This window comes from Pseudomonas palmensis (assembly GCF_017848315.1).
Lineage (GTDB): Bacteria > Pseudomonadota > Gammaproteobacteria > Pseudomonadales > Pseudomonadaceae > Aquipseudomonas > Aquipseudomonas palmensis.
On record NZ_JAFKEC010000049.1, the window covers coordinates 1 to 42,960 of the forward strand.

The 42,960-nt window shown below is 62.7% G+C and carries 50 protein-coding genes, 1 tRNA gene and 2 pseudogenes; 28 read left to right on the forward strand and 25 right to left on the reverse strand.

What is annotated here, in order from left to right; all coding sequences use genetic code 11:
• The 6 genes and pseudogenes from JZZ72_RS21170 to gloB all read right to left on the reverse strand — a co-directional run.
• Window positions 1-325: pseudogene (locus JZZ72_RS21170) on the reverse strand (ABC transporter permease); the annotation flags it as partial.
• 1 nt (window position 326) lies between these two features.
• Window positions 327-1,400, reverse strand: coding sequence for a microcin C ABC transporter permease YejB (locus JZZ72_RS21175; RefSeq protein WP_043864486.1), 1,074 nt, complete (start codon window positions 1,398-1,400; stop codon window positions 327-329).
• Window position 1,401: 1 nt separating this feature from the next.
• Entirely contained in the window at window positions 1,402-3,264 is a 1,863-nt protein-coding gene (locus JZZ72_RS21180) for an extracellular solute-binding protein (RefSeq protein WP_210015098.1), read from the reverse strand.
• The gene (locus tag JZZ72_RS21185; RefSeq protein WP_210015099.1) at window positions 3,261-5,093 is read right to left on the reverse strand and encodes an extracellular solute-binding protein; all 1,833 of its coding nucleotides are present in this window, start codon (window positions 5,091-5,093) and stop codon (window positions 3,261-3,263) included. The genes JZZ72_RS21180 and JZZ72_RS21185 overlap by 4 nt, the downstream gene beginning before the upstream one ends.
• Window positions 5,094-5,212: 119 nt before the next feature.
• Complete coding sequence (locus JZZ72_RS21190; protein ID WP_210015100.1) at window positions 5,213-6,634, reverse strand: LysM peptidoglycan-binding domain-containing protein; 1,422 nt, start codon at window positions 6,632-6,634, stop codon at window positions 5,213-5,215.
• A gap of 99 nt (window positions 6,635-6,733) precedes the next feature.
• On the reverse strand, window positions 6,734-7,513 hold the full coding sequence (gloB, locus tag JZZ72_RS21195) for a hydroxyacylglutathione hydrolase (protein WP_100633187.1): 780 nt from the start codon (window positions 7,511-7,513) through the stop codon (window positions 6,734-6,736).
• An 80-nt stretch (window positions 7,514-7,593) separates the two neighbouring features.
• Between gloB and JZZ72_RS21200 the strand changes: the two genes are divergently transcribed.
• From JZZ72_RS21200 to JZZ72_RS21215, 4 genes are all read left to right on the forward strand, one after another.
• Window positions 7,594-8,376 (forward strand): class I SAM-dependent methyltransferase, encoded by a 783-nt coding sequence (locus JZZ72_RS21200; protein WP_043859727.1) that lies wholly within the window; start codon window positions 7,594-7,596, stop codon window positions 8,374-8,376.
• Window positions 8,377-8,385: 9 nt separating this feature from the next.
• Window positions 8,386-8,841, forward strand: a complete 456-nt coding sequence (gene rnhA / locus JZZ72_RS21205; protein ID WP_043859728.1) for a ribonuclease HI — start codon at window positions 8,386-8,388, stop codon at window positions 8,839-8,841.
• 86 nt (window positions 8,842-8,927) lie between these two features.
• Window positions 8,928-9,680: a DNA polymerase III subunit epsilon gene (gene dnaQ / locus JZZ72_RS21210; protein ID WP_229589435.1), complete on the forward strand. Its 753-nt coding sequence runs from the start codon at window positions 8,928-8,930 to the stop codon at window positions 9,678-9,680.
• Window positions 9,681-9,766: 86 nt separating this feature from the next.
• Window positions 9,767-12,013 (forward strand): Orn/Lys/Arg family decarboxylase, encoded by a 2,247-nt coding sequence (locus JZZ72_RS21215; protein ID WP_210015101.1) that lies wholly within the window; start codon window positions 9,767-9,769, stop codon window positions 12,011-12,013.
• Window positions 12,014-12,059: 46 nt separating this feature from the next.
• On the opposite strand, the gene JZZ72_RS21220 is transcribed toward JZZ72_RS21215, so the two are convergent.
• Window positions 12,060-12,524 (reverse strand): cysteine hydrolase family protein, encoded by a 465-nt coding sequence (locus tag JZZ72_RS21220; protein ID WP_054915274.1) that lies wholly within the window; start codon window positions 12,522-12,524, stop codon window positions 12,060-12,062.
• 93 nt (window positions 12,525-12,617) lie between these two features.
• On the opposite strand from JZZ72_RS21220, the gene JZZ72_RS21225 reads away from it, so the two are divergent.
• Genes JZZ72_RS21225 through JZZ72_RS21235 form a run of 3 tightly spaced genes read left to right on the forward strand, consistent with a single transcriptional unit; the run spans window position 12,618 to window position 14,196 of the window.
• A complete protein-coding gene (locus tag JZZ72_RS21225) occupies window positions 12,618-13,187 on the forward strand; it encodes an SPOR domain-containing protein (RefSeq protein WP_054915273.1) in 570 nt (189 codons plus the stop codon).
• 55 nt (window positions 13,188-13,242) lie between these two features.
• Window positions 13,243-13,758: a GNAT family N-acetyltransferase gene (locus tag JZZ72_RS21230; protein WP_043860822.1), complete on the forward strand. Its 516-nt coding sequence runs from the start codon at window positions 13,243-13,245 to the stop codon at window positions 13,756-13,758.
• 12 nt (window positions 13,759-13,770) lie between these two features.
• Window positions 13,771-14,196: an HD domain-containing protein gene (locus tag JZZ72_RS21235; protein ID WP_043860821.1), complete on the forward strand. Its 426-nt coding sequence runs from the start codon at window positions 13,771-13,773 to the stop codon at window positions 14,194-14,196.
• On the opposite strand, the gene pdxR is transcribed toward JZZ72_RS21235, so the two are convergent.
• Window positions 14,175-15,668, reverse strand: coding sequence for a MocR-like pyridoxine biosynthesis transcription factor PdxR (gene pdxR / locus JZZ72_RS21240; protein ID WP_043860820.1), 1,494 nt, complete (start codon window positions 15,666-15,668; stop codon window positions 14,175-14,177). The genes JZZ72_RS21235 and pdxR overlap by 22 nt on opposite strands.
• 98 nt (window positions 15,669-15,766) lie before the next feature.
• Here pdxR and JZZ72_RS21245 point away from each other — a divergent pair, with 98 nt between their 5' ends.
• Window positions 15,767-16,435, forward strand: coding sequence for an FMN-binding negative transcriptional regulator (locus JZZ72_RS21245; protein WP_210015102.1), 669 nt, complete (start codon window positions 15,767-15,769; stop codon window positions 16,433-16,435).
• 145 nt (window positions 16,436-16,580) lie between these two features.
• A complete protein-coding gene (locus JZZ72_RS21250; RefSeq protein WP_100633191.1) occupies window positions 16,581-17,546 on the forward strand; it encodes a DUF559 domain-containing protein in 966 nt (321 codons plus the stop codon).
• Window positions 17,547-17,589: 43 nt separating this feature from the next.
• On the opposite strand, the gene JZZ72_RS21255 is transcribed toward JZZ72_RS21250, so the two are convergent.
• The 3 genes from JZZ72_RS21255 to JZZ72_RS21265 all read right to left on the reverse strand — a co-directional run bounded on the left by JZZ72_RS21255 (window position 17,590) and on the right by JZZ72_RS21265 (window position 20,276).
• A complete protein-coding gene (locus JZZ72_RS21255; protein ID WP_088515221.1) occupies window positions 17,590-18,657 on the reverse strand; it encodes an endonuclease/exonuclease/phosphatase family protein in 1,068 nt (355 codons plus the stop codon).
• An 87-nt stretch (window positions 18,658-18,744) separates the two neighbouring features.
• Window positions 18,745-18,990 (reverse strand): DUF1654 domain-containing protein, encoded by a 246-nt coding sequence (locus JZZ72_RS21260; protein WP_043860816.1) that lies wholly within the window; start codon window positions 18,988-18,990, stop codon window positions 18,745-18,747.
• A gap of 197 nt (window positions 18,991-19,187) precedes the next feature.
• Window positions 19,188-20,276: an asparaginase gene (locus JZZ72_RS21265; protein WP_043860815.1), complete on the reverse strand. Its 1,089-nt coding sequence runs from the start codon at window positions 20,274-20,276 to the stop codon at window positions 19,188-19,190.
• A gap of 335 nt (window positions 20,277-20,611) precedes the next feature.
• Between JZZ72_RS21265 and JZZ72_RS21270 the strand changes: the two genes are divergently transcribed.
• The 7 genes from JZZ72_RS21270 to JZZ72_RS21300 are packed head-to-tail and all read left to right on the forward strand — an operon-like array spanning window position 20,612 to window position 27,570.
• Complete coding sequence (locus JZZ72_RS21270; RefSeq protein ID WP_210015103.1) at window positions 20,612-21,568, forward strand: sugar ABC transporter substrate-binding protein; 957 nt, start codon at window positions 20,612-20,614, stop codon at window positions 21,566-21,568.
• Window positions 21,569-21,614: 46 nt separating this feature from the next.
• On the forward strand, window positions 21,615-23,165 hold the full coding sequence (locus tag JZZ72_RS21275; protein WP_054915268.1) for a sugar ABC transporter ATP-binding protein: 1,551 nt from the start codon (window positions 21,615-21,617) through the stop codon (window positions 23,163-23,165).
• Window positions 23,162-24,157 carry an ABC transporter permease gene (locus tag JZZ72_RS21280; protein WP_054915267.1) on the forward strand — a complete coding sequence of 332 codons (996 nt, stop codon included), beginning with the start codon at window positions 23,162-23,164 and terminating at the stop codon, window positions 24,155-24,157. The genes JZZ72_RS21275 and JZZ72_RS21280 overlap by 4 nt, the downstream gene beginning before the upstream one ends.
• Window positions 24,158-24,160: 3 nt before the next feature.
• Window positions 24,161-25,183 (forward strand): LacI family DNA-binding transcriptional regulator, encoded by a 1,023-nt coding sequence (locus JZZ72_RS21285; protein ID WP_043860811.1) that lies wholly within the window; start codon window positions 24,161-24,163, stop codon window positions 25,181-25,183.
• A 12-nt stretch (window positions 25,184-25,195) separates the two neighbouring features.
• A complete protein-coding gene (rbsK, locus tag JZZ72_RS21290) occupies window positions 25,196-26,113 on the forward strand; it encodes a ribokinase (RefSeq protein ID WP_210015104.1) in 918 nt (305 codons plus the stop codon).
• Window positions 26,110-26,514: a D-ribose pyranase gene (gene rbsD / locus JZZ72_RS21295; RefSeq protein ID WP_043860809.1), complete on the forward strand. Its 405-nt coding sequence runs from the start codon at window positions 26,110-26,112 to the stop codon at window positions 26,512-26,514. Before rbsK ends, rbsD begins: the two co-directional genes overlap by 4 nt.
• Before the next feature lie 30 nt (window positions 26,515-26,544).
• Entirely contained in the window at window positions 26,545-27,570 is a 1,026-nt protein-coding gene (locus JZZ72_RS21300) for a nucleoside hydrolase (protein ID WP_054915265.1), read from the forward strand.
• On the opposite strand, the gene JZZ72_RS21305 is transcribed toward JZZ72_RS21300, so the two are convergent.
• Window positions 27,542-27,772, reverse strand: coding sequence for a hypothetical protein (locus tag JZZ72_RS21305; RefSeq protein ID WP_043860807.1), 231 nt, complete (start codon window positions 27,770-27,772; stop codon window positions 27,542-27,544). The two genes, JZZ72_RS21300 and JZZ72_RS21305, sit on opposite strands and share 29 nt — an antisense overlap.
• A 324-nt stretch (window positions 27,773-28,096) precedes the next feature.
• Here JZZ72_RS21305 and JZZ72_RS21310 point away from each other — a divergent pair, with 324 nt between their 5' ends.
• Window positions 28,097-28,399: a hypothetical protein gene (locus JZZ72_RS21310; RefSeq protein ID WP_054915264.1), complete on the forward strand. Its 303-nt coding sequence runs from the start codon at window positions 28,097-28,099 to the stop codon at window positions 28,397-28,399.
• Between the two features lie 140 nt (window positions 28,400-28,539).
• Window positions 28,540-28,860, forward strand: a complete 321-nt coding sequence (locus JZZ72_RS21315) for an I78 family peptidase inhibitor (RefSeq protein ID WP_043860805.1) — start codon at window positions 28,540-28,542, stop codon at window positions 28,858-28,860.
• Window positions 28,861-28,940: 80 nt separating this feature from the next.
• Here JZZ72_RS21315 and JZZ72_RS21320 read toward each other — a convergent pair whose 3' ends face one another.
• Both JZZ72_RS21320 and JZZ72_RS21325 read right to left on the reverse strand, forming a co-directional pair.
• Window positions 28,941-29,153: a cold-shock protein gene (locus tag JZZ72_RS21320; RefSeq protein ID WP_003179963.1), complete on the reverse strand. Its 213-nt coding sequence runs from the start codon at window positions 29,151-29,153 to the stop codon at window positions 28,941-28,943.
• 163 nt (window positions 29,154-29,316) lie between these two features.
• Window positions 29,317-29,613, reverse strand: a complete 297-nt coding sequence (locus JZZ72_RS21325) for a hypothetical protein (protein ID WP_043860804.1) — start codon at window positions 29,611-29,613, stop codon at window positions 29,317-29,319.
• 370 nt (window positions 29,614-29,983) lie between these two features.
• Here JZZ72_RS21325 and thrS point away from each other — a divergent pair, with 370 nt between their 5' ends.
• From thrS to JZZ72_RS21370, 9 genes are all read left to right on the forward strand, one after another.
• Window positions 29,984-31,906 carry a threonine--tRNA ligase gene (gene thrS, locus JZZ72_RS21330; RefSeq protein WP_043860803.1) on the forward strand — a complete coding sequence of 641 codons (1,923 nt, stop codon included), beginning with the start codon at window positions 29,984-29,986 and terminating at the stop codon, window positions 31,904-31,906.
• Entirely contained in the window at window positions 31,906-32,457 is a 552-nt protein-coding gene (infC, locus tag JZZ72_RS21335) for a translation initiation factor IF-3 (protein WP_173925091.1), read from the forward strand. Before thrS ends, infC begins: the two co-directional genes overlap by 1 nt.
• A 60-nt stretch (window positions 32,458-32,517) precedes the next feature.
• A complete protein-coding gene (gene rpmI / locus JZZ72_RS21340) occupies window positions 32,518-32,712 on the forward strand; it encodes a 50S ribosomal protein L35 (protein ID WP_027620572.1) in 195 nt (64 codons plus the stop codon).
• A gap of 29 nt (window positions 32,713-32,741) precedes the next feature.
• Window positions 32,742-33,098, forward strand: a complete 357-nt coding sequence (gene rplT, locus JZZ72_RS21345) for a 50S ribosomal protein L20 (RefSeq protein ID WP_043860801.1) — start codon at window positions 32,742-32,744, stop codon at window positions 33,096-33,098.
• Between the two features lie 107 nt (window positions 33,099-33,205).
• On the forward strand, window positions 33,206-34,222 hold the full coding sequence (pheS, locus tag JZZ72_RS21350; protein ID WP_054915262.1) for a phenylalanine--tRNA ligase subunit alpha: 1,017 nt from the start codon (window positions 33,206-33,208) through the stop codon (window positions 34,220-34,222).
• 35 nt (window positions 34,223-34,257) lie between these two features.
• Window positions 34,258-36,633, forward strand: a complete 2,376-nt coding sequence (gene pheT / locus JZZ72_RS21355; RefSeq protein WP_058541295.1) for a phenylalanine--tRNA ligase subunit beta — start codon at window positions 34,258-34,260, stop codon at window positions 36,631-36,633.
• A 3-nt stretch (window positions 36,634-36,636) separates the two neighbouring features.
• Window positions 36,637-36,939, forward strand: coding sequence for an integration host factor subunit alpha (gene ihfA / locus JZZ72_RS21360; RefSeq protein ID WP_002553164.1), 303 nt, complete (start codon window positions 36,637-36,639; stop codon window positions 36,937-36,939).
• A complete protein-coding gene (locus JZZ72_RS21365; protein ID WP_043860798.1) occupies window positions 36,920-37,276 on the forward strand; it encodes a MerR family transcriptional regulator in 357 nt (118 codons plus the stop codon). The genes ihfA and JZZ72_RS21365 overlap by 20 nt, the downstream gene beginning before the upstream one ends.
• 106 nt (window positions 37,277-37,382) lie before the next feature.
• A tRNA-Pro gene (locus tag JZZ72_RS21370) sits at window positions 37,383-37,459 on the forward strand.
• 69 nt (window positions 37,460-37,528) lie between these two features.
• Here JZZ72_RS21370 and JZZ72_RS21375 read toward each other — a convergent pair.
• From JZZ72_RS21375 to JZZ72_RS21410, 9 genes are read right to left on the reverse strand one after another with little or no spacing between them, the layout of a single operon-like run.
• Window positions 37,529-38,692 (reverse strand): tyrosine-type recombinase/integrase, encoded by a 1,164-nt coding sequence (locus JZZ72_RS21375; protein WP_229589452.1) that lies wholly within the window; start codon window positions 38,690-38,692, stop codon window positions 37,529-37,531.
• Window positions 38,578-38,979 carry a hypothetical protein gene (locus tag JZZ72_RS28125; protein WP_328825176.1) on the reverse strand — a complete coding sequence of 134 codons (402 nt, stop codon included), beginning with the start codon at window positions 38,977-38,979 and terminating at the stop codon, window positions 38,578-38,580. Before JZZ72_RS28125 ends, JZZ72_RS21375 begins: the two co-directional genes overlap by 115 nt.
• 37 nt (window positions 38,980-39,016) lie before the next feature.
• Window positions 39,017-39,493, reverse strand: coding sequence for a hypothetical protein (locus JZZ72_RS21380; RefSeq protein ID WP_210015105.1), 477 nt, complete (start codon window positions 39,491-39,493; stop codon window positions 39,017-39,019).
• 50 nt (window positions 39,494-39,543) lie between these two features.
• On the reverse strand, window positions 39,544-39,777 hold the full coding sequence (locus tag JZZ72_RS21385; RefSeq protein ID WP_210015106.1) for a hypothetical protein: 234 nt from the start codon (window positions 39,775-39,777) through the stop codon (window positions 39,544-39,546).
• Window positions 39,778-39,820: 43 nt separating this feature from the next.
• Window positions 39,821-40,207, reverse strand: coding sequence for a phage protein NinX family protein (locus tag JZZ72_RS21390; RefSeq protein ID WP_210015107.1), 387 nt, complete (start codon window positions 40,205-40,207; stop codon window positions 39,821-39,823).
• Window positions 40,204-40,404: a hypothetical protein gene (locus JZZ72_RS21395; protein WP_210015108.1), complete on the reverse strand. Its 201-nt coding sequence runs from the start codon at window positions 40,402-40,404 to the stop codon at window positions 40,204-40,206. The genes JZZ72_RS21390 and JZZ72_RS21395 overlap by 4 nt, the downstream gene beginning before the upstream one ends.
• Window positions 40,401-40,652: a hypothetical protein gene (locus JZZ72_RS21400; RefSeq protein ID WP_210015109.1), complete on the reverse strand. Its 252-nt coding sequence runs from the start codon at window positions 40,650-40,652 to the stop codon at window positions 40,401-40,403. Before JZZ72_RS21400 ends, JZZ72_RS21395 begins: the two co-directional genes overlap by 4 nt.
• Entirely contained in the window at window positions 40,649-41,005 is a 357-nt protein-coding gene (locus JZZ72_RS21405) for a hypothetical protein (protein WP_210015110.1), read from the reverse strand. The genes JZZ72_RS21400 and JZZ72_RS21405 overlap by 4 nt, the downstream gene beginning before the upstream one ends.
• Window positions 41,002-41,319, reverse strand: coding sequence for a hypothetical protein (locus JZZ72_RS21410; protein WP_210015111.1), 318 nt, complete (start codon window positions 41,317-41,319; stop codon window positions 41,002-41,004). The genes JZZ72_RS21405 and JZZ72_RS21410 overlap by 4 nt, the downstream gene beginning before the upstream one ends.
• 182 nt (window positions 41,320-41,501) lie before the next feature.
• On the opposite strand from JZZ72_RS21410, the gene JZZ72_RS27875 reads away from it, so the two are divergent.
• Window positions 41,502-41,801 carry a hypothetical protein gene (locus JZZ72_RS27875; protein ID WP_236066310.1) on the forward strand — a complete coding sequence of 100 codons (300 nt, stop codon included), beginning with the start codon at window positions 41,502-41,504 and terminating at the stop codon, window positions 41,799-41,801.
• A gap of 4 nt (window positions 41,802-41,805) precedes the next feature.
• Here the strand turns inward: JZZ72_RS27875 and JZZ72_RS21415 are convergent, their stop codons facing one another.
• Window positions 41,806-42,099 (reverse strand): hypothetical protein, encoded by a 294-nt coding sequence (locus JZZ72_RS21415; RefSeq protein WP_210015112.1) that lies wholly within the window; start codon window positions 42,097-42,099, stop codon window positions 41,806-41,808.
• 89 nt (window positions 42,100-42,188) lie between these two features.
• Window positions 42,189-42,960: pseudogene (locus JZZ72_RS21420) on the reverse strand (hypothetical protein); the annotation flags it as partial.

Below are 42,960 nucleotides of genomic sequence, written 5' to 3' on the forward strand. Positions count from 1 at the left end.
GGTCGTAGTTGATGCTCTGGTAGCTGAACGGGATCGGTGCCCACAGCACCCAGCTGTCCTTGGCTGCCAGCAACTCGCGGATGTACGGGCTCTTGTAGTTGGCCTCCAGCGGGAACTCGCCGCCGAAGGTGGTCTCGGGGTAGCGCTTGAGGGCGGGGAAGTACCATTCGCCGTCGTAACGCACCGCCAGCGGCTTGTCGTTGGCGATCAGCTCGGCGCCCAGGCTCAGCCCGAACAGGATCAGGAACAGCCACAGCGACCACCAGCCACGGCGGTTGGCCTTGAAGCGTTCGAAGCGGCGGCGGTTGAGAGGGGATAGGGTCATCTCAGTGCTCCCGGCTGTCGAAGTCGATACGCGGATCGACCAGGGTGTAGGTCAGGTCACCGATCAGCTTCACCACCAGGCCCAGCAGGGTGAAGATGAACAGCGTGCCGAACACCACCGGGTAGTCGCGGTTGATGGCCGCCTCGAAGCTCATCAGGCCCAGGCCGTCGAGGGAGAAGATCACCTCCACCAGCAGCGAGCCGGTGAAGAAGATGCCGATGAATGCCGAGGGGAAGCCCGCGATCACCAGCAGCATCGCGTTGCGAAACACGTGCCCGTAGAGCACCCGGTTGGGGCTCAGGCCCTTGGCCTTGGCGGTGATCACATACTGCTTGTTGATCTCGTCGAGGAAGCTGTTCTTGGTCAGCAGGGTCATGGTGGCGAAGTTGCCGATCACCAGCGCGGTCACCGGCAGGGTCAGGTGCCAGAAGTAATCGAGGATCTTGCCCGTGGTGCTCAGTTCATCGAAGTTGTTCGAGGTGAGCCCGCGCAAGGGGAACCAGTCCAGGTAGCTGCCGCCGGCAAACAGCACGATCAGCAGGATGGCGAACAGGAATGCCGGGATCGCATAGCCGACGATGATGGCCGAGCTGGTCCACACGTCGAAGTGGCTGCCGTGCCGGGTAGCCTTGGCGATGCCCAGGGGGATCGACACCAGGTACATGATCAGCGTGCTCCACAGCCCCAGCGAGATCGACACCGGCATCTTCTCGGCAATCAGGTCGATGACCTTGGCGTCGCGGAAGAAGCTGTCGCCGAAATCCAGCCGGGCGTAGTTCTTGATCATGATCCACAGGCGTTCCGGCGCCGGCTTGTCGAAGCCGTACATGCGCTCGATTTCCTTGACCAGGGCAGGGTCCAGGCCCTGGGCGCCACGGTAGTTGGAGCCGGCCACGGATACTTCCGAACCGCCACCGGCGATGCGGCTGGTGGCGCCGTCGAAGCCCTCGAGCTTGGCGATCATCTGTTCCACCGGGCCGCCGGGCGCGGCCTGGATGATCACGAAGTTGATGATCAGGATACCCAGCAGGGTGGGGATGATCAGCAACAGGCGGCGAAAGATATAGGCCAGCATGTCAAGGTGCCTCGCCCGCTGGGGCAGCATCGGCTGGGGCGGCGTCTGCGGCCCCCGGCACCACCGGTTTCACATCCGGCTTGATCCACCAGGTGTTGATGCCGATGTCGTACTTGGGCGGCGTGGCCGGGTGGCCGATATGGTTCCAGTACGCCACGCGCCAGGTCTTGATGTGCCAGTTGGGTACCACGTAGTAGCCCCACTGCAGCACGCGGTCCAGGGCACGGGTGTGTTCGATCAGGCTCTGGCGCGAGTCGGCATTGATCAGGCCGTCCACCAGGGTGTCCACGGCCGGGTCCTTGAGGCCCATGAAGTTGCGGCTGCCGGGCTTGTCGGCGCTGGCGCTCTGCCAGAACTCGCGTTGCTCGTTGCCCGGCGAGTTGGATTGCGGGAAGCCGCCCACGATCATGTCGAAGTCGCGCGAGCGCAGGCGGTTGATGTACTCCGATACGTCCACCCGGCGAATGTTCAGCTCGATGCCCAGGTCGGCCAGGTTGCGCTTGTAGGGCAGCAGGATGCGCTCGAACTCGGTCTGGGCGAGCAGAAACTCGATCACCACCGGCTTGCCCTGGGCATCCACCATCTTGTCGTCCTGGATGCGCCAGCCGGCTTCCTGCAGCAGCTTGTAGGCCTGGCGTTGCTGCTCGCGGATCATGCCGCTGCCATCGGTGACCGGGTTCTTGAACGCTTCGGTGAACACCTTGTCGGGGATCTGCCCGCGCAGCGGTTCCAGCACTTTCAGTTCGGCCGCATCCGGCAGGCCGCTGGCCGCCATGTCGGAGTTTTCGAAGTAGCTGGTGGTGCGGGTGTAGGCGCCATTGAACAGCTGCTTGTTGGTCCACTCGAAGTCCAGCAGCAGGCTCAGTGCCTCACGCACGCGCACGTCCTGGAAGATCGGGCGGCGCAGGTTGAACACGAAGCCCTGCATGCCGGTCGGGTTGCCGTTGGCGATCTCTTCGCGGATCAGGCGGTTCTGGCGAACTGCCGGGATGTTGTAGGCGGTGGCCCAGTTCTTGGCGCTGACCTCCAGCCAGTAGTCGAACTGGCCGGCCTTGAGCGCCTCGAGCGCCACGGTGTTGTCGCGGTAGTAGTCGACGCGAATGGTGTCGAAGTTGTAGAAGCCGAGGTTGATCGGCAGGTCCTTGCCCCAGTAGTCGGGGTCGCGCACGTAGCGGACCGAGCGCCCGGCCTTGACCTCGGCGACCTTGTACGGCCCGCTGCCCAGGGGGATCTCCAGGTTGCCTTTGGTGAAGTCGCGGGTGGCCCACCAGTGCTTGGGCAGCACCGGCAACTGGCCGAGGATCAGCGGCAGTTCACGGTTGCCCTTGTGCTTGAACTTGAACAGCACACGCAGCGGGTCTTCGGCGATCACTTCGTCGACGTCGGCATAGTAGGCGCGGTAAAGCGGTGCGCCGCTGGTGACCAGGGTGTTGAAGGTGAACACGACGTCTTCGGCACGAACCGGATGGCCATCCTGAAAGCGCGCCTCGGGGCGCAGGTAGAAGCGCACCCAGCTGTTGTCGGGGGCTTTTTCGATCTGCCTGGCCAGCAGCCCGTATTCGGTGAATGGCTCATCAAGGCTGTTGCGCGCCAGGGTGTCGTATACCAGATCGATGTTGTCGGCCGGCACGCCCTTGTTGATGAAGGGGTTGAGGCTGTCGAAGCTGCCGGAGCCGTTGACGCGAAAGGTGCCGCCCTTGGGCGCGTCGGGGTTCACATAGTCGAAATGCTTGAAGTTGGCCGGGTACTTGGGCGCTTCGTCGTAGAGGGTCACTGCATGTTGCGGGGCGGCCAGGGCCTGAAAGCTCAGGCTGGCCAGCAGCAGGCCGCCTGCGATCAGGCGCAGGCACGGCAATGGCATCATTGGGCGTTCTCCGTGGGCTTGAGCCACCAGCTGTTCAGCCCCAGGGTGTAGGGCGGCGTGGCGACAAAGGCAAACCGGTTGCGGTAGGCCAGGCGGTGATAGTCGAGATACCAGTTGGGAACCATGTAGTGCTGCCATAGCAGCACTCGATCGAGGGCGCGCGCCGCAGCCACCTGGTCGTCGCGGCTCTGTGCATTGAGCAGGGACTCTAGCAGGTGGTCGACCACCGGGCTCTTCACGCCCGCGTAATTCTTGCTGCCTTTGGTGGCGGCCTGGCTGGAATGAAAATACAGCCACTGCTCAAGGCCCGGGCTCAGGGTCTGGTTCAGGGTCATCAGAATCATGTCGAAATCAAATTGGTCCAGCCGTTGTTTGTACTGGGCCCGGTCTACCGTGCGCAAGCGCGCGTCGATACCGATGCTGGCAAGATTTTCGACATAAGGTTGCAGGATCCGCTCCAGGTTCGGGTTCACCAGCAGAATTTCCAGCTTCAGCGGCTGCCCGTTGCTGTTGAGCAGGCGCTGGCCGCTGAGCTTCCAGCCTGCCTGGCCGAGCAGGCTGAGGGCCTGGCGCAGGGTATCGCGGTCGATACCGCGCCCGTTGGTCTTGCCCACGCTGTAGGGCTGGGTGAACAGGGCGGCAGGCAGTTGGTCGCGGTACGGCGCCAGCAGCAGCCACTCCTTGCCCACCGGCAGGCCGGTGGCGCTGAACTCGCTGTTGGGGTAGTAACTGCTGGCGCGCTTGTAGGCGCTGCTGAACAGGGTGCGGTTGGTCCATTCGAAGTCCAGCATCAGGCCCAGCGCCTGGCGCACGCGGTCGTCGCTGAAGGCGGCGCGCCGGCTGTTCATGAACAACCCCTGAGTCTGGGTCGGGATCTGGTGGGCGATCTGCGCCTGGATCACCTGGCCACGACGCACAGCGGGGAAGTTGTAGCCGGTGGCCCAGTTCTTGGCCTGGTGCTCGATGTAGACATCGAACTCACCCGCCTTGAAGGCCTCGAAGGCCACATCGCTGTCGCGGTAGAACTCGAACTCGACGCGGTCGAAGTTGTACTTGCCGCGGTTGACTGCCAGGTCCTTGCCCCAGTAGTCCTTGACCCGCTCGAACACCAGGCTTCGACCTGGCTGTACCTGGGTGATGCGGTACGGGCCGCTGCCCAGTGGCGGTTCAAAGGTAGTGGCCTTGAAATCGCGGCCTTTCCAGTAATGCTGGGGCAGCACCGGCATTTCGCCCAGGCGCAAGATCAGCAGCGGGTTGCCGGCACGCTTGAACACGAAGCGGATGCGCTTGGGGTTGAGGATGTCGACTCGCTGCACTTCCTGCAGGTTGGTGCGGTAGAGCGGGTGGCCTTCCTTGAGCAGGGTGCGGTAGGAGAACGCCACGTCGGCGGCGGTGATCGGCCGGCCATCGTGAAAGCGTGCCTCGGGACGCAGGTTGAACACCACCCAGCTGCGGTCTTCGCTGTACTCCACCGAACGGGCGATCAGCCCGTAGCTGGAGGTGGCTTCATCGCCGGAGGGGTCGCGCTGGCCGGTGCCCACCATCAGGGTCTCGTTCAGCTCGTTCACCCCGTACTGCAGGAAGTTGGGCGTGGTGACCGGGCTTGAGCCCTTGAAGGTATAGGGGTTGAGGGTATCGAACGTGCCGAATGCCATGGCGCGCAAGGTGCCGCCTTTGGGCGCTTGCGGGTTTACCCAATCGAAATGGGTGAACTTGGCTGGGTACTTGAGCGTGCCGAACTGGGCGTAACCGTGACTTTCGCTGATGGTCGCACCCGCGGGAAAGCTCAAGGCCAGGCTGAATGACAGCAACAGGAGGGGACGTATCAAGTCGGCGATCCGATCCGGGCTTGGGCTTTATTCCGGCTACAGTAACAGCTTGTATCGGCAGGAAAAAGAGCAGCCCCGGAGATCGCCGGGGCCGCGGCCAGGCAGGCCTGGCCCGGGTCTCAGTGCGGCAGGTAGACGGTGAGGGTCTGGCCGGGCTTGAGGGCGTGGCCGCTGCGCGGATTCCAGCGCTTGAGATGCTGCATTTCAACGTTGAAACGCTTGGCCACCATGTACAGCGAATCGCCTTTGCGCACCTTGTACTGGGTAGGCTTCTTCTGGTTGGCGGCCGCGCTGGCAGGCTGCGCACCTTGCATCACCAGGGTCTGGCCGACCTTGAGGTTGTTGCCGCGCAGCTTGTTCCAGCGCTGCAGGTCCTTGACGCTGACCTTGTTGGCCCGGGCGATGCTGCCCAGGTTGTCGCCACGCTTGACCCGGTAGCGGCTGTTGCGCACCGGCGTCGAGGCTTCGGCCAGGGCTGCCTCGAATACCGCCTTTTTCGGCTGCAGGCTGAGCAGCTCTTCGGGCTTCATGTTCGACAGGCTGGTGGTCAGCAGTTGCGCCTTGGCGGTGGGTACCAGCAATTGCTGCGGGCCGTCCACGGTCATGCGTTTCTTGAAGGCCGGGTTGAGCTGGAACAGCTCGTCTTCGTCGATCTCGGCCAGTGCGGCGACCCGCGACAGGTCGAGCCGGTCCTTGATCGCCACGGCTTCGAAGTAGGGTTCGTTGGCAATCGGGTTGAGGTTCACGCCATACGCCTGCGGGGTCAGCACCACCTGCGACAGGGCCAGCAGCTTTGGCACGTAGTCGCGGGTTTCCTTGGGCAGCGGCAGGTTCCAGTAGTCGGTTGGCAGGCCGAGCTTCTCGTTGCGCTCGATGGCGCGGCTGACCGTGCCTTCACCGGCGTTGTAGGCCGCCAGGGCCAGTAGCCAGTCGCCGTTGAACATGTCGTGCAGGCGGGTCAGGTAGTCCAGCGCCGCGTTGGTCGAGGCGGTGATGTCGCGACGGCCATCGTAGAAGCGCGTCTGGCGCAGGTTGAAGTAGCGCCCGGTCGACGGGATGAACTGCCACAGGCCCACCGCGTGGGCGCGGGAATAGGCCATCGGGTTGTAGGCACTTTCGATTGCCGGCAGCAGGGCCAGCTCCAGCGGCATGTCGCGCTCTTCAAGACGCTCGACGATGTAGTGGATGTACAGGCTGCCGCGGTCGCCGGCGCCTTCTAGGAACGAAGGGTTGCTGGCGAACCACAGGCGCTGCTGCTCGATGCGCGGGTTCACCGCAATGCCGTCCTGCAACTGGAAGCCCTGGCGCATGCGTTCCCAGACGTCCTGGGCCACGGCTGGCTCGACCGGCTTCTTGTCATGCACGAAGATCGGTTTCTGCTTGATCCGCGCCTGGAAGTTGTGCGCGCGAACGCTATCGGATTCATCGACCTGGCGCGTGCTCTGGCAGCCCACGAGGGTGGCGGCCAGGGCCAGCGCACTGGCTTGGGCCAGGCGCGTCAGGGCAACGGAATTGAAGGTTCTGCGGCTAGGGGACGACATTGGCTGGGGGAAAGTTCCGGGCAAAAATGTCGGGCGATTCTAGAAAGGCACCCCCCATCGGTCAACCTTTGAGAATTTTCCGACCTTCACAGCGCCTGTTTAGAACGTGTCTTTCCAGGCCCGCAACCCTGCAAAAACAGCACTGGGCGTAGGGTTTATGCGGCCCACCCGTTCGTCTATTTTTTGTTTAACGGATGTTTCTGCTGCCCGCAAAAACGGGTTGGTCAGCTTCTCCAGCGCGATGGTGGAGGGCAAAGTGATGCGATCCTGCGCGCGCAGTGCGGTAACGTCTTCGAAGCGTTGGATAACGTGCGGGTTCTGCGGCTCGACCGCACAGGCAAAGCGCAGGTTGCTCAGGGTGTATTCGTGGGCGCAATACACCTGGGTGGCCGCCGGCAGCGCTGCCAGGCGCTCCAGCGAGTGGTGCATCTGCTCCGGCGTGCCCTCGAACAGGCGTCCGCAGCCGGCGGCGAACAGCGTGTCGCCACAGAACAGCATCGGCAACTGCGGCTGGGCACAGTAATAGGCGATGTGCCCCAGGGTGTGGCCGGGTACGGCGAACACCTGGAACTCAAGCCCCAGTACCTCGAGGCTGTCATTGTCGTTCAGGGCCTGGTCGCGGGCGGGTATGCGTTCGTTGGCCGGGCCGCTGACGCGGGCGCCGGTGTGCGCCTTGAGCTGCTCAACGCCGCCCACATGGTCGTGGTGGTGATGGGTGATCAGAATGTCGGTCAGTTGCCAGTCGGCATGCGCCTGCAGCCAGGCCAGCACGGGGGCGGCATCGCCCGGGTCGACCACCGCACAGCGCTGGTTCACGGCATCTTGTAACAACCAGATGTAGTTATCACTGAAAGCGGGCAGGGCCTGTATCTGTATCATCGTGCGATTCGCCAAACGGTGGACATGGGTGCATCTTAGTAGCTATGTGCGTTGTCGAGAACCTTCCAAGGGAGACAGCAATGACCGATCAAGCCTTTGCCCAGGCCGACCCGCAGTGGCTCGAGCTGATCAGCCAGGCGCGCGAGTGGTTCGCCGGCCCGCTGGGCCAGCAGCTGCTCGCCGGGGAGCAGCGCCTGCTCGAAGAGGAGCTGGGGCGCTTCTTCGGTGGCTACCTGGTGCATTACGGCCCTTGCGCCGAGGCACCGCCCAATGCCCCGCAGGTGCAACGCAACGTGCGCCTGGGGGCGCCGCTGCCGGGCGTCGAGATCGTGTGCGAAGAGCAGGCCTGGCCCCTGAGCGAGCACGCCGCCGACGTGGTGGTGCTGCAGCACGGGCTGGACTTCAGCCTCTCGCCCCACGGCCTGCTGCGCGAGGCGGCCAGCAGCGTGCGCCCTGGCGGGCACCTGCTGATCGTCGGGATCAACCCCTGGAGCACCTGGGGCCTGCGCCGGGTGTTTGCCCATGATGCGTTGCGCAAGGCGCGCTGCATCTCGCCGTCGCGGGTGGGCGACTGGCTCAACCTGCTGGGCTTCGCGCTGGAGAAACGCCGCTTCGGGTGCTATCGTCCGCCGCTTGCCTCGCCGGCCTGGCAGGCACGGTTGTCTGGCTGGGAGCGTGCTGCCGGGCGCTGGCAGATATCCGGTGGCGGTGTGTACGTGCTGGTGGCGCGCAAGATGGTGGTGGGCCTGCGCCCGCTGCGCCAGGTGCGCCGCGAGCCGATGGGCAAGCTGCTGCCGTTGCCGATGGCCAAGGTCAACCGGCGCACGCCTCACCCCGAGGGCCGCACCTTCAATGATGAATAAAGGCTGTACATGAGCGAAAGCGTCGAAAGCGTCGAGATCTACACCGATGGTGCCTGCAAGGGCAATCCTGGCCTGGGCGGCTGGGGCGCGCTGCTGGTCTGCAAGGGCGTCGAAAAGGAGCTGTGGGGCGGCGAGCGCGAAACCACCAACAACCGCATGGAACTGATGGCCGCCATCAAGGGCCTCGAGGCGCTCAAGCGCCAGTGTGATGTGCTGCTGGTAACCGACTCGCAATACGTGATGAAAGGCATCACCGAGTGGATGGTCAACTGGAAGAAGCGTGGCTGGAAGACCGCCGCCAAGGAGCCGGTCAAGAACGCCGACCTGTGGCAGCAGCTCGACGAACAGGTCAACCGCCACAACGTGAAATGGCAGTGGGTGCGCGGGCACGTCGGCCACGCCGGCAACGAGCGTGCCGACCAGCTGGCCAACCGCGGCGTCGACGATCTGCGCAAGCAACGCTGAACCCTCCCTTTAGCGAATTCGCCACATCCTGCCCCGGGTGAGGTAAAATTCGCCGCTTTCAATATTCAGGCAGTACGCGGCAGGAGATGACCGACGTGGAGATGCAGAACAACAGGTCGGTAGTGCTCGACACCGAAACCACCGGCATGCCGGTGGCCGATGGTCACCGCATCATCGAGATCGGCTGTATCGAGCTGGTCGGCCGGCGCATGACCGGACGCAATTTCCACGTGTACCTGCAGCCCGACCGCGAAAGCGACGAAGGCGCGATCGGGGTGCACGGCATCACCGACGAATTCCTGGTGGGCAAGCCGCGTTTCGCCGAAATCGCCGACGAGTTCTTCGAGTACATCAAGGGCGCGCGGCTGATCATCCACAACGCGGCGTTCGACGTTGGTTTCATCAACAACGAATTCGCCATGCTCGGCCAGCACGATCGCGCCGATATCGCACAGCACTGCGAGGTGCTCGACACCCTGCTGATGGCCCGCGAGCGTCACCCGGGCCAGCGCAACAGCCTCGATGCCTTGTGCAAACGCTATGGCGTAGACAACTCCGGCCGCGAACTGCACGGCGCGTTGCTCGACTCCGAGTTGCTGGCGGACGTGTTCCTGGCCATGACCGGCGGCCAGACCAGCCTGTCACTGGCCGGCAGCGACAGCGAGGGCGAAGGCCAGTCCAGCCAGGGCAGCGAGATCCGTCGGCTGGTGGGGCGTCAGCCGGGGCGCATCATCCCGGCCACCGAGGCAGAGCTGCAAGCGCACATGGCGCGCCTTGAAGCAGTGGCAAAATCCACCGGTGGCCCGGCCTTGTGGCAGCAACTGCTCGAGGCCCGCTGAAGCAAATCCCGCCGCGTACCTGGCGCCGACCTTCTACCCTGAAATGAACGGCCTCACGGCCTGTCGCTCAGAAGGTGCCGGCGCCCATGTACAAGGACCTCAAGTTTCCGATACTCATCGTGCACCGCGATATCAAGGCCGACAGTGTGGCCGGTGATCGCGTGCGCGGCATTGCCCAGGAACTGGCCCAGGACGGCTTTACCATTCTGCCGGCGGTGGACTACGCCGAGGGCCGCCTGGTAGCGGCCACCCACCACGGCCTGGCCTGCATGCTGATTGCGGCCGAAGGCGCGGGGGAAAACACCCACCTGCTGCAGAACATGGTCGAGTTGATCCGCCTGGCGCGGGTGCGCGCACCGCACTTGCCGATCTTCGCACTGGGCGAGCAGGTGACCCTGGAGAACGCGCCGGCCGACGCCATGAGCGAACTGAACCAGTTGCGCGGCATCCTTTACCTGTTCGAAGACACCGTGCCGTTTCTGGCCCGGCAAGTGGCGCGGGCGGCGCACAACTACCTGGACGGCCTGCTGCCGCCGTTCTTCAAGGCCCTGGTGCAGCACACCGCGCAATCGAACTACTCCTGGCACACGCCGGGCCATGGCGGTGGCGTGGCGTATCGCAAGAGCCCGGTGGGCCAGGCGTTTCACCAGTTCTTCGGCGAGAACACCCTGCGTTCGGACCTGTCGGTGTCGGTGCCGGAGCTGGGTTCGCTGCTCGACCATACCGGCCCCCTGGCGGCGGCCGAAGCGCGTGCGGCGCGCAACTTCGGCGCCGACCACACCTTCTTCGTGATCAACGGCACTTCCACCGCCAACAAGATCGTCTGGCACTCGATGGTCGGGCGTGACGACCTGGTGCTGGTGGATCGCAACTGTCACAAGTCGGTGCTGCACGCAATCATCATGACCGGCGCAATCCCCCTGTACCTGTGTCCGGAGCGCAACGAGCTGGGCATCATCGGCCCCATCCCGCTGAGCGAGTTCAGCCGCGAGGCGATCCAGGCCAAGATCGCGGCCAACCCGCTGGCCGCAGGGCGCGAGCCGCGGGTGAAGATGGCGGTGGTGACCAACTCCACCTATGACGGGCTGTGCTACAACGCCGAGATGATCAAGCAGGTGTTGGGCAACAGTGTCGAGGTGCTGCATTTCGACGAGGCCTGGTACGCCTACGCGGCGTTTCATGAATTCTTTGCCGGGCGTTACGCCATGGGTACTTCGCGCAGTGCCGACAGCCCGTTGGTGTTCAGCACCCATTCCACCCACAAGCTGCTGGCCGCGTTCAGCCAGGCCTCGATGATCCACGTGCAGGACGGCGGTGCACGCCAGCTCGACCGTGATCGATTCAACGAGGCGTTCATGATGCATATCTCCACCTCGCCGCAGTACAGCATTCTGGCCTCGCTGGACGTGTCGTCGGCGATGATGGAAGGCCCGGCTGGGCGCTCGCTGCTGCAGGAAATGTTCGACGAGGCGCTGAGCTTCCGGCGTGCGCTGGCCAACCTGCGCGAGCACCTGGCCGACGACGACTGGTGGTTCAGTATCTGGCAACCGCCGCAGGTGGGTGGCATTCACCGCGTGGCGACCGAGGACTGGCTGCTGCAACCCCAGGCCGAATGGCACGGTTTTGGCGATGTGAGCGAAGACTACGTGCTGCTCGACCCGATCAAGGTCACGCTGGTGATGCCGGGGCTGGATGCGGGCGGCAGCCTGGGCGAGCATGGTATTCCTGCGGCAGTGGTCAGCAAGTTCCTGTGGGAGCGCGGGCTGGTGGTGGAGAAGACCGGCCTGTATTCGTTTCTGGTGCTGTTCTCGATGGGGATCACCAAGGGCAAGTGGAGCACCTTGCTCACCGAACTGCTGGAGTTCAAGCGCAACTACGACGCCAATACCGCGCTGCTGCAGAGCCTGCCGTGCGTGGCGCAGCTGGACCCGTTGCGCTACCACGGTATGGGCCTGCGCGACCTGTGCGAGCAGTTGCACGAATGCTACCGCGCCAACGCCACGGCCAAGCAGCTCAAGCGCTTGTACACGCGTTTGCCCGAGGTGGTGATGAAGCCGGGGGATGCGTATGACAAGCTGGTGCGCGGCGAGGTCGAGGCGGTGCCGATCGAGCGCCTGATCGGGCGGGTGGCGGCGGTGATGCTGGTGCCGTACCCGCCGGGGATTCCGTTGATCATGCCCGGGGAGCGGTTTACCGAGTCGACGCGCTCGATCATCGACTACCTGGGCTTTGCACGGGCGTTCGACCGTGGGTTCCCCGGGTTTGTGGCCGATGTGCACGGGCTGCAGCATGAGGTGGGGGACGTGTATACGGTGGATTGCATCCGCGAATGAGGGATGGTTTGTGCTGGCCGCTTCGCCGGCCTTGCCGGCGAAGCCTTCACCGCAACTGTTGCGTACTCACCACGTGCCCGAAATGATGCCGCCACAGGCTCACCCCCAACTGCCCCGAGCGATCCAGCGACGACCCTACCGTGAGGTCGCTGATCAGGGTCGGCTGCAGCCCCGCATCAAACAGCGCGAACCCCGCCGCCAGCACGCAGGTGTCGGTCTGTATGCCGCACACCAGCACGCGCTCGGGGTTCAATTGCCTGAGGTAATCCAGCATCTCGGCCGTCGGGGCGTAGCCATGCTTGATGAAGATACGATCTGCCGCCACCAGGCTCTGGTCGTGCGCCGCCGGTTGCCAGCCCAGCTGACGTTGAAACGGGGTCACCGATTCATCATGGCGCTCCACGCTCGCCACCGACGGCATGCGGCCGATCAGTGATGTTATGCCGTCTACCAGCCATTGCGGCGGGTTGAACGAGGGTTGTACGTCGATAATCAGCAGTACCTGGCGCATGGAAGGCCCTATGGAAGTTCAAGGCCGGGCGATTGTAACCCCCGGCCTTGCACAGATGCTAAAATCCGCCGCTTGAAACCTGGAGATAGACGCGTGCGCAAAGTGGCGGTGGTAATGGCAGTGCTGGCCCTGGCCGGCTGTGACAACGATGCCGAACGGGTACACAAGCAGGTTGCCGAGCATCTGGATAACCCGAAGACGGCCAAGTTCGCCAACGTGCGATTCAACAAGCAGGGCGATATCTGCGGCCAGTTCCGTGGCAAGGACGCGGCCGGTGTGTTCCAGCCTTACCGCAGCTACGTGGCCATCAAGCAGGGCGACGACTACCAGATCATCATCGACGAAACCGGCGGCGACCTGCGCATCCGCGAAATCTGCGGTGGTGCCGACCTGCAGCGCCGTGCCGATGCCCTGGCCGACCAGCCCGCGCCCGAAGGCTGGGACGTCGAGATCATCCAGGGCCCGAACATGGGCGCCCTCAGCGACATGACCGCGCGCCTGATCGAAAAACAGATTCCATCCTCGGTGGTGTACCGCGACGGCAAGCCGGTGGTACTGCTGGGCCCTTACCCGACCAAAGAGGAGGCCCTGGCCAGCAAGAACGATGTGATGGCGCGCCTGGGTACCGATTCGGTGGTCATCCAGCACGGCGCCGAGCGCTAGCCAGCACGCGGCGGCGCCTCTTACACTCACGGCTTGTCTTCAAGGATGAGCCGTCATGAGTGATTCGCCCTTCGCCATTACCCTTCAACGTTGTACCGAACAGCACGTCGAGGGGCTCACGGCCCTGTACAACCACCCGCAGGTGGCGCGGCAGGTGCTGCAGATGCCGTATCAGAGCGCCGACCTGTGGCGCAAACGCATCGCCACCGACAACGAACGAATGGTGTTTCTGGTGGCCTTACATCAAGGCGAGGTGATCGGCAGCTGTACGCTCGAGCAGTTCATACGTGTACGTCGCGGTCATTGCGGCGGCATCGGCATGGGCGTCGCCCCGGCCTGGCAAGGGCAGGGGGTGGGCACACGGCTGTTGTCGGCGGTGCTCGAGGTGGCGGACAACTGGATGGGCCTGCAGCGCGTCGAACTCACTGTTTACGCCGATAACCAGCCGGCACTGGCGCTGTACCGGCGCCACGGCTTCGAGGTGGAAGGGCATTTGCGCGACTATGCTTTACGTGACGGTGTGTTCACCGATGCCTGCAGCATGGCGCGCCTGCGACGGCGCGAGGGTTAGAGGAGGGGGCTTATGTCCACACTGGAGCGAGCCATTGCGGTTGCCGCCAGGGCCCATGAAGGGCAGCAGGACAAGGGCGGCACTGCGTATATCCTGCACCCGTTGCGGGTGATGCTGAGGGTGCAGACCACCGAACAGCGCATCGTCGCGGTGCTGCACGACGTGCTTGAAGATACCAGCATGAGCTTGTCGGACCTGGCCCGCGAAGGCTTCGCCCTGAAGATACTGGCGGCGGTGCAGGCGCTGAGCCGGCGCGATGACGAAAGCTACGAGGCCTTCGTCGCGCGGCTGGGCAGCGACCCGCTGGCACGGGTGGTAAAGCTTGCCGACCTTGCCGACAACAGCGACCTTTCGCGCATCGCCATGCCCGGCCCCGAAGACATCGCGCGCCTGCAGCGCTATCAGCAGGCCAGCGCCTACCTGCAGGCGCTGGCCTGAACGCTGGCGCTTTCGATCACCCGTGCCAGGCGCTGCATCGCCGCATCGATGGCTTCGCCACTGAACCCACCCAGGCCGAGCACCAGCCCGGGCCTGCCGTGCGGCCCCGCATACATGGGGGATACCGCGCGCACCACCACCCCGGCCTCTGCGGCCTGGTCCGCTACCTGCCTGTCGTCGATACCTGCTGCCAGCCACAGCACCAGGTGCATGCCCTGGTCGGTCGGTTGCAGCCAGGCCAGCTCAGGCTCCAGCCAGCGCGCCACCGCTTCGTTCACCTGGCGGTGGATGGTGGCGTACACACCGCGGATGCGGCGGATGTGCCGGTCCAGATGGCCTTCGTTGATGAAGGCCGCCAGTACCTGCTGGTCGGCGTTGGCCGGATGACGGTCCATCAGCACGCGGGCACCGCAGAAGGCGTCCACCAGGTCCGGCGGCACGATCGCATAGCCCAGGCGCAGTGACGGGAACAGGATCTTGCTGAAGGTGCCCAGGTAGATCACCCGTTCAGGGTCCAGCCCCTGCAACGAGGGGAACGGGTGCCCTGCATAGCGCAACTCGCCGTCGTAGTCGTCCTCGATCACCCATGCATTGTGGGTTCTGGCCCAGCTCAGCAGTGCCTCGCGCCGGGTCATGCTCATCGGCATGCCCAGCGGGTACTGGTGCGAAGAGGTGACGAAGGCGGCGCGGGCGTGGGGGCAGGTGGCGACGGCGTGTTCCACGTCCATGCCCTCGGCGTCCACCGGTACGCGCACCATCTGCCCGCTGTGCCCGGCGCTTTCGAGAATGGCGGTGATACCGCGGTAGGCCGGGTCTTCGACCCAGGCGAAATCGCCGATGTCCAGCAGCACCTGGCAGGCCAGATACAGGCCCTGCTGGGTGCCGGAGGTGATGATCACCTGGCTGGCCTCGCAGCGTACCGAGCGGGATTTGCGCACATAGTCCACCACCGCCTCGCGCAGCTCGATTTCCCCCAGCGGGTCGCCATAGCCGGCAGGGGCACCCGGGCCGCGGGCGCGCACCCGGTTGCCAAGGCGCCGCCAGATATCATCCGGCGCGGCCTTGCCCAGCGGTACCGAGACGGCGAACGGTACCTGGGGTACCTCGCCGAAGCGGCGGGCAAGTTGTGCAAAGCGTTCGATGCGTGCCGAGCTGGCGGCGGGCCGCGCCACACCTGTCGTGTGCGCGGCAGGTGGCTCTTCAAGGCTGTGCGCGACCCGCGTGCCGGCACGGCCGCGGGACTCCAGAAACCCCTCGGCCGTCAGTTGCTCGAACGCCTCGATGGCCGTGCCCCGCGCGATCATCAGCGATCTGGCCAGCATGCGGGTCGAGGGCAGCGCCTCGCCGGGCTTGAGGTCGCCGCGCCGGATCGCCGCACGCAGCGCCTGGGCCAGTTGGCGCCCCAGTTGGCCGCTGCTGCGGTCCAGCGTGCCCAGCGAAGGAATATCCACCACGTTAGCTTTGCGCGCCATGTTTTCTGGTCCAGTCATTTTGTTCGATAGTGGATCTATACCATGGGCCAGTTGCGCCACACAATTTGCCATCGCCCTGTGCCGGATGGATGCAAACCATGTACGTACCGCAGTATTTCAACGAGTCGCGCCCCGAGGTGCTGCATCAGCTGATCATGCAGAACCCGCTGGGTGTATTGGTCAGCCACGGCGAGGGTGGGCTGGATGCCAACCATCTGCCGTTCCACTTCAAGCCGCAGGAGGGCAAGCAGGGGGTGCTGCATGCTCACGTATCGCGGGCCAACCCGCTGTGGCGCGAACTCAAGGATGGCGATGAAGTGCTGGTGATCTTTCGCGGCGCCGATGCCTACATCTCGCCCAACTGGTATCCCAGCAAGCACGAGACCCACAAACAGGTGCCCACCTGGAACTATCAGGTGGTGCACGCCCATGGCCGCGTGACCTTGCACGATGACGAGCACTACGTGCGTGGCCTGGTGGCCCTGCTCACGCGCACCCACGAAGCATCCCAGCCCGTGCCGTGGAAGATGTCCGACGCGCCGAAGGACTACATCCGCGACATGCTCAAGGCCATCGTCGGGCTCGAGATCGAGATCACCCGTCTGGTCGGCAAATTCAAGCTGGGCCAGAACAAGGAGGCGCGGGATATCCAGGGCGCCGCCCAGGGGTTGAAGGCGTCGGGCAAACCAGCAGTGGGCGAAGCCATGTTGAGCGCCACCGGTCACCCCCTGCACGGGCCGGCCTTGCCGGCGAAGTCGCCCGAATGACCGCCGTCTGATCCCACTTGAAAATCGACTTTTCCTACAGAGTCGGCCAGAATCGGCGGCTCGGCTGCGTTATGGCTTTTTGACTGCATCGGTCGAGAGTGGGTGCTTTTGCACCGGCCCGACTTTCCAGCGCAGACGACAGGACATGACCCAGGACGAGTGGTTGAAGGCCAATGCGGCGCGGTTCGGCAGTGACTACGAACGATTGTTCGCCAGCAACGTGCTCAGCCTCGTGGCGGGCATGCGTTACGAGTCGCTGAGTGCGCAATACCCCTTCAAGGACAATGACGGCAAGCAACGCTACTGCGACCTTGTCATCAATGAAGAGGGAGACGTGCGCATCGCCATCGAAATCGATGGCTATGACAAAAGCGGTACGGGCACCGGCATGTCGCACCCCGAGTTCATCGACTGGCAGCGGCGTCAGTCTGCACTCACTTCCCAGGGCTGGCGGGTGCTGCGCTTTGCCAACCGCGACGTCAGGGATCACCCGCAGCGTTGCGCTCGGGATATCAGCGTACTGCTCGATGCCGAGCGAAAAAAAGCCCACGACCTGCTGTCGAGCACGCGCCAGAGCGCCAGCGTGCAGCAGTTGGCGCAGGCGCAGGGCAGCCGGATCAAAGGGCTCAACAAGGAGGTTTCGGTCATGAAGTACACGATCATGTCATTCACTGCGCTGATCGGGGTTCTGATCGTGGTGTTTGCGTTCAAGGGCACCGAGTCGGTTGCAGGCTCTGCCGTGGTCAGCCAGGCAGTGGCGGCGCCGGCGTCACCCGCCACCTTGCAGGGCGCCACCTGCGACAACCCGCTGGACTGGCGTCAGGCCGCCGACCATATCGGGCAGAGCGCTGCGGTGCTGGGCCCGATCATGAAGGTGACCTACAAACCGTCGTCCAGGGGCCAGCCGACCTGGATCGACCTGGGTGCCAGCTTCCCCAGCAAGCGACGGTTGGGGCTGGTGGTATGGGGCGAGCATCGCCCGGCGTTCGCCTCGTTGCTGGCGCAGCCGCTGGAGGGGCGCACGGTGTGCGTGATAGGGCGTATCGAGCAGTACAAGGGCGTGCCGCGTCTGGAGTTGCAGGGCGCCAGTCAGTTCCAGCTGGTCAAGTGATCTTCAGGTGCAGCCTTGGCGTCAAGGCTGCACCGTTATCCCCTCAGCTGGCCTTCTGGCAGTTGCCGGCGATGCTGTAGCCCTCTGCCTGGGCGGCAGATTCGCTGCTGAACTCGACCCGATTCTTTTCGGCAATGCTGTTGTACGACGGGCAGTCCGGGCGGTGGTAGCGCTTCTTGGCCCGGTTGCCGCGCACTTGCCCGGTGGCGTCGGCCACAGTTGCAGCCTTGGTTTTGGCGGGTGCGGCGGGTCTTGCCGGTGAAGCGGCGGTCGTGGCCGTGCCCTTGCCTTGCCCCAGCTCTGCACGCAGGAATATCGGCGCGTGATCGGAGATGTTCGCCCGGCCTTGCTGGTGAGTCATGCCCAGGTGTTTCGGGTAGTCGTACACGCCCACGCTGTTGACCTTCAGCGGCGAGGAATGGCTGACGAAGATATTGTCGTAAAGGTTGGCGAATTTGCCGTCGGTTGTGGACAGCGTGCTGGCGCCTGCGACCACCAGTGGTCTGGCGGCGGCATTGAGCGACTTCCAGGCAGGCGAAGTGGGCGGCATGTTGAAGTCGCCCATCAGCAGGATGTGATTGTTGCCGGGGTAGACTTCCTTCAGCCAGGTCCAGTAGCTCGACAGCGCATCGATTTCCGCGACCCGGTCAGACGGCTTTTTCCCGTACACGATATGCACCGTGGCCACCACGAAATAGGCATTGTCGGTGAGTGACTTGAAGCGCGCGGAGTAGGGCTCGCGCTCGAAGATCTTCTTGCGGTCCAGGTAGGACACCGCACCGTCTTCATAGGCGACCTTGCTGTCCTTCCACACGAAACCATACATTTCCTTGTACGAAGACCTGCCTACCGCATCGGAGGCCATGTGGCTCCAGGGCTCGCCGCTCTGGCGGCTGAGTTCCCTGGCCAGCTTGTCCAGGGCCGCTTCGCTCATCAGCTCCTGCACAGCCAGAAAATCCACATTTTTGGCGACCTTGGCAATGGCCTTGAAGTCCTTGTTGGGGCGGTCGCTCAGGTGTTCCAGGTTCCAGGTGCCGATACGCGTTTCAGCAAACACCTGGCCACACAACAACATCAGCAGCATCACTGCAGCTGCAAGATTCTTGAACATCATTACTTCCAGATTCTACGGATAACACCATCGCCCAGAAGGGCGACAAGTCGGAGCAGGGTGGGCGGGCAGCGCCTGGCGACGGCTTCAGTCTTCCTTGGGCACAACCCAGAAAATCTGCACGCCGCCGTCATCCCGGTAGGCCAGGGTGACGTTGTCGTTTTCGGCGATTTCCTCGAGCAGGGTCTCCCAGTCGGCAGGCGACTCGTGCTCCAGGCGAAAGATCAGCGCCGCGCGGGACTTCTGCGCGGTTGGCGAGTTGATAATTTTCTGAATGCGGATGCCCAGTTGCTCGTAGCTGCTGACGGGCTTGGCGGCAGAGGAGGTGGCCACAGGTACAGGTTCCTTATTTTTGCTGTATGCGCATACAGTATTTTACTGTAAGGTTTTTCGCAACTGCGTGTCGCTCAAAGAACCCATGTGACCACACGGCGCAGGCTTTGCTGCACCGTGGGCAAAATAAAAGTGGCGAGGTTACAAGAGGTTAGGCCGCCCCGCTGTAGGAAGGGCGGCCTGCCGGGCTACTGCACTCAGTATTCCCAGAAGATGCGCTGCAGCTCTTTGCTGTCCTGGGTCTTGGTCAGGGCGACCATGGCCAGGATGCGCGCTTTTTGCGGGTTCAGGTCGTGCGCCACTACCCAGTCGTTCTTGTCGTCAGGCTGCTCGGCGTTGCGCAGCACGAACCCGCCCTGGTTGACGTGGGACGAACGGATGATCTGCACGCCGTTCTTGCGCAGTTCCTGCAGGGCCGGCACTACGCGCGAGGACACCGAACCGTTGCCGGTACCGGCATGGATGATGGCCTTGGCGCCATTTTGCGCCAGGGCCTTGTAGGCGGTGTCGCTGACGTTGCCGTAGCTGTAGGCGATGTCCACGGCAGGCAGGCTGCTGATGGTCTTGATGTCGAATTCCGAATCCATCGTGTGGCGCTTGGCCGGCAGGCGGAACCAGTACGACTTGCCTTCCACGACCATGCCCATCGGGCCCCAGGCGCTCTTGAACGCTTCGGTCTTGATGTTGATCGACTTGCTCACGTCGCGACCGGACTGGATCTCGTCGTTCATGGTCACCAGCACGCCCTTACCGCGCGATTGCTTGTCGCTGGCCACGGCCACGGCGTTGTACAGGTTGAGCATGCCGTCAGCCGACATTGCGGTACCGGGGCGCATGGAGCCCACGACCACGATCGGCTTGTCGGTCTTTTCCACCAGGTTGAGGAAGTAGGCGGTCTCTTCGAGGGTGTCGGTACCGTGGGTGATCACGATGCCGTCCACGTCCTTGCTGTCGGCCAGCTCGGCAACGCGCTTGCCCAGTTGCAGCAGGTTTTCGTTGGTGATGCTTTCGGAGGCGATCTGCATCACCTGCTCGCCGCGTACGTTGGCCAGGTTGGCCAGCTCCGGAACACCGGCAATCAGCTTGTCGACGCCCACCTTGGCGGCTTGATAGGTAGCGCTGTTGGCGGCGCTGGCACCAGCACCGGCAATGGTGCCGCCGGTGGCGAGGATAACCACGTTGGCGAGTTTCTGTTGGGTTTCGGCTTCCTTGGCGTAGGCGCCAGCAGGGAAGAACATGAACAGGGCCAGGGCGGCCGGAGCGAAGGAGTGAAGCGCAGCTTTCATCGTTATTGTTCCTTATGAGTGAAATTGCTGTGTTGCCCACACAAGTTCAGCAGAAAGCGTACCAGTTGCCCAATTAACTGAGCGTTGACGTCAATTCATTGATTTATAAGAAATTTATTTGGGCTTATGCCCCGTGCTGCCCGGCACTGCTTTCGGAAACCCGAATTATTGCGGTGCCAGATGTTCGGTTTTCCGAAGATTTTAAGGATAATTCCCGGCACTATTGGGGCCATGAAGGGCGGTCGGCAGATTTGACAAAACCCGGTAGCGTTTCCATAGTTGTTAACCGCAAACGTTTGCGACCCGACAAAAATCATAAGATTCGGAGTGAACCCATGACGCTGCCCTTCGCTGGACGCCTGCTGGCCGTTGCCATGCTGGCCACCCTCGCCACCGCCGTACCCTTCAGCCACGCCCATGCCGACACCGCCAAGCCCAAGGTGGCCCTGGTGATGAAGTCGCTGGCCAACGAGTTCTTCCTCACCATGGAAGACGGCGCCAAGGCCTACCAGAGAGACCACGCAGGCGAGTTCGACCTGGTATCCAATGGCATAAAGGACGAGTCCGATACCAGCAACCAGATCCGCATCGTCGAGCAGATGATCGTCTCCGGCGTCAACGCGCTGGTGATTGCCCCGGCCGATTCCAAGGCCCTGGTGCCAGTGGTCAAGAAGGCCATGGACGCGGGGATCACCGTGGTCAACATCGACAACCGCCTCGACCCGGGTGTACTCAAGAGCAAGAACCTCAGCGTGCCTTTCGTGGGCCCCGACAACCGCAAGGGCGCGCGCCTGGTGGGCGAGTACCTGGCCACCCGCCTGAGCGTGGGCGATCAGGTCGGCATCATCGAGGGCGTGCCGACCACCACCAACGCCCAGCAGCGTACCGCCGGTTTCAAGGACGCCATGGAGGCAGCCAAGATCAAGATCGTCTCGGTGCAATCGGGCAACTGGGAGATCGACAAGGGCAATGCCGTGGCCTCGGCCATGCTCAACGAATACCCCGACCTCAAGGCGCTGCTGGCCGGCAACGACAGCATGGCGCTCGGCGCGGTGTCGGCGGTGCGCGCGGCAGGCAAGGTCGGTGCGGTGCAGGTGGTGGGCTACGACAACATCAAGGCGATCCAGCCGATGCTGCGCGACGGTCGCGTGCTGGCCACGGCCGATCAATACGCCGCCAAGCAGGCGGTGTTCGGTATTGAGGCGGCCCTGAAGATGCTGCGCGGCGAGAAGCCGGACGTGGATGCCGACAACGTCATCCAGACCCCGGTCGAGCTGGTCAAGCAGCCCTAGCCCGCTGACGGTGCCTGCCGTGGTGCGGGCGCCAGGAGAATACCTTATGTCGGCGACTGCGGATGTCGTGTTGTCGGTCAGTGCAATCGGCAAGACCTACGCCCAGCCCGTGCTGGGCGATATCGAACTGTCCCTGCTGCGCGGCGAAGTGCTGGCCCTGACTGGCGAGAACGGTGCGGGCAAGAGCACCCTGTCGAAGATCATCGGCGGGCTCGAAACCCCCACCACCGGGCAGATGTTCTACCAGGGCCAGGTGTATCAGCCCGCCAGCCGCACCGCGGCCGAGCGCCTGGGCGTGCGCATGGTGATGCAGGAGCTCAACCTGCTGCCGACCCTGAGCGTGGCCGAGAACCTGTTTCTGCACAACCTGCCCAGCCGCGCCGGCTGGGTCAATCGCACGCGCCTGCGCCAACTGGCGACCGCGGCAATGGCGCAGGTGGGGCTCGAAGCGATCGACCCCGATACGCTGGTCGGCGAGCTGGGTATCGGCCATCAGCAGATGGTGGAGATCGCCCGCAACCTGATCGGCGACTGCCATGTGCTGATTCTCGACGAGCCCACCGCGATGCTCACCGCACGCGAGGTGGAGCTGCTGTTCCGCCAGATCGAGCGCCTGCAGCAACGGGGTGTGTCGATCATCTACATTTCCCACCGCCTCGAAGAGCTCAAGCGCATCGCCCAGCGCATTGCCGTGCTGCGCGACGGCAAGCTGGTGTGCGTGGAACCGATGCAGCGCTACAGCAGCGAGCAACTGGTCAACCTGATGGTGGGGCGCGAGCTGGGCGAGCATATCGACCTGGGGCGCCGCACGATCGGCGAGCCGGTACTGCGTGTCAGCGGCCTGGGCCGGGGCGACAAGGTGCAGGACGTCTCGTTCGAGGTGCGCAGCGGCGAAATCTTCGGCATCTCCGGGCTTATCGGTGCCGGGCGTACCGAGCTGCTGCGCCTGATCTTCGGTGCCGACACGGCCGACAGTGGCAGCATCGAGCTGGGCAGCCCGCTGCGCCCGGTGCGCATCGATTCGCCCATGGCTGCAGTGCGCCACGGCGTGGCCCTGATTACCGAAGACCGCAAGGGCGAAGGCCTGCTGTTGTCGCAGTCGGTCAGTGCCAACCTGGCGTTGGGCAACATGCCGGCGATCTCACGCGCGGGCCTGGTGGACGGTGCTGCCGAGCGTGCCCTGGCCGAGCGCCAGATCCAGGCCATGCGCATCCGCAGCGCCGGGCCCGCACAAACGGTGGGCGAGCTGTCGGGTGGCAACCAGCAGAAGGTGGTGATCGGCCGCTGGCTGGAGCGCGACTGCGCCGTGCTGCTGTTCGACGAGCCCACGCGCGGTATCGATGTGGGCGCCAAGTTCGACATCTATGGGCTGCTCGCCGAGCTGACCCGCCAGGGCAAGGCGCTGCTGGTGGTGTCCAGCGACCTGCGCGAACTGATGCTGATCTGCGATCGCATCGGCGTGCTTTCGGCAGGGCGCCTGATTGAAACCTTCGAGCGTGAGCACTGGAGCCAGGACCAGCTACTGGCCGCCGCCTTTGCCGGCTATCAGAAACGTGACGCGCTGCTGCAAGACGCAGTGCCCAGGAACCCCGCATGAACACCTCCCCGATAGACACACCGCCTGGCCCACCGGCCCGGCGCAGCGGTACCTACCTCGGCCTGGGGACCTACCTGGGCCTGGCCGGTGCGTTGCTGGCGATGGTGGTGCTGTTCTCGTTGCTGAGCAGCCACTTTCTGTCGTACGGCACCTTCAGCACCCTGGCCAACCAGATCCCCGACCTGATGGTGCTGGCGGTGGGCATGACCTTCGTGCTGATCATCGGCGGCATCGACCTGTCGGTGGGCTCGGTACTGGCCCTGGCCGCGTCGGCGGTCAGCGTGGCGATTCTGGGCTGGGGCTGGAGCGTGCTGCCGGCGGCACTGCTCGGCATGGGGTGCGCGGCACTGGCCGGGACCCTTACCGGCTCGATCACCGTGGCCTGGCGCATCCCTTCGTTCATCGTCTCGCTGGGTGTGCTGGAAATGGCGCGTGGCGTGGCCTACCAGCTCACCGACTCGCGCACCGCGTACATCGGTGATGCCTTTGCCTGGCTGTCGGAGCCGGTGGCCTTCGGCATTTCGCCGGCCTTCATCATCGCCTTGCTGGTGATCGTGGTGGCGCAACTGGTACTGACCCGCACCGTGTTCGGCCGTTACCTGATCGGCATCGGCACCAACGAAGAGGCCGTGCGCCTGGCCGGCATCGATCCGCGCCCGTACAAGATCCTGGTGTTCTCGCTGATGGGCCTGCTGGCCGGCCTGGCGGCGCTGTTCCAGATCTCGCGGCTGGAGGCCGCCGACCCCAACGCCGGCTCCGGGTTGGAGCTGCAGGTGATTGCCGCCGTGGTGATCGGCGGCACCAGCCTGATGGGCGGTCGCGGTTCGGTCATCAGCACCTTCTTCGGTGTGCTGATCATTTCGGTGCTGGCCGCAGGGCTGGCGCAGATCGGCGCCAGCGAGCCGACCAAACGCATCATCACCGGGGCGGTCATCGTGATCGCCGTGGTTCTCGACACTTACCGCAGCCGGCGCGCGCGCCGGCGGACCTGAACAATGGCAACCATCAAAGATGTAGCGGCGCTGGCGGGTATTTCCTATACCACCGTTTCCCACGTGCTGAACAAGACCCGCCCGGTGAGCGAACCGGTGCGGCGCAAGGTAGAGGCGGCGATTGCCGAGCTGGACTACGTGCCCAGTGCGGTGGCGCGCTCGCTCAAGGCGCGCTGCACGGCCACCATCGGCCTGCTGGTGCCCAACAGCGTCAACCCGTATTTCGCCGAACTGGCGCGGGGCATCGAGGATGGCTGCGAGCGCAATGGCTACTGCGTGATCCTGTGCAACTCCGACGACGACCCGCGCAAGCAGCGCAGCTACCTGCGCGTGCTGCTGGAGAAACGCATCGATGGTCTGATCGTGGCCTCGGTGGGCGAGGAGGCCGACCTGCTCGACAGCCTGGCCAGCGTGCGCACGCCCATGGTGATCGTCGACCGCGCGCTGGCGGGCGTCGACGCCGACCTGGTGCGCATCGACCACGAGCAGGGGGCCTACCTGGCCACCCGGCACCTGCTGGAGCTGGGGCACCAGGACATCGCCTGCATCAACGGCCCGGCACACACCAGCGTGGCCAAGATGCGCCTGGCCGGCTTTCACCGGGCACTGGCCCAGGCCGGGGTGCCCCTGCGCGAGGGCCGCGTGGTGGATAGCGACTTTACCAGCCTGGGCGGCTATGGCGCCGCAGCGCAACTGCTGGGCCACGACCGCCCGACCGCGATCTTCGCGGCCAACGACATGATCGGCATGGGCGTGCTGCGTGCCGCGGCCGAGCGCAACATCTGCGTGCCGAGCGAACTGTCGGTGATCGGTTTCGACGATATCCAGATGAGCCAGTACGTCTACCCTGCGCTGACCACGGTAGGGCAGTCGATCCGCGAGCTGGGCGAGATGGCGTCCGAACTGTTGCTGCGGCGTATCGGTGAGCCGCAGCGCAGTGGGGTGGAGCAGCGCATCGTCGCGCCGAGCATCGTGCTGCGCGAGTCCACCGGGCCGCGTCCCGACCTCTTCAATGATTACCGCTAGGACCGACATGCCATGCAAGCGAATGTAGTGGTGGTAGGCAGCCTGAACATGGACCTGGTGACCCGCGCCGAGCGCCTGCCGCAGGCGGGGGAAACCCTGGCCGGCGAGTGGTTCGGCACCGTGCCGGGCGGCAAGGGCGCCAACCAGGCGGTAGCAGCTGCGCGGTTGGGGGCAGCGGTGGCAATGATCGGCTGTGTGGGGGAGGACGCCTACGGTGCGCAGTTGCGTCACGCGCTGCTCGACGAGGGCATCGATTGCCAGGGCGTGGACACGGTGGCGGGTGTTTCCAGTGGTGTGGCACTGATCGTGGTGGATGCCAGCAGCCAGAACGCCATCGTCATCGTGGCCGGTGGCAACGGGCACTTGCTGCCGGCATCGGTACAGCGCCTGGACCGCCTGCTGCAGGCTGCCGATGTGATCATCTGTCAGCTCGAAGTACCGCAGGCCACCGTGGCACATACCCTGGCCCGTGGCCGGGCGCTGGGCAAGACCGTGATCCTCAACCCGGCACCGGCCACCGGGCCGCTGCCGGCTGACTGGTTTGCCAACATCGACTACCTGATCCCCAACGAGAGCGAGGCCAGCGCCCTGACCGGGCTGCCGGTGGCTTCGCTGCAGGAGGCGCAGGCAGCCGCCAGCCGACTGCTGGCGCTGGGGGTGGGCAAGGTGATCGTCACCCTGGGCGCGCAAGGCGCTCTGTTCGCCGATGGCCAGGGTTTTGCGCATTTTCCGGCGACGCGGGTGCAGCCACTGGACACCACGGCGGCCGGGGATACCTTCGTCGGTGGCTTTGCCGCTGCGTTGGCCGCTGGCAGGTCGGAGCGCGAGGCCATTGCCTTCGGCCAGCAGGCCGCCGCCATTTCGGTCACCCGCGCCGGTGCCCAGCCCTCCATTCCGTATCTGAGCGAACTGCAGGGGAGCACGCCATGAAGAAGACTCCGTTGCTCAATATCGCCCTGTCGCGCCTGATCGCGTCGCTGGGGCATGGCGATGTGGTGCTGATCGGCGACGCCGGCCTGCCCGTGCCTGCCGGTGTCGAGCTGATCGACCTTGCACTGACGCCCGGCATACCGGATTTCATCAGTACCTTGCACACGGTGCTGGCCGAAATGCAGGTCGAAAGCCACGTGCTGGCCGACGAGACCCTGCAACACAGGCCGCCGGCCCTGGCAGGCATCGAGCTGCTGCATGCCCGCGGCGAGCTGGGCGCGCGCCATTTGATGAGCCATGCGGCGTTCAAGCAGCTCGGTGCGCAGGCCAGGGCCATCGTGCGCACCGGCGAATGCCAGCCCTATACCAACATCGCGCTGGTGGCGGGCGTGACCTTTTGACTGTTGTCCCCTGAGCACAAGGAGTGCCCAATGCCTGAACGTGTCCAAAAAGCCAAACGTTTGCTACGAGGTTTAGTGCTTATGTCTGCCCTGTCGAGTACTGCCGTGCTGGCCGCGCCCCGCGACCTGATCATCGATACCGACCCCGGCGCGGATGACGTGGTGGCGTTGTTGTTCGCCCTGGCGTCGCCAGAGGAACTGAAGGTGCGCGCCATTACCACCGTGGCCGGTAATGTGCGACTCGACAAGACCTCGCGCAACGCACGGCTGGCCCGGGAGTGGGCGGGGCGCGAAGAGGTGCCGGTGTACGCCGGCGCGCCCACGCCGCTGGTGCGCACGCCGATCTATGCCGAGAACATCCATGGCGAGGAGGGCTTGCCTGGCGTGGCGGTGCACGAGCCGAAAAAGGGCCTGGCCCAGGGCAGCGCGGTGCAGTACCTGATCGACACCCTCGGTGGCGCTGAACCCAACAGCATCACCCTTGCCATGCTCGGCCCGCAGACCAACCTGGCACTGGCGCTGATTCAGGCCCCGCAGATCGTCAAGGGCATCAAGGAAGTGGTGGTGATGGGCGGTGCCCACTTCAATGGCGGCAATATCACCCCGGTGGCCGAGTTCAACCTGTACGCCGACCCACAGGCGGCAGAGGTCGTGTTGCGCAGCGGGGTCAAGCTCACCTACCTGCCGCTGGACGTGACCCACAAGGTACTCACCAGCGAAGCGCGCCTGAAGCAGATTCGCGGGTTGAACAACCACGCCAGCAAGCTGGTGGGCGATATTCTGGATGCTTACGTCAAGGGGGATATGGCGCACTACGGCCTGCCGGGTGGGCCGGTGCACGATGCCAGCGTGATTGCCTACCTGCTCAAGCCCGAGCTGTTCAGTGGCCGGCAGATTCACATGAGCGTGGATAGCCGCGAAGGCCCGACCTTTGGTCAGACCATTGCGGACTGGTACGGCACGCTCGAGCTACCGGCCAATGTGATGTGGATCGAGAGCGGCGATGCCCAGGGCTTTTTCGATTTGCTCAGCGAGCGTCTTGCTCGATTGCAGTAATGGGTGTGGGCTGGTGTTCGGTCGCGGGCCAGTGGCGTTCGAACACCTGGTCGACGAAGGTGCGGGCAGCTTCGTGGCCGAGGTCTTGAAGCAGCAGGTCGGCGGCGATGATGAACAGCTCTTCGGTGGTGCCGGGGCTGTAGGAACGATGGCCGTCAGGCCATGTGACCTTGATGTTGGTGTCCAGGGTGGGGCTATTCATGGGGGTCTCGATCGAAAATACGCGTGCTGTTTGGTGCAGATGCCGGGCCCTGGCGTCTACAGCGGGGGCATGATTGCGCTCCGCCAACTGGTACAAGTTAAACATGTTGCAACAGGGCCGGCACTGCTACTTATGCATAAGCAGCGGGGCTAGGCAAACTAAATGGTGGTTGGGTTCGCCTATTCGTGACGTCTGTACCGATTCTTCGTTGGCACTTGGGTCGGCGCGGTAGCCGTGGAGCTGGCTTGCCAGCGAAGAGGGCGTACAGAGTCCGCCTGATGTACCCTGCACCCCACAGCCACCGCGCACGCCCGAGGACACCCCGTGCAGATCGACTTGAACACCCCCGAGCAGCTCACCCCCCAGCAGGTGCGCCAGCTGCTGGCCGAAGGCAACGACCGAATCCACAACCAGTTGCGCGTCACCCGCGGCGGCATTGCCTACCTGTCGCAGATTACCGGCGGGCGCGAGCTCGATGGCCTGCTGTTTCGCCTCGAGACCTGGGCCGCCGGCTCGGGCTGCGTGGGCCCTGTTGCCGCCGACGACGAACGCTGGGTCATGCAGGTGTACAACGTGCTGGCCAGCAACTGGCCCAAGCCCGCCAGCGACTACATCGATATCTACTGAACCGCTGCGCTCAGGCAAAATCCGGTCACGATTGAGGTTTCCCTGACGAGCACGTCTCAGGCAGACTGGGACGTTTTTGCAACCAAAAGTGCTTAAAACTGTCGTATCAGACAGCATTCCAGTATTTGAAAGGAGGATTCATGTTCCGCACGCGTGCAACATTGGCGAGCCTGTTGGCAGCCGTGGTTCTGGCAGGTTGCAGTACCGATGGCTCATCGTCCAAGGCGCCAGAGGTAGCGGCAGCACCGAACCTCGATGGTCGCTGCGATGCCAGCAACGCCGCATTCACCGTCGGCAAGCCGGCAACCCCCGAGCTGCTGGAGCAGGCGCGCAAGGCGAGCGGGGCGCAGATCGCCCGCGTGCTCAAGCCGACCGACATGATCACCCTGGAGTACCGTTCCGAGCGCTTGAACCTCAACGCCGACGACAAGGGCGTGGTCACCCGGGTCAACTGCGGCTGATTCCGCCCCGGGCCTGCCGTTGCATAAACGGCAGGCACAAAAAAACCCGTCCAAGGACGGGTTTTTTAATTCGTCAGAACTTACTCTGGACGAACTTGTGCAGCCTGCATGCCCTTCTGGCCTTTTTCGGCAACGAAGGAGACGGTCTGGCCTTCTTTCAGGCTCTTGAAGCCGTCAGACTCGATGGCCTTGAAGTGTACGAACAGGTCGTCGCCGCCACCTTGTGGAGTGATGAAGCCGAAGCCTTTTTCATCGTTGAACCATTTGACGGTGCCGGTTTGGCGATTGGACATGGGTGTATCTCCAGGAAACATGATGTTTTTCAGTAGTGCGGTGTCGCCGAGGCCAACAAGGTGCACAGAGGCATCATAGTCTAATTTTGCGCTTGTGGTGACTTTTACGTGTGCCGAATGCTGATCTGGCGCAAATTAACTGAGTTTTGTATGGCCTGCGCCCTTATTTCTGGGGCTTGCAGGCCTTCGTAACCAGCTGGGTTGCCTTGTCTATGAGCTTCTGGTCTACGCCGTCAGTGCTGTTGAGCTCTTTGATCTCTGCGTCCGAAAAGTTTTTTTCGATCACATTCACGCTGCAGCTGCAGTGCTTTTCGGCGGATTGTTTCGTCATGCCCGGCTGGGCAGAGGCGGTGGCCACGCAGGACGTCAGGTAGCCTGGTGGAACAGTGCCTGCGTTGGCGCCAAGCGGCAGCAGCAGGGCACCAGTGGCCGCCAAGGCCAGAAGAGAATGAAGTCGCATACCGGTCACTCCTTTATTAGGTCGGGTGTATCTAGAGTAGGTCGCTTCCTAATCTCTGAGCGGAAAAAAACCGCTCAAGTTCACCGCATCGGTCTAATTTCAGAATATTTCTGCATATCCCCGGCCCATGGCCCTACGCGCCGAAAGCTTTGTGCTAGCATGCCTGGCTCAGGATTTGGCCGATTCGTCTTGCCGCTCAAATCTTTCTATATATATGTATCCAGTCACTCTGGTTCGTACCCTGGCAGGCCCTTGGGCTTCTGCCACTGTGAGGCAGGCTTTGCATTGCAAAGACAGGGTCGAATCGCGTACTGGCTCATCCCAACCCACGTGACCTTTGGTAGGGGTCACCACTAGGAGAGGAGGCGCCATGCCCACTATTACTCTTCCCGATGGCAGTCAACGTTCGTTCGACAAGGCCGTAACCGTAGCCGAGGTCGCCGCATCCATTGGTGCAGGCCTGGCCAAGGCCACCGTGGCCGGCAAGGTCGACGGCAAGCTGGTCGACGCGTGCGACCTGATCGAGCAGGACGCCAGCCTGCAAATCATCACGCCCAAGGACGAAGAGGGGCTGGAGATCATCCGTCACTCCTGCGCTCACCTGGTCGGTCATGCCGTCAAGCAGCTGTACCCGACCGCCAAGATGGTGATCGGCCCGGTCATCGACGAGGGCTTCTACTACGACATCGCGTATGAGCGTCCCTTCACCCCGGAAGACCTGGCGGCGATCGAACAGCGCATGCAGCAGCTGATCGAGAAGGACTACGACGTCATCAAGAAGGTCACCCCGCGCGCCGAGGTGATCGAGCTGTTCAAGGCCCGTGGCGAAGACTACAAGCTGCGCCTGGTCGAAGACATGCCGAACGAACAGGCCATGGGCCTGTACTTCCATGAAGAATACGTCGACATGTGCCGCGGCCCGCACGTGCCCAATACGCGCTTTCTCAAGTCGTTCAAGCTGACCAAGCTGTCCGGTGCCTACTGGCGCGGCGACGCCAAGAACGAGCAACTGCAACGTGTGTACGGCACGGCCTGGGCTGACAAGAAGCAGCTGGCCGCCTACATCCAGCGCATCGAAGAGGCCGAGAAACGCGACCACCGCAAGATCGGCAAGCGCCTGAACCTGTTCCACCTCCAGGAAGAAGCGCCGGGCATGGTGTTCTGGCACCCCAATGGCTGGACCCTGTACCAGGTGCTCGAGCAGTACATGCGCAAGGTGCAACGCGACAACGGCTACCTGGAAATCAAGACCCCGCAAGTGGTCGACCGCACGCTGTGGGAGAAGTCCGGGCACTGGGCCAACTACGGTGACAACATGTTCACCACCCAGTCCGAGAACCGCGACTACGCCATCAAGCCGATGAACTGCCCGTGCCACGTACAGGTGTTCAACCAGGGCCTGAAGAGCTACCGCGAGCTGCCGCTGCGTCTGGCCGAGTTCGGCGCTTGCCATCGCAACGAGCCTTCGGGCGCCCTGCACGGCATCATGCGTGTGCGCGGCTTCGTGCAGGACGATGCGCACATCTTCTGCACCGAAGAACAGATGCAGTCCGAGTCCGCCGCGTTCATCAAGCTGACCCTGGACGTGTACAAGGACTTCGGCTTCAAGGACATCGAGCTCAAGCTCTCGACGCGCCCTGAAAAGCGCGTGGGTTCCGACGACCTGTGGGACCGTGCCGAAGGCGCACTGGCCGCCGCGCTCGACAGCGCCGGCCTGCCGTACGACCTGCAGCCGGGTGAAGGGGCGTTCTACGGCCCGAAAATCGAATTCTCGCTGAAGGATTGCCTTGGCCGTGTGTGGCAGTGTGGTACCCTGCAGCTCGACTTCAACCTGCCGATCCGTCTGGGCGCCGAATACGTCTCCGAAGACAACGGCCGCAAGCATCCAGTAATGCTGCACCGTGCGATCCTCGGTTCGTTCGAGCGTTTCGTCGGAATTCTCATCGAGCACTACGAAGGTGCATTCCCAGCCTGGCTGGCGCCTACGCAGGCGGTGATCATGAATATCACCGACAAACAAGCGGATTTCGCCCAGAAAGTGGAAAAAACTCTGGCCGAAAGCGGCTTCCGTGCCAAGTCCGACTTGAGAAATGAGAAAATCGGCTTTAAAATCCGCGAGCATACCTTGCTCAAGGTTCCCTATCTCCTGGTTATCGGGGATCGGGAAGTCGAAACGCAAACTGTCGCTGTGCGTACCCGCGAAGGTGCTGACCTGGGCTCCATGCCCGTCGCCCAATTTGCGGACCTGCTCGCGCAAGCGGTTTCCCGGCGTGGTCGCCAAGATTCGGAGTAATTACTATTAAGCGTGATATGAGACAAGATAAACGAGCTGCACCGAAAGCCCCGATCAACGAGAATATCTCGGCACGTGAGGTTCGGTTAATTGGCGCTGACGGCGAGCAGTTGGGCATCGTCTCGATTGAAGAAGCGCTTCGTATCGCTGAAGAAGCGAAACTGGACCTGGTAGAAATTTCTGCTGACGCCGTTCCGCCTGTCTGCAAAGTCCTCGACTACGGCAAAAGCCTGTTCGAGAAGAAAAAGCAGCAGGCTGCGGCGAAGAAGAACCAGAAGATCATCCAGATCAAAGAAATCAAGTTTCGTCCAGGGACGGAGGAAGGGGATTACCAGGTAAAACTACGCAACCTGGTACGTTTCCTTACTGATGGGGACAAGACCAAAATCTCTCTGAGATTCCGTGGTCGTGAGATGGCCCACCAGGAGCTGGGTATGGAACTGTTGAAGCGGATCGAAGCTGATCTTGCCGAATACGGGACCGTCGAACAGCATCCTAAGATGGAAGGACGCCAGCTTTTGATGGTCATCGCCCCCAAGAAAAAGAAATAACCACCAGGGCACGGCAGGCCTTGCGGTTATGTTTATCAACTGAATGCGGAGTATCCGAACATGCCAAAAATGAAAACCAAAAGCGGTGCAGCCAAGCGTTTCTTGAAAACGGCTAACGGCATCAAGCACAAACACGCTTTCAAGAGCCACATCCTGACCAAAATGTCGACCAAGCGTAAGCGTCAACTTCGCGGTAGCAGCCTGCTGCACGCGTCGGACGTTGCAAAAGTCGAGCGCATGCTGCGCCTTCGTTAATTTTTGGTTATAGATAGAGGAAATTACTCATGGCTCGTGTAAAGCGTGGCGTCATCGCTCGTAAGCGTCACAAGAAAATTCTGAAACTGGCTAAAGGTTACTACGGCGCTCGCTCGCGCGTATTCCGTGTTGCCAAGCAAGCGGTCATCAAGGCAGGCCAATACGCCTACCGCGACCGTCGCCAGAAAAAACGTCAGTTCCGCGCTCTGTGGATCGCTCGTATCAACGCTGGTGCTCGCGTCAACGGTCTGTCCTACAGCCGCCTGATCGCTGGCCTGAAAAAAGCGTCGATCGAAATCGACCGCAAAGTTCTGGCTGATCTGGCAGTGAACGAAAAAGCGGCGTTTGCTGCGATTGTCGAAAAGGCTAAAGCCGTTCTGGCTTAAGTACCCACGACAATCATTCGCCGTCGATGTCGGCGGCGGATGTTAAACGTCATAGATAGGGGAAGAGCCTGTAAGCTCTTCCCCTATTTTGTATCTGGAGTCTGTACATGGAAAACCTGGATGCGTTGGTCTCCCAAGCCCTCGAGGCTGTGGAGCGCGCTGAAGACATCAATGCCCTGGAGCAGATCCGGGTTCAATTCCTTGGCAAGAAAGGCGAACTGACTCAGGTGATGAAGACCCTGGGCAACCTGCCGGCTGAAGAGCGGCCCAAAGTCGGCGCGCTGATCAACGAAGCCAAGGAACGCGTTACCGAGGTGCTCAACGCCCGCAAAGCCGCCTATGAAGAAGCCGAGCTCAGCGCTCGCCTGGCTGCCGAGTGCATTGACGTCACCTTGCCTGGCCGTGGCCAGACCTCCGGTGGTTTGCACCCTGTCACCCGTACCCTCGAACGCATCGAGCAGTTCTTCACCCATATCGGCTACGGCATCGCCGAAGGCCCGGAAGTCGAAGACGACTACCACAACTTCGAAGCGCTCAACATTCCCGGCCACCACCCGGCCCGGGCAATGCATGACACCTTCTACTTCAATGCCAACATGCTGCTGCGCACCCACACCTCGCCGGTGCAAGTGCGGACCATGGAGTCCACTCAGCCGCCGATTCGCATTGTCTGCCCGGGTCGCGTGTACCGCAACGACTCGGACATTACCCACTCGCCGATGTTTCACCAGGTCGAAGGCCTGCTGATCGATCGCGACATCAATTTTGCCGACCTCAAAGGCACCATCGAAGAATTCCTGCGCGTGTTCTTCGAAAAAGAGCTGGCGGTACGTTTCCGTCCGTCGTTCTTCCCCTTCACCGAGCCTTCGGCTGAAGTCGATATCCAGTGCGTGATGTGCAGCGGCAAGGGCTGCCGTGTGTGCAAGCAGACCGGTTGGCTCGAAGTCATGGGCTGCGGCATGGTGCACCCGAACGTGCTGCGCATGTCTGGTATCGACCCCGAAGAGTTCTCGGGCTTCGCATTTGGCATGGGGGCCGAGCGCCTGGCCATGCTGCGTTACGGCGTCAACGATTTGCGCCTGTTCTTCGACAACGACTTGCGGTTCCTTGCGCAATTTCGCTAGGTCGCGCACCCGTAACGAATCTTTAGGAGAGCAGGATGAAATTCAGTGAAAAGTGGCTGCGCGGTTGGGTCAACCCGCAGGTATCCCGTGACGAGCTGGTGGCACGTCTGTCCATGGCCGGTCTTGAGGTCGACAGCGTAACCCCGGCCGCCGGTCAATTCAGCGGCATCGTGGTGGGCGAGGTCCTGAGCACCGAGCAGCACCCCGACGCCGACAAGCTGCGCGTGTGCCAGGTCAGCAATGGCAGCGAGACCTTCCAGGTAGTGTGCGGCGCGCCGAATGTGCGCCCTGGCCTGAAGATCCCGTTCGCCATGATCGGCGCCGAACTGCCAGGCGACTTCAAGATCAAGAAGGCCAAGCTGCGTGGCGTCGAGTCCAACGGCATGCTGTGCTCGGCCGCCGAACTGCAGATCAGCGAAGAGAACGACGGCCTGCTGGAACTGGCGGCAGACGCCCCGGTTGGCCAGGACATCCGCGTGTATCTGGACCTGGACGATGCCAGCATCGAGGTCGACCTGACCCCGAACCGCGGCGACTGCCTGTCCCTGGCCGGCCTCGCCCGTGAAGTCGGCGCCCTGTACGGCGCCCCGGTCACCCGCCCGACCGTGCCGGCCATTGCGCCAGGCATCGACGACGTGCGCCCGGTAGACGTACTGGCGCCGGCCGCGTGCCCGCGTTATCTGGGCCGCGTTATCCGTAACGTCGACCTGTCACGCCCGACCCCGCTGTGGATGGTCGAGCGTCTGCGCCGCAGTGACGTGCGCAGCATCGATGCTGCCGTCGACATCACCAACTACGTGATGATCGAGCTGGGCCAGCCGCTGCACGCCTTCGACCTGGCTGAAATCAACGGTGGCATCCGGGTGCGCATGGCCGAGGAGGGCGAGAAGCTCGTCCTGCTCGATGGCCAGGAAGTTGCCCTGCGTGCCGACACGCTGGTCATCGCCGACCACGATCGCGCCCTGGCCATTGCCGGCGTGATGGGTGGCGAGCATAGCGGCGTTGCGGCCACCACCAAGGATATCTTCCTTGAAAGCGCCTTCTTCGAGCCGATCTCGGTGGCTGGCAAGGCCCGTTCCTACGGCCTGCACACCGATGCCTCGCACCGCTACGAGCGTGGCGTCGACTCGCAACTGGCCCGCGAAGCCATGGAGCGCGCCACTGGCCTGCTGCTGGATATCGTAGGCGGCGAAGCCGGCCCGATCATCGAGACCGTCAGCCCAGAGCACCTGCCCAACATCGCCCCGGTCACCCTGCGTGCCGAGCGCATCACCCAGATGCTGGGCATGGAGATGGACAGCGCCGAAGTCGAGCAACTGCTCAACGGCCTGGGCCTGAAAACCAGCGGTGAGGCCGGGCAGTGGCAGGTCGAAGTGCCCAGCCATCGCTTCGACATCAGCCTGGAAGTGGACCTGATCGAAGAGCTGGCCCGTCTGTACGGCTACAACCGCCTGCCGGTCCGTTACCCGCAAGCGCGCCTGGCCCCGCAGGCCAGGTCTGAAGTGCGTGGCGAACTGCCTGCGCTGCGTCGCCTGCTGGTTGCCCGTGGCTACCAGGAAGCGATCACCTACAGCTTCATCGACCCCAAGCAGTTCGAGCTGTTCAACCCTGGCGTAGAGCCGCTGCTGCTGGCCAACCCGATTTCCAGCGACATGGCGGCCATGCGTGTCAGCCTGTGGCCGGGCCTGGTCAAGGCACTGCAGCACAACCTCAACCGCCAGCAAGACCGTGTGCGCCTGTTCGAGAGCGGCCAGCGCTTCGTCGGCCAGCTGGGCGACCTCAAGCAACAGCCGATGCTGGCTGGTGTGGTCTGCGGGAGCCGCCTGCCGGAAGGCTGGGCCAACGGCCGCGACACCATCGACTTCTTCGATGTGAAGGCCGACGTTGAAGCGGTACTGGGCTTCTCCGGTTCGCTCGACGACTTCACCTTCGTGCCCGGCAAACACCCGGCGCTGCACCCAGGCCAGACCGCGCGCATCGAGCGTGACGGCGTCGAAGTCGGCTACCTGGGCGCCTTGCACCCCGAGCTGGTCAAGACCCTGGGCCTGGATCGCACCGTGTATGTGTTCGAGCTGGTGCTGGCGGATGTAGTGGAAGGGCGCCTGCCGAAGTTCCACGAACTGTCGCGCTTCCCCGAAGTACGCCGTGACCTGGCGTTGATCGCAGGGCGTGATGTGGCGGCCAGCGCGGTGCTGGATGTAATCCGTGAAAACGCGGGCGAGTGGCTCACCGACCTCAGGCTGTTTGATGTGTATCAGGGTAAAGGTATTGATCCTGATAGAAAAAGCCTGGCCGTCGGCTTGACCTGGCAGCATCCATCGCGCACTCTTAACGACGATGAGGTGAACGCCACCACGCAAAACATTCTCACCTCGCTTGAACAAAGGTTGAACACCACGTTAAGGAAATAGCGTATGGGTGCTCTGACGAAAGCTGAGATGGCCGAACGGCTGTACGAGGAGCTGGGCCTGAACAAGCGCGAGGCCAAGGAATTGGTCGAGCTGTTTTTTGAAGAGATCAGGCACGCTCTTGAAGACAACGAGCAGGTCAAATTGTCGGGTTTCGGCAACTTTGACTTGCGTGACAAGCGCCAGCGGCCGGGCCGCAACCCGAAAACGGGTGAAGAGATCCCGATCACGGCGCGTCGAGTCGTCACCTTTCGTCCAGGGCAGAAGTTGAAAGCCCGAGTTGAGGCCTATGCTGGAACCAAGTCATAACGACGAGCTTCCGCCGATTCCAGGCAAACGCTACTTCACCATTGGTGAAGTGAGCGAGCTTTGTGCGGTAAAACCGCACGTGCTCCGTTACTGGGAGCAGGAGTTTCCCCAGCTTAACCCGGTGAAGCGCCGCGGTAATCGCCGGTATTATCAGCGCCAGGACGTGCTGATGATCCGGCAGATCCGGGCGCTGTTGTACGACCAGGGCTTCACCATCGGCGGTGCTCGGTTGCGCCTGTCGGGGGATGAAGCCAAGGATGACACGACCCAGTACAAACAGATGATTCGGCAGATGATTGTCGAATTGGAGGATGTGCTGGTGGTGTTGAAGAAGTGACCGAAGCCGTTTCAGGAATTTTGGAAAAAAAGCTTCCATAATTCAAAAGGTTAAGGTAAATTCTTCATCGTTCTCAGCAACAAGGGGAACATGCTTCAAGCCCAGTCGGGGCGTAGCGCAGCCCGGTAGCGCACTTGCATGGGGTGCAAGGGGTCGAGTGTTCGAATCACTCCGTCCCGACCATATATTTCAATGACTTAGCCACCTTCGGGTGGCTTTTTCATTTATGCGTGTGGGGACTTTTTCGGGACATCATCCGATTTTCCTCTTCAAGATCGTCAACACCGGCCCGCGCGAGTCGGTTGTTGATACCATGTTTGCAGCCTCAATCAGCTTGCCCAGCTCAGCGCCGGAATAGTGACTGGTGATGCTGCCGTTCTTGTGCCCGAGCAGTGACTTCCGATCCTCTTCAGTAACGCCTGCTGCCCGCAGTCGGCGACCGAATGTGTGCTTCAAGTCGTGAATCCTGATAGAGGCATATCCAGGGTGAGCGGGGCGAAGGTTTTCCTCCTGCCAGAGTTTCGCCGCTCTCACCCGTGCCTTCTTCCAGGCCGAGTCGTTCATTCGGTGCATCGCGGTGCCGTTGTATGGGAATACCCATTCCTTGCTGATCCCGCGCTGCCTTTCAATGATCGACTTGGCCACGGTGTTCAACACCACCAGGCGCTCGTCGCCATTCTTTACGCCCGACCGGGCGTGTCTCCCGCCGAAGTCAGCGGGGATCAGGAAAACACTGGTCCCGAGTTCCGGCACCGATATCTCCCAATCCCACCTCAGCTTGCACACCTCTTGCTCCCGGCAGCCCGTGTTTACCTTGAACAGGGCCATCGTTTGCAGATGGCCCGGCAACTCGTTGAAGAGGATCGACTGCTCCTCCCATGACATTGGGTAGGGCTTGCGGCTCGACTTCTTCTCTTCGAGCTTCCTGAGCATGGGTACACTGTCCAGCCAGGGCCGGCGATCATCGTCTCGCCACTTCCTGGCGCAGAGCGTCAAAACCCGGACCGCGCGCTCGATGGCGATGTTGATCGTCCGGTTGCTCACGGCCTTTTCAATGGTCCCATCCGGCAGAACCTTTTCTGTCTGCCGATCCCTGATGAACGGCTCCAGCGCCTGGTCATCGATGTGCGTCAGCGGCAGGTGGCCCAGGTAAGGGTGAAGCTGCTTCATGCACAGGGCAGTCAGGTGAATGGAGGGCTGATCCTTGACCTCAAGGAGGTAGCGCATTGCCGCCTCCTCCCAGGTGTGCACTTGCCGAACGCCATACACCTTCCTTTGACGTAGCTGCTCGAGCTTGTGGATCAGGTACTGCTCTGCCTCTTCCCGGTCACCAGTGCCAGTACTCTCTCGAATTCGCTCCCCTCTGTAGACTTTGTCGATTTGCCAGACACCGCCCTTCTCGTAGAGGCCGGTGATCGTTTTTCGCGCCATGTATCATCTCCTCGGCGCTCGCTGCGGGGCCGATTGTTGTCCTGTCCGGTGGCTTTTTCAATCGCCTTGGCCTCGATGTAGGCGTCCGCCCACTCATCAAGCTCCTGGCGGTCGAAGGCCACGCCCTGTTTTCCGATGGGGAATTCCCGCACATTCGGCCTGACCGTCTTATTGAACTCATCCCGGCACATACCGAGATACCCCGGCGCATCGCCGAACCGGATGAACCGCGGCTGAATGCTTGAGGGCTTTGCTGCTGTGGCATTCGCCATGCGTGTCTCCACGCCGCCGGTGGCGGCAGGTTTGTCGTTAGCCGCGATGCAATCGGATCATGGCGCGTGCATGCTCGAGGGCGGCCAGGTGTTCTTCCTCGGCGCCAATCTGGCCATTGGCGTCAGGGGTGGTCACGGCAACCAGGTGCTCAAGGGCGTGCACCAAGTCGTCGCGCTGCTGTCCTTCGGCCCGGCCGATATCCCAGAACCGATTGGCCCAGTGGTCCGCCGGCGTCTGGTTGTTGTTCTGCTTGCCCACGAAAAGGGCGCCCACGATTACGTCGCATAAGCCGCTCTTGTAGCCGTTGTCGCCATCGAGGCTCAGACCCCCGCGCCGGCGCAGGGTGTTCACGACCTCGTCGGCATCGACGCCGGGCCCCTTCAGGACGATGTCTTGCTCTGGCTCGCCGGGCTTGTATATCGCCATGGTTAGTTTGGCTTCGGGCGCCAAGTGATTGCTGATCATCACCAACGCATCGTTGGCGACCTCATGGAATCGGTTGATTGCGGACATAGGGAATCCTCGCCCGCGCATGTCGGCGGGCTTGAGTTGTAGGGGGAGGGTTACTGAATCTTGCCGGTGAGGCGTTCGCGCCAGGTCAGGCGGCGGGTCAGGCACTCGCGGTCGTCGATCTCGACCACCACATAGGCTGTGCGGTCGAACGCGGCGTCACGGCGCGCTGCGAGCAGGCATGCTTCGTCATCGGCACCCCGTGCAGTCCTCGCGGTCAGCTCATAGACGTCGAAGCCTTTGCTCTCAACGTGCCCGCCGTGGACAACGGCAATAAAGCGGCTCATCGCGGCCCCCTGTAGATCAGGTAGGCCATATAGGCGAGGGCGATCATGGCATCAGCTCCTTCGGCACCTGGACTGTCCAGCCGGTGATTTTGGTTATGACGGCTCTGCAGATGGCGACGAGTGGAGTCGGGCCCATCAGCCAGTCGGTGGGCTCATTCGGCCGGCTAGGGTAGGCCGTCCAGCCACCCCGCACTGGGCCATCGCCGATCTGATGCTTTGTCTTCAGCGGCCCTCCAAGCACCCAGTTCTCTTGCGGGTTGTACCGCTCGCAGCGTTCGGTTGCTTCGCCGCGGTACTGGACGAACACCCTGGCCGGCGCGCCGTAGTGCGGCTTGGCCACATGCACATCCAGCCCCTCGGCCTTGGCGACCGCCCAGGCCAGTTGCTCGCCCACCAGGTCGGCCGCCTTCACTTCGATCAGGTCGGTCATGGTCGCTTCTCCAGAGAGTCCTTCCAGTCGCCACCAGGAGCGCTCTTGCCAGCCAAGGTGTGCTCGGTGTCATAGTCCGCGAGCCACAGAACTCGTCGGCAGTCAGGAAGCGCCTGGAACCAATACCACTCGCCGAAGCTGTCCCTGGCCAACCATTCCGCCCATTGCGGGGCGTCCTTCCAATCGGGCTTGCTCACAGCTGGTACCTCTCATCAACCCAGCGCCCCGGCGCCAGAGCGGGTGTAGGTTCGGGTTGCGTTTCGTGCGGGGAGAGCTGGCGCTCGTTGCCGGCCTGCAGCTGGCTGTCGGGGATGCAGCTGATGCCGACCCCATTCAGCAGGTAGCAGGTGACGCCGCGCTGGCTGTCGTGCTGCACGTCGATGACGTTCTCGGTTGCTCTGGCGCCGGTGGCCAGAAGCAGGAGGCAGAGGGCAAGGCGGGTCATGCTGCCTCCTTGCTGATTCGCTCGCAGCTGGCCGCGAGCTTCAGCAGGTTGATCGTTGTAGGCCGAAATCCCTCTGTGTTGGGGTAGCCTTCATGGCGATGTCCCTGGGGGTAAGCCTCGAAAGGACCATGCCAGCACCAGTTCATCTTCCAGATCTCCCAGACGGTATAGGCGTCGCAACCTTCACCCCAGTAGTCCACCCCGCCACCCACGCTCCAGATGTGGCTGACCCGCGTCCCCTGCTCGTAGGCCAACTCAGTCGGCTCGCCCTTATCGATCCACGCGCCGTGAAACTGCGATGGGGCTATTTCCAGCAAGCGCTTGCTCAGTTTCTTCTCGATCCGCGCCTTCATGGCTTTACCTCGCGGCGCGCCCATTGCACATGCGGGCCGTCTTCCGTGTCGAAGATTCCCATCAGGAACCACTCAGGGCCGGGCGATTCAGGCTCCCAGCCGTTGCAGTGGCTGGCGCCGTCGAAGTACGGATGCTCAACCAGGTCTGAATCCATATCCCAGGTCTTCAGCTCCAGGCCTTGCTCAGCCGCCCAGGCCTTGAAGGGGGCCGGGTCTTCCGTTCCGCCAAAGCCAGGGATGCCAGGGTGGCACCACCACCCGTTTTCGTCGCGCGTGACGGGGGCCGGCTGGATCAATTGCTTTTCTGTAGGCATGACTTCGTCCTCGCTGATTTGTAGCGGTTATACAAAAGTTATACATATGATTTATTTGTATCGAATCTGTATAGGTTTAAAGACCAGTTATCTTTTAGATCCTAAAAATGGGGAACAGAGAGCGGTACAGACCGTCAACTTTATTACGCTAATAGTTCCGCTAATTGCGAGCAGGAGGCTTTATGAGGAATAGAGGAGAGCAATTTTGGGCATGGGCAGACCCTCAATTGCACACACGAACCCACGACGAAACTCTTCATGGCGGTACCACCATTGATGTTCAAGTGAGGCTTTCGAGGACTGGCTCTACACAAATGTTTATCGGCGTGTATGCCGCAAGTGGCATGGCTATTATTGAAGAGGCCTATGATTCTCGCCCGCAAGAATCAATGACACGCGCCCTGGCATGGGGCGTAGGCCGAGCTCGCCGCATTGCAGCGGAGCCTGAGCACTTATCCCAAGTAGTCTCTAAACAGGCCTGAAACATCAAGGGATGCGAACCCACCAAGACTGGGCGTAGGCGACACCGTCGATGATCTCGATTCCGGTGAACGTCGCGCCCAGCGTAGACATTCCAGTCATCACGGCTTCATACAGCGGCGGCAGGTCGGGTTTTCCGGGGTGCACGTTCAGTAGCGACGCCGAGTTCGAAGCCCGGCCAAGCGGCGCGAACTCATCCAGGCGCAGGTGCACGTCACCACGTATCGGGTTAAAGGCGCGGATCTCTTTCTGGCTGCGTGGCACGCCGCGCACACGCATTGGAACGATGAGGAAGTGCATAGAGAATACTGTTCAAATAAACAGTATTTTGTTCCTGCATTGCTCAGCCGTCGATGGCGGTTCGTCGGGGGAGTACAAATGTTCTCCTGCTATGGCTTGCGCTCCAGGGCGGCGCGGGCCTGCCATCCGGCCCACGCAAAACGAACAGCGGGGATCATGTAGGTTGCGACGGTCCCAGGAAGGAGGTCGATGGCAAAGCCCTTGCTCAGTTGATCCGCCTCAAAGTCCGCCCGCTCATCCCGCTCAACCGGCGCGCTCGGCTCTGCCGGTAGCTTGCGATCTTCCGGTACGGGCGGATAGCCAGGGAACGGGATCGGCTCTGCGCTGGCGGATAGTACGGCTTTCATGCGCTGATTCCAGCCTGGAGTTAGGTGGCGGTTCTCCAGTACGTCACGCAGCAGCGCATGCGCCGCGTACAGGTCGCGCTTATACCCGGTTGCAATTTCGGTCAGGGCATCCAGGGCCGCCACGCGCTCGGCCAGTTGGGCGCGCAGGGTGTCGCGCTCTTCCCGCAGCTCGTTTTGCCGGTTCACGAGCCCTTCCACTACGGAGTTAGGGTAGCCCTGCTCAACCTCGCCAGCGTCGACGTGGCTGTAGGCCAGTTCGATCTTGGCGAAACTGCCCGGGTTTCCGCGCAGGTCCACCATCCTCTCGGGGGGAACCCCATCAATCCATTCGGTGACGACTTCGCCGAGCTCATTGATTCCGCGCCACGCCACCGGCTCGCCCTGGTGCTGGGCGGCTGATTTCTTGCGTCGGTTCCAATCCCGAACGAGCAGTTCGCGCTGCTCGTCAGTGGCGAGCACCATCATGGTTTCAGGATCGAGGAAGACGCACTCCTCGTCGTGCTCACCCATCACG

Excerpts from the sequence above, each read along its gene's own strand:
- JZZ72_RS27875 (WP_236066310.1), top strand. The coding sequence starts at position 41,502 with ATGAGGAATAGAGGAGAGCAATTTTGGGCATGGGCAGACCCTCAATTG.
- JZZ72_RS21245 (WP_210015102.1), top strand. The coding sequence starts at position 15,767 with ATGTACGTACCGCAGTATTTCAACGAGTCGCGCCCCGAGGTGCTGCAT.
- JZZ72_RS21230 (WP_043860822.1), top strand. The coding sequence starts at position 13,243 with ATGAGTGATTCGCCCTTCGCCATTACCCTTCAACGTTGTACCGAACAG.
- gloB (WP_100633187.1), bottom strand. The coding sequence starts at position 7,513 with ATGATACAGATACAGGCCCTGCCCGCTTTCAGTGATAACTACATCTGG.
- pheS (WP_054915262.1), top strand. The coding sequence starts at position 33,206 with ATGGAAAACCTGGATGCGTTGGTCTCCCAAGCCCTCGAGGCTGTGGAG.
- JZZ72_RS21325 (WP_043860804.1), bottom strand. The coding sequence starts at position 29,613 with ATGCGACTTCATTCTCTTCTGGCCTTGGCGGCCACTGGTGCCCTGCTG.
- JZZ72_RS21320 (WP_003179963.1), bottom strand. The coding sequence starts at position 29,153 with ATGTCCAATCGCCAAACCGGCACCGTCAAATGGTTCAACGATGAAAAA.
- JZZ72_RS21250 (WP_100633191.1), top strand. The coding sequence starts at position 16,581 with ATGACCCAGGACGAGTGGTTGAAGGCCAATGCGGCGCGGTTCGGCAGT.
- JZZ72_RS21305 (WP_043860807.1), bottom strand. The coding sequence starts at position 27,772 with ATGAATAGCCCCACCCTGGACACCAACATCAAGGTCACATGGCCTGAC.
- JZZ72_RS21385 (WP_210015106.1), bottom strand. The coding sequence starts at position 39,777 with ATGAGCCGCTTTATTGCCGTTGTCCACGGCGGGCACGTTGAGAGCAAA.
- dnaQ (WP_229589435.1), top strand. The coding sequence starts at position 8,928 with ATGACCGACGTGGAGATGCAGAACAACAGGTCGGTAGTGCTCGACACC.
- JZZ72_RS21275 (WP_054915268.1), top strand. The coding sequence starts at position 21,615 with ATGTCGGCGACTGCGGATGTCGTGTTGTCGGTCAGTGCAATCGGCAAG.
- JZZ72_RS21415 (WP_210015112.1), bottom strand. The coding sequence starts at position 42,099 with ATGCACTTCCTCATCGTTCCAATGCGTGTGCGCGGCGTGCCACGCAGC.
- JZZ72_RS21220 (WP_054915274.1), bottom strand. The coding sequence starts at position 12,524 with ATGCGCCAGGTACTGCTGATTATCGACGTACAACCCTCGTTCAACCCG.
- JZZ72_RS21285 (WP_043860811.1), top strand. The coding sequence starts at position 24,161 with ATGGCAACCATCAAAGATGTAGCGGCGCTGGCGGGTATTTCCTATACC.
- JZZ72_RS21280 (WP_054915267.1), top strand. The coding sequence starts at position 23,162 with ATGAACACCTCCCCGATAGACACACCGCCTGGCCCACCGGCCCGGCGC.
- JZZ72_RS21215 (WP_210015101.1), top strand. The coding sequence starts at position 9,767 with ATGTACAAGGACCTCAAGTTTCCGATACTCATCGTGCACCGCGATATC.
- JZZ72_RS21235 (WP_043860821.1), top strand. The coding sequence starts at position 13,771 with ATGTCCACACTGGAGCGAGCCATTGCGGTTGCCGCCAGGGCCCATGAA.
- JZZ72_RS21200 (WP_043859727.1), top strand. The coding sequence starts at position 7,594 with ATGACCGATCAAGCCTTTGCCCAGGCCGACCCGCAGTGGCTCGAGCTG.
- rbsD (WP_043860809.1), top strand. The coding sequence starts at position 26,110 with ATGAAGAAGACTCCGTTGCTCAATATCGCCCTGTCGCGCCTGATCGCG.
- JZZ72_RS21390 (WP_210015107.1), bottom strand. The coding sequence starts at position 40,207 with ATGACCGACCTGATCGAAGTGAAGGCGGCCGACCTGGTGGGCGAGCAA.
- JZZ72_RS21190 (WP_210015100.1), bottom strand. The coding sequence starts at position 6,634 with ATGTCGTCCCCTAGCCGCAGAACCTTCAATTCCGTTGCCCTGACGCGC.
- JZZ72_RS21315 (WP_043860805.1), top strand. The coding sequence starts at position 28,540 with ATGTTCCGCACGCGTGCAACATTGGCGAGCCTGTTGGCAGCCGTGGTT.
- rbsK (WP_210015104.1), top strand. The coding sequence starts at position 25,196 with ATGCAAGCGAATGTAGTGGTGGTAGGCAGCCTGAACATGGACCTGGTG.
- JZZ72_RS21380 (WP_210015105.1), bottom strand. The coding sequence starts at position 39,493 with ATGTCCGCAATCAACCGATTCCATGAGGTCGCCAACGATGCGTTGGTG.
- JZZ72_RS21175 (WP_043864486.1), bottom strand. The coding sequence starts at position 1,400 with ATGCTGGCCTATATCTTTCGCCGCCTGTTGCTGATCATCCCCACCCTG.
- rnhA (WP_043859728.1), top strand. The coding sequence starts at position 8,386 with ATGAGCGAAAGCGTCGAAAGCGTCGAGATCTACACCGATGGTGCCTGC.
- JZZ72_RS21405 (WP_210015110.1), bottom strand. The coding sequence starts at position 41,005 with ATGAAGGCGCGGATCGAGAAGAAACTGAGCAAGCGCTTGCTGGAAATA.
- rpmI (WP_027620572.1), top strand. The coding sequence starts at position 32,518 with ATGCCAAAAATGAAAACCAAAAGCGGTGCAGCCAAGCGTTTCTTGAAA.
- JZZ72_RS21400 (WP_210015109.1), bottom strand. The coding sequence starts at position 40,652 with ATGACCCGCCTTGCCCTCTGCCTCCTGCTTCTGGCCACCGGCGCCAGA.
- pdxR (WP_043860820.1), bottom strand. The coding sequence starts at position 15,668 with ATGGCGCGCAAAGCTAACGTGGTGGATATTCCTTCGCTGGGCACGCTG.
- thrS (WP_043860803.1), top strand. The coding sequence starts at position 29,984 with ATGCCCACTATTACTCTTCCCGATGGCAGTCAACGTTCGTTCGACAAG.
- JZZ72_RS21265 (WP_043860815.1), bottom strand. The coding sequence starts at position 20,276 with ATGAAAGCTGCGCTTCACTCCTTCGCTCCGGCCGCCCTGGCCCTGTTC.
- JZZ72_RS21180 (WP_210015098.1), bottom strand. The coding sequence starts at position 3,264 with ATGATGCCATTGCCGTGCCTGCGCCTGATCGCAGGCGGCCTGCTGCTG.
- JZZ72_RS21270 (WP_210015103.1), top strand. The coding sequence starts at position 20,612 with ATGACGCTGCCCTTCGCTGGACGCCTGCTGGCCGTTGCCATGCTGGCC.
- JZZ72_RS28125 (WP_328825176.1), bottom strand. The coding sequence starts at position 38,979 with ATGGCGAATGCCACAGCAGCAAAGCCCTCAAGCATTCAGCCGCGGTTC.
- JZZ72_RS21365 (WP_043860798.1), top strand. The coding sequence starts at position 36,920 with ATGCTGGAACCAAGTCATAACGACGAGCTTCCGCCGATTCCAGGCAAA.
- pheT (WP_058541295.1), top strand. The coding sequence starts at position 34,258 with ATGAAATTCAGTGAAAAGTGGCTGCGCGGTTGGGTCAACCCGCAGGTA.
- JZZ72_RS21300 (WP_054915265.1), top strand. The coding sequence starts at position 26,545 with ATGCCTGAACGTGTCCAAAAAGCCAAACGTTTGCTACGAGGTTTAGTG.
- JZZ72_RS21255 (WP_088515221.1), bottom strand. The coding sequence starts at position 18,657 with ATGTTCAAGAATCTTGCAGCTGCAGTGATGCTGCTGATGTTGTTGTGT.
- rplT (WP_043860801.1), top strand. The coding sequence starts at position 32,742 with ATGGCTCGTGTAAAGCGTGGCGTCATCGCTCGTAAGCGTCACAAGAAA.
- ihfA (WP_002553164.1), top strand. The coding sequence starts at position 36,637 with ATGGGTGCTCTGACGAAAGCTGAGATGGCCGAACGGCTGTACGAGGAG.
- JZZ72_RS21410 (WP_210015111.1), bottom strand. The coding sequence starts at position 41,319 with ATGCCTACAGAAAAGCAATTGATCCAGCCGGCCCCCGTCACGCGCGAC.